Below are 57,671 nucleotides of genomic sequence, written 5' to 3'. Positions count from 1 at the left end.
GTCATACTACAACTTACGAGTCTGTGAAACTTGTGGAAGGCAAAAGTAAACTTTTATTTCTAAGTTGACAGAGAAGTTGATATACTTTATTTTACCATGATTTTTGAAAATAATCAAACCACCGCTAGTTTGATTCATAACGGTGCATAAATGAACTAAATGATAATTAAGCCCTTTCAGGGCATCCCAATAAATATATAATTGTAAGGCTTTCAGCCTAACCGATAAATTTTCATTTAACTGATAAATTCCCATTTAATTAAAAACTGCATAAAAAAGAGAAATACTTACTCTTACCTTTTTATTTCTCCTTTTATTTTTGACAAAGAAGAAAATTGTCGTATCTTTGTGATACTCTTCATATCAACCAGGCAGGGAACCTGCCTCGTTTTCGTGGCAGGCATTTTTATGCCTGTCCTGATGCTTCATATGGCGGTTTCGTACCCCCGTGTGGAGTGTTAATGCACCCACTGCCTGGTTGGTGAAGAGTAACGGGAAAGGCGGAACCGCTCTTATTTCATAGAAAATCTTCGCCTACCACCTTATTCATAATTATATTATGGAAACAAAACAAGTTACCGTTCAACCAGCGGTGGGAGGCATGATAAAGGCTTCCAAAGATTCATTTGCTATTCCTAAAGAAGAATTAAAGGATTTCTACCTTAAATTCGCTTTCCTCCTGAACCCGGATTCCTGCTCCATAAACCGCACCGAATTCGAACTATTAAACATTCTGCTGAAAGACCTGAAAAAAATCTTGGCAGCATTGACTCACCTCAACACCCATCCGTGGGATGAAGGTATTGCAGAAATCCAAATTTCATGCGGAGCTTACTCCATACAAGACAATTTGAGCAAGAAAGAACGTATACAAATGAATGCCGCTATGGGCAAACATTTACAATTCCTTACTCAAATGGCTATGGACAGTCCAGTGTTCAAACAGTTATTCAAAAACTATCACAACCATTATATCCAAGTGGAAAGTTTGGTTAAACAGATGGCTAAAGAAATGGACCAACAGAAGCAATAAGAACAGAAGTTGGAGAATCAACAGAGGGGGTATCTTTAGAAAAAATACATTCATTTCTAAAAATACCCCCTTTAAAATAGGGGTACTTTCAGAAAAAACATATAATTTTGCACCATCAACCGATAAAAAGTAGACCATTTATGTCAAAAATGCGTTTTTTTGCCTTACAAGAGCTTTCCAACCGGAAACCTCTGGAAGTAACTGCTCCTTCCAACAAACTCTCTGATTATTATGGTAGCCACGTGTTCGACCGCAAGAAGATGCAGGAGTATCTTCCCAAAGAAGCCTACAAAGCTGTAACCGATGCTATCGAAAAAGGTACGCCTATCAGCCGCGAAATAGCAGATTTGATTGCTAACGGCATGAAAAGTTGGGCCAAGTCACTCAACGTCACTCACTACACACACTGGTTCCAGCCTCTGACAGACGGAACAGCCGAGAAACATGACGGTTTTATCGAATTCGGCGAAGACGGCGGAGTAATCGAACGCTTCTCCGGAAAACTACTGATCCAGCAAGAACCGGATGCCTCTTCTTTCCCTAACGGCGGTATCCGCAACACTTTCGAAGCACGAGGATATACAGCCTGGGATGTTTCTTCACCAGCATTCGTGGTAGACACCACTCTTTGTATCCCAACTATCTTCATTTCTTATACAGGCGAAGCACTGGATTACAAAACTCCATTATTGAAAGCACTTGCCGCCGTAGATAAAGCAGCAACGGAAGTCTGCCAACTATTCGACAAGAACATCACACGCGTATATACCAATTTAGGATGGGAACAGGAATATTTTCTAGTCGACTCTTCCTTATATAATGCACGCCCCGACCTCTGCCTGACAGGACGGACACTGATGGGACACTCTTCCGCCAAAGACCAACAGTTGGAAGACCACTATTTCGGCTCCATCCCTCCACGTGTCACGGCATTTATGAAAGAACTCGAAATTGAGTGTCACAAACTGGGTATTCCCGCCAAAACCCGTCATAACGAAGTAGCCCCCAACCAATTTGAGTTGGCCCCTATCTTCGAAAACTGCAACCTTGCCAACGACCACAACCAGCTTGTCATGGATTTGATGAAACGTATCGCAAGGAAACATCACTTCAATGTACTCCTACACGAAAAGCCATACAGCGGAGTAAACGGTTCGGGCAAGCACAACAACTGGTCGCTCTGCACCGACACCGGCATCAACTTGTTCGCCCCCGGAAAGAATCCGAAAGGAAACATGCTATTCCTCACTTTCCTGGTAAACGCCTTAATGATGGTTTATAAAAACCAGGATTTACTGCGTGCCTCCATCATGAGCGCCAGCAACAGCTACCGTTTGGGAGCCAACGAAGCTCCTCCCGCCATTCTCTCCTGCTTCCTGGGTTCACAACTATCGTCCACTCTCGACGAAATTGTCCGCCAGGTAGGAAACGAGAAAATGACACCGGAAGAAAAAACCACCCTGAAGTTAGGTATCGGACGCATCCCCGAAATCCTACTGGATACTACCGACCGTAACCGCACCTCTCCTTTCGCATTCACCGGAAATCGTTTCGAGTTCCGTGCCGCAGGTTCGTCTTCCAACTGTGCCGCCTCCATGATTGCAATCAATGCCGCCATGGCAAACCAGTTGAACGAATTCCGTGCATCAGTAGAAAAGCTGATGGAAGAAGGAGTAGGCAAAGATGAAGCCATCTTCCGCATACTGAAAGAAACGATTATCGCCTCCGAACCGATTCGTTTTGAGGGCGACGGTTATTCTGAAGAATGGAAACAGGAAGCCGCACGCCGCGGACTGACTAACATCTGCCACGTACCGGAAGCCCTGATGCACTATATTGACAACCAATCCAAATCAGTGCTGATTGGCGAACGTATCTTCAACGAAACCGAATTGAACAGCCGTCTGGAAGTGGAACTGGAGAAATATACCATGAAGGTGCAAATCGAAGGCCGTGTACTGGGCGACCTCGCCATTAACCACATCGTACCGACTGCCGTTGCCTATCAGAACCGGTTGCTCGAAAATCTTCGCGGACTGAAAGAAATATTCCCGGCTGAAGAATACGAAGTGTTGAGTGCCGACCGCAAAGAGCTGATCCGTGAAATTTCACACCGGGTCACTTCCATCAAAGTACTGGTTCGCGAAATGACCGAAGCACGAAAAGTAGCCAACCACATGGAGAACTATAAGGAAAGAGCATTTGAGTATGAAGAAAAAGTACGCCCGTATCTCGATCAGATCCGCGACCACATCGACCACCTAGAGATGGAAGTAGACGACGAAATATGGCCGTTACCCAAATACAGAGAACTGTTGTTTGCTAAATAAAATGCCTATAAGATTGCACGAAAGCTCCCACTTTTGTGCAATCTTTTTATAGATTCGTTCATTTTCTCATTTTTTCTTTTTACTTTTGTGCTGTATAACACAGTTTTGTAGCACTCATGGTAAAAATGAATATGTCAGACATCGATATTTCGGAACCGTTATCCGATATGTTAGCTCCTTTAAATAACGAGCAAAAGGAGTTTCTGATGAACAATTATACGATACAAACCTACAAAAAAAATGAAACCATCTACTGCGAAGGGGAAACACCTTCTCATCTGATGTGTCTTATCAGTGGGAAAGTAAAAATCTTCAAAGATGGCGTGGGAGGTAGAAGTCAGATTATTCGCATGATTAAACCACGCGAATACTTTGCTTATCGTGCTTATTTTGCCAAACAAGATTTTGTAACTGCCGCAGCAGCTTTCGAACCCTCTGTTGTTTGTCTGATTCCTATGAATGCTATCTTAACTTTAGTTGCCCAGAATAATGACCTGGCTATGTTTTTTATCCGCCAGCTTTCTATTGATCTCGGCATCTCAGACGAACGCACTGTCAATCTGACACAAAAGCATATCCGCGGACGCTTGGCCGAATCTCTCATCTTCCTGAAAGAAAGCTACGGCTTGGAAGAAGACGGATCTACTTTGAGCATTTATCTTTCACGCGAAGATTTAGCTAATCTCTCTAATATGACTACTTCGAATGCTATCCGCACATTGTCACAGTTCGCTACGGAACGACTGATTACAATCGACGGAAGAAAGATCAAAATCATCGAAGAAGAAAAGCTGAAGAAAATAAGTAAGATTGGATAAGAAAATTCCTGCACCAGTCGCTCCACCCTAAATAGTGAACATACATATAGAAAATATAATTGCAGACATCAGACGTGGTAACAAACAGGCTTTCAAAAAGCTATTTGATGACTACTATCCTATTCTTTGCGTGTTCGCATCCCACTATATTGAAGACAAAGAAGTTTGCAAAGACATTGCGCAAGATGTATTGTTAGCTTATTGGGAACGGAAAGAAGATTTCGACGACATTTTGAAAGTAAAAAGCTTCCTTTATACCGTCACCCGAAATAAATGTCTGAATCACCTAAAACATGAACAATTAGATATTCCTAATTTTTCCGGACAGGAAGAATTCGATAGTGGCTTTGAAGCTGCTATTATCGAACAGGAAACATTCCACATGGTTCGCAAAGCGGTAGAAGAATTGCCTACCCAAATGCGAAATATCATCTTATACTCTATGAAAGGGTTAAAAAACCATGAGATTGCTGACAAATTGCAAATTTCAGAAGGCACTGTCCATACGTTAAAGAAATTCGCCTATCGCAAACTTCGCGAAAGTCTCAAAGGCATAAATTACACCTTATTACTATTTTTATGCAAATAAAGTAACTTTTTGATTACCCCGTTTTTTCGATTGGATTGTTTTACTTATATAACAAATCGAAAAAACGATGAATTCATTCAAAGAAAAATTTAAAATTGCAAAAATCTTAGCTTCCTTATTTACTCATTCGTCTACTCCCGAAGAGGAAAAAAACTATCATGCGTGGTTGGATGAAAATCCGGAGCATCAAAAAATAGCCGACCGGATATTAAATAAGGAAACGTATGAAGAAAACAGCCGGTTAATAAAAAGCTTCTCTTCACAAAAGGCATGGGACAGAATCTATCCGCTACTAGGAGGAGAAAAAACATCCGGTTTTCTTTCATGGAAAAGGAGTCTGAAATATGCGGCTCTTCTTTTGCTATTGTTAATACCGATTTCATACCTTATTTATAATTGGGTAGCCGGAGAACCAATCGGTGAAATCACTCCAGGAACCCATGGCGGAGAACTGACTTTAAGTAATGGCAACACTTTCAACCTTTTTGAGAATGTCCTTCCGGAGGGTGCAACTGAAGTGTTCATCATTGACTCCAAAGGGATTAATTATCAAACTCCTGCCAACAAGCCCAAAGTGAAAGAAATCAAAAATACGCTTCGTACACTGCATGGTATGGAATGTCACATTGTCCTTTCAGATGGAACAAAAGTACATCTGAACGCAGAATCACAACTGACTTATCCGATTTGTTTCAGCGATAAGGAACGCATCGTACAGGTTGAAGGTGAAGCCTATTTTGATGTTGCTCCAGATAAAGCACATCCTTTTATCGTGCAAACACCGCACACTTCTATTCGGGTGACAGGAACTTCTTTCAATGTAAGGGCTTATGCGGATGAAGAAGTGGAAAGTACTACACTAATTAGTGGAGCTATAGAGATTAGCAGTGAAAACGAAGATTATGAATTGATTCCAAACCAACATTTCGTATATGACAAAAATAGTCGGGAAAGTACCGTATCTAACGTAAATACAGAATTATACACTTCCTGGGAGTCCGGATCATTCATATTTATGAATGTTCCTCTTGAGAATGTAATGTCATATCTTTCCAAATGGTACGGATTCACATACACTTTTGAAGACGATGCAGCCAGACAGGTACAAATCGGAGCTTATCTCAACCGCTATGCAAACATGAATCCAATTATCGACATGATAATGGAATTAAATATGGTAGACATAAAACAAAGAGAAGGTATACTGCACATTTCTTATAAACAATAACTATTAATACATATTATAACTAACGCATTATGAAAAAACGAACACAATCCTCCTCAAAGGGAGTATCTTATGTAAGCAGAAATTTCGTTAAGTTCTGCCTTTTATGGATATTCTCCCTTTCTTCACTTATGATTCAAGCACAAGACAATCAGCGAATCTCCGTTGATCTGAGAGGCGAAAGCCTGGAATCTACGCTTTGGTATTTGCAAAACCGTACAAAATTCATTTTTATGTACGCAACAGAAGATATCGCTAACATAACCGATATCAGCGTAAAGGCAAAAAACAAAACGATCACCGAAATTCTGGATGAATGTCTGGAAGGAACTAACCTGACTTATGAAGTATCAGGCACTGCCATCGTTATTAAGAAAAGAAAGACTAATAAAATCACGATTAGTGGATGGATACGTGATGCAAGCGGTGAAGCACTTCCCGGAGCTACAGTCACTGTCCGAGGTTCAAAACATGGAGCTATCGCCGGACTAGACGGACATTACACTTTTAATATTCCTGCACAAGAAGGGTTAATATTAACTTATTCATTCATCGGAATGGAGAAAAAGACTGTAAGATATACAGGAAAGAAAACGATTAATGTCACTCTAAACAGTTCCAGTACTGAAATTGACGAAGTGGTTGTAACCGGTTATCAGAATATTCAACGCCGTGACCTAGTAGGTTCTATTACCACAGTAAAAGCAAAAGATATTTTAATGCCTTCATATACCACTATTGACCAAATGTTGCAAGGACGTGTGGCAGGTATGATTGTCACCAATACAAGTAGTCGTGTAGGTACTGCCCCGAAAATTCAAATCCGTGGTACCAGTACCTTACTGGGTAATCAAGACCCACTTTGGGTAGTCGACGGCATCATTCAGGAAGACCCCCTGGAATTGAATGCATCTTCTCTCATGACAGAGGACTTGAAAAACATTATCGGTAATCAGATTTCTTGGTTAAATCCTGCTGATATCGAAAGCATTAGTATTTTAAAAGATGCTTCTGCGACCGCTATTTATGGTTCAAAAGCATCGAATGGTGTTATTGAGATCACAACCAAAAAGAATACGACTGATCGTCTAAGTGTCAATTACACCTCTAATTTTGTAATGGGTACGCGTCCCAACTATGGACAGTTTAATTATATGAATTCCAAAGAAAGAGTACTATTCTCACAAGAAGCTTTTAACTGGGGAACACCTTATGGCACAGAACCAATCAAACAAATATATACTTATGAAGGATTATTGAATATGTATCTATCGCACGATATATCTTCTGAAGATTTTCTGGCACAACGCAATGTTCTGGAAACACAAAATACAGATTGGTTCAAACTACTAACCCGCCGTTCTTTTAGCCATAACCATAATATAAGTGTTTCCGGTGGAACAAATAAATACAGTTATGCAGCTTCTATGGGATATTCCAATAGCGAAGGGCAGGAAATAGGAAACGACAGTGAACGTATGACCGGACGCGTTGCCATCACCATACGCCCGGTACAAAAACTAACGATTAATGCAACGATCAACGGTAGCGTAAGTACGAATAACGGTTTTGCCGGAGGAGTCAATCCTATGGGGTATGCTACTACTACCAATCGTTCTATAGACCCTGATGCTTACTATCAAATGAAAGCCTCATACCCATACAATAGCGGAGTCAAATCATTATCATACAATTTCGTAAATGAACGGAATAATAGTGGTTCTAAATCAAAATCAAGTTTCATGTCAGCTTCGCTAGACTTGAAATGGAATATATTGGACTGGTTAACTTACCAATTTACTGGTGGATATTCCAATAATAACAGCACAAACGAAGCTTGGGAAACTGAACAAACGTTTTATATTGCTGAAACATATCGTGGTTATGATTTCAACTCTGTCTCACCAAACAGTAAAGAGTTTGGAGCAGCCTTACTCCCATTCGGAGGCGAATTATTCACAAATAACGCACAGCAGTACTCTTACAACATCCAAAATAAACTGCAATTCAGTAAAGCCTTTAATAATGAGAACCGAATTAATGCTTTAGTAGGTATGGAATTACGTTCTTCCACTAATAAAGGTGTCAGCAATACGGTATGGGGATATGCCCCAGATAGAGGAGAAGTAATAACATTACCAACCACTCCACAAGCTTTTACACCGATTACAGGTTCTAAAAACGAAGGATGGGGGCTTTTAAAAAAGATATATGATGGTGGATGGAGAAAAGTCAATACTACAGACAATTACCTTTCCGTATTCGCCACATTGGCATATTCACTCAAAAACCGATATGTTGTTAATGCAAATATACGTAATGATGCATCCAACCGTTTCGGTCAGGATGCCAATCACCGTATTGACCCTACCTATTCATTCGGTTTCTCCTGGAGAGCTTCAGAAGAGGACTTCATGAAGAAATATGTAAAATGGATAACAACCTTAAACTTCCGCGGCACCTATGGTATTCAAGGAAATGCAGTAACGCGCATTAGTCCGGATTTGATTTTAAATCAGGGGAAAGTGGCTAATCTATACAACAGATATCAGTCTACCATCTCCCAAATCCCAAATCCGAATCTATCATGGGAACGTACCAAATCATGGAATTTCGGTGTAGACCTGGAATTATTCAGTATGTTTTATATGAATTTGGAATATTATACAAGACGATCCAATGCCATTGTTGAACTGGAATTACCTTATGAATATGGAATAACATCCATGAAACGCAACGGTGGTATTATCCACAACAGAGGTATCGAATACACATTAACTTTTACCCCGATACAGAAACGGGACTATGCATTAAGTGTCAGTTTGAATGCTTCCAAGAACTGGAATGAAGGCGGACATACAGACATTGATGTCAATGCAGCTTCCTTCTTAAGTGGACGTTCAGATATTGTATTAAAAGAAGGATATCCGCTCAGCAGTTTCTGGTCATACTCTTTTGCAGGATTAGACGGAAAAACCGGTGAAGCTTTATTCAATCTTTTGGATATTCCGGAAGAAGAACGTAGCAGACAAATAGATCCGACTACTTATCTGGTATATTCTGGTCAGAAAGATCCTTATTTCACTGGTGGATTGAGCTTAAGTTTCCGCTATAAATCATTAACTTTAAACACCAGTTTTTCACTTTTACTCGGCAACAAGAAACGTCTGCCATCACCATACGAACAATTCGCTAGTTCTTATTATATGCCAGATCCATATACAAATATAAACCGCGATTTACTGAACCGTTGGAAAGAACCGGGAGACGAAGCCCATACAATCATTCCTTCTTTACCCAAAGCAGGAATGGCTTATATAGAATTGCCCAACAATGAGAATGTTTATAGCATTCCATTATGGGAACAATCTGACGCTATGGTGGTCAGTGGTTCTTTCTTACGCTGCCGCAACATCGGTCTATCCTGGCAAATGAAACGTGAGTGGTGCGAAAAAATATATATGAAAAATCTATCACTCAACTTTAACATGGATAACATCTTTGTTATCGCCAGCAAACGTTTCAACGGTTTCGACCCGGAAGTTAGCAACAGTGTACTTCCACGGAATTATTCATTAGGTATTAACATTGGTTTCTAAAAAAATAAAAAGATAGACAATGAAAAGAATTATATATATACTAACAGGAATAGTCTTACTATCACTATCCTCTTGCTCAGATTTTCTAGAGCCTAAATCTCAAAGTGAGTACGTTCCCAAAGATGCAAATGCTTTGCAAGAAATGTTAATCGGTTCTGCTTATCCCAAACAGGATAAAAGCAATTTCCTACTACCCTTTCTTAGCTTCTTAGACGATGACATTCAGTTCCACAAAACTGATTATGAATTTAGCATCAACTCTCTAAAAAATATAGAAGCCAAACAAGCTGTTTATACATGGCAACCGGATATGTTTTTCATTATGGAAAGAAATGGTTATCCTCTTCAGAATATCTGGGAAGGATACTATAACTATATCTTAGGCGCAAATGCAGCTCTTGATTATATCGGTGACGTAAATGGTACGGAGGCTGAAAAAAATTATGTAATAGCCCAATCCCTCGGATTAAGAGCTTTCTATTATTTTATGTTAGTCAATCATTTTGGAGCACCATACAACTATAACAAACAGGCTTTAGGAGTTCCACTCAAACTAGACAGCAACCTGCTACCTGAAGACCAACTATTAATGACACGAAACACCGTTGAGGAAGTATACAACCAAATTGTGGACGATCTGAATGAAGCTGAACGTTTATTCCTTACTTTAAGCAAAGATAAACAATATGAACCGAATTATCTGGTTAGCCTTCCAATGATACAATTGCTGAAGTCCCGCGTCTTTCTCTATATGGAAAACTGGAAAGATGCAGCCATATACGCCAACAAAGTAATAAAAGACTGGTCCTTCGCTTTAGTAGACTTAAATAACCTCCCTTCTCCAACAGTGGCAGAGCCTTATTACAATTTTACATCTTTAAAATCATCTGAGGTTATTTGGTTATATGGAAGCGTTTCAGACTTAACTGTATTCAATGATGAGTCGGTAGAGTATGAGGAAGAAGGTTACTTCGGTAATACCACCACCTATTACCGAGAAGCTTTTATCGCTTCTGATAACTTGATTGAAAGCTTTGAAGATGGAGATTTAAGAAAAGAAAAGTATATAGCAAAAGAGTTCAATAAAGATGATAAAGTTTTCTATGAAGACTCTTATACTACTTTCGGCAAATACAAACTTTCAGCTACAGGTGAACCTAGTGGTTCGGAAAACTTTGCTTTATCCTTCAGACTAGGTGAGGCTTATTTAAATCTAGCAGAAGCAGCTGCCCATAATAATGACGAGAGTACAGCACTATCTGCTTTAAAAACCTTACTGGCTAAACGTTATGAACCCGACAAATTTGTTGAGCCTACCGGATTAACAGGTGATGCGCTCAAAACTTTCATCAAAAATGAAAGAAGAAAAGAACTTTGTTTTGAAGGGCAACGATGGTTTGATCTCCGACGCTACGGAATGCCACAAATTATTCATAGATGGGGAGAACAGGTATATACATTAAAACAGAATGATCCTTCCTATACCATGCCTATACCAGACGCCGTCTTAATTAAAAATAAAAAACTGGAGCAGAACCCTTTAGCTCCAAAACGCGAAAGTTAATAGTATATATCTTATGAATTAAACAAAAGAAATGAATATGAAAAAAAAATATATATTATGGGGATTACTTGCTTGTATGGCATTATTCACCTCATGTTATGAAGAAGACACACTGACTCCTACAGAAGGAGGCATTGAATTACGCTTTAAAGTACCTCAAGGAAATAATAGTTGGGACGATGACATCGCCCAAATATACGAAGACTATAATGTATATCTTATTTATAAAGATCTGCAAAGGGCTGATTTTAATCGCAGCTGGACAGGCATATCATATGGTAGTGGCTACGAAGGCCAAGGCTGTGTAAATGACGAAATGACCAATTACTATGTCGAATTTATGAAAAAGCATATCTTTGCATACTTGAATCCGCCGATCACATCTAAAGTTCTGCCTATGTATTGGTATTTGGGATACAATGTCTATAGTAAAGGCGTATTAGAAGTTGGAGGCGTAATCCTAGCAAGCTGGATTGTACCCATACACGAAAATTACGATGGGCTGGATTATTGGTGCACTTGTATGTTTGGAGAAGACAATCCCAGCGATCCTTATTTAATTCCCACAGACAGAGCACTCCTTGACAGACGCCGGAAAATGATATTGGCTCCCGTATTGGAAAAAGCAGTAAAAGCCGGAAACATCATTATACCTGAAGAATTTGAAGTGGGATTCGACCATGTCACTAATCTGATAGCAGGCTTGGGAATGGAAGATGACCCAAACTATTATCTTACCAGAGGATATCCGGGAAGTGTAAACACGTATGTATTCAATAGTATCAGCGAACCAGCCAACAACTCTTATCCTCCAACCAATGAAGAGACTTTTATAGGATATATGCATCTTTCCATGTACTATAACCAAGCACGACTAGCAGAGGTATATCCGGCTGATAAATATCCTTTTCTCACCGAAAAGTTTGCTTTCGTACAGAAATATTTAAAAGATAAATATCAGATCGATCTGGAAGCAATAGCCAACGGACCGGAAGACTGGGATTTACCTTTACCTCCAATACCGGAGACTCCAGATGAAGAATAACAACTCTGATAATGAACTATAAACTCATAATAATGACAAAAGTAAAAAATCTATTATTAACCATATTACTCTTATGCGGTACCACCATATGGGGAAATAACGGGCTAAGAATATCAGGAAGAATAAAAGTATTAAAGCCAACGACTTTACAAATAAAAGATATGAATGAAGGCGTTGTATTAAGCTGCATCATCGGTACTAATAACACATTCAGTACCGATGAAATAAACATCATTCCTGATGTCTACAAACTCTATTTAGGAGAAACCGAACAGAATATTTATCTGGAAAATAACCCGGTAACAATCAATGGCTACTTCGACGAAAAGAACCCTGAACAAAGTTCGCTTTCATTCACTGGCATCGATCCGTTTCTGACTTTACAAAACTATATGCCAGCAGAAAAAGACCCGGATATAGCAACGATTTCTACTTCCGTCAAAGGAAAACTAACTCCCTCCATGGCATCTGCATTAGCCTATCTGGCAGATGTAAATGATTACCAATCCAACAAGATGCTATTGGACATGATACCGGAACAAGACAGAAAGTCTTTATCTGCCAAATGGCTGGTAAACAGGGTAGAAATCCTCTCCCACCAAATCATTGGTGCAGAATGTCCCGACTTTACTTTCACAGATGCCAACGGAAAAAACGTAAGTCTGAAAGACTTCCGTGGGAAAATTGTCGTACTTGACTTCTGTGCCTCCTGGTGTGGTCCTTGTCGTAAAGAGATGCGTAGTATGCTAACCATATACAATGAATTGAAGGCTGACGATCTGGAATTCATCAGTGTCTCGCTGGATGACAGCGAAGCAAAATGGAGAAAAATGCTGGATGAAGAAAAATTGCCGTGGGTGATGCTATGGGATAAGACAGGATTCCCTAAAAACAGCAAGACTCCAAGTGCTATCCAGACTGATTACGGCTTCTACTCCATCCCTTTCCTTGTAGTCATTGACAAAGAAGGCAAACTTGCTGCACGCAACGTCCGGGGTGAACAAGTACGCGAGGCCATTTTAAAAATAAGACAATAAACAAACTATATAAATTATAACTCTTTTGACAATGAAGAAACTTATATTTCCAATCGTATGCTGTTTTATCAGCGTTACTGTATCAGCCCAGTTAATCAAACCAAAGGCAGAAACACAAAAAAAACAATCCGAACTGGACTGGTTTAACTGTTCTTTCGACCAGGACAGTGTATACGGAGCTGAAGTAAACAAAGCTTATGATTACCTGAAAGCCAACAAAAAGAAAGCAAAGAAAAGACCGGTTGTTGCACTGATCGGAACCGGAATGGACGTAGAACACGAAGACCTAAAACACGCAATCTGGATCAACCCAAAAGAAAAGTCAAACCAAAAAGATGATGATAAAAACGGGCTTGTTGACGACATCAATGGCTGGAACTTCATCGGTGGTAAAGACGGCCAAGTAATGGAAGCTTTGACACGCGAAGGAGAACGTGAATTCTTCCGTCTCAAAGATAAATACGCTGATTATATCTTTGACGGAAAGAAGTATTATAAAATAGTCAATGGAAAACGCCAAGAAGTCCCCGCACCGGAAAACATAGAAGAATATAATTACTATCGCTATAAAGTCATGCCGGAATCAAGAATCGGTGGAGCTTACGGCGGTCTTCAACTATCTTATGTTATAGAAGAATATGTTGAAAAGTTCGATAAGGACATGAAAAAACGTTTTCCCGGAAAAGAGCTGACTGTTGAGGACTTCCAAAGTTGTTATGATCCCAAAGCTGAAAGAGACAGTCTTTCTGAAGTCGCTTTTGTATTTACTGCCTACTATTTCAGCATCTATAATACGGATAAATGGGAACCTGTTTATCAGAATATGGGAAAGAAAAGTGTAGAAACAGGTAAAGCGTCTTATGAAGAGGCTTTAAAGAGATACGGAAGTGATAATCGAAAAGAAATTGTAGGTGACAATCCTCTGGATATTAACGATACGCATTATGGTAATAATGTACTGTTGACATCTGATGCGGCAACAGGCGTAATGAAGGCCGGCGTTATCGCAGCTAAACGTGACAACGGTATCGGAAGTAACGGTATTGCAGACAATGCAGAAATCATGACCTTACGCATCCACCCGGGAGAAGGAGAACCATACCTGAAAGATATGGCATTGGCCATCCGCTATGCAGTAAACCACGGTGCAGATGTAATCGTATTACCGGAACAAAACTCCATATATCCGAAAGAGCAGAAACAATGGGTGTCAGAGGCGTTGAAAGAGGCAGAGAAGAAAGGGGCATTAGTTATAGTTCCGGTTTGGGATCTATCAATGGATATGGATAAAGACGAATTCTTTCCCAACCGTAAGATGAATAAAGAGGGAGAACTTACTAATTTTATGGTAGTTGCTTCTTCAGACAAGAATGGAAATCCGGTATTGAACACCAATTACGGTGCAACTGCTCTCGATATTTATGCTCCGGGAACAGACATTTATTCATCTTATATGGGTGACACTTATCAAAAAGGAACTGGAGAAGGAATGGCTTCGGCTACTGTAGCTGGCGTAGCTGCTCTTGTGAAGTCTTATTTCCCAAAACTGACCGGTTCTCAAATCCGTGACATATTATTAAAAAGCGTCACTTCACGCAAAGGTGTAGAAGTAGAAAAAGGAATCCGCGTGAACGATAGCCCTTCACAAGATTTATTCCTTTTTGATGACCTATGTATTTCCGGAGGTATCGTTAATGCTTACCAAGCAATCTTGGAAGCAGAAAAAGTCAGCAAATAAAGATTAGTCTATGAAATATACTCGTCTAATAGGAACCGTCATTGCCTTTTGCATGGCGGTCCCTTTATTCGCCCAACAATATAAAGCAACCATACCTTATCGGATGGTAGGCGAAAAAATGGTTATCGAAATGAAAGTGAACGGCAATGCACGCCCTTTTATCTTTGATACCGGAGGGCGCACCGCACTTACCACTAAAGCCTGTCAAGCACTACAAATAACAGCAACAGACTCTATGAAGGTGACAGATGTGAATAACGTGGAAAGCTATTACAAAACTACGCGAATAGAAAATCTGACGACTCCCGATGATGTTATTAACTTTAAAAATGCCCCGTCGCTAATCATCAATGAAGTAAAAGGCTGGGAATGTTTTGGAGTAGATGGTATCATCGGAAGCGATTTATTTGCAAGTACTATTGTAAGCATTGATTCGCAGACTAAAAATATCATAGTCACATCTGCCGAAAAGCCTTCTACAGTATCTTTACGAAAAATGCTGAATTTCACGAAAGAAGGGGGAATGCCAATTGTCAATGTACAGATCGCTCCGGTCAGCAACATCACTGTATTATTTGATACAGGCAGTCCCAGTCTGTTATCTCTTATTGAAAGTGATTTTGAGAGAATTAAACCGGAGGCATCTATGGAAGTCGTTTCTGAAGGATATGGGGAAGGAAGTATCGGAGTAGCCGGACAAGCAGATAAAGCATCTTCATATAGAGTACATATTCCCTTATTATCAGTAGGAGCCACCAAATTCCGCAACTTAACGACCCATACAGACAAACACCCTTATACATTACTAGGTGTAAAGTTATTACAATACGGGAAAGTGACTATCGACTATCCACGTGGAAGATTCTATTTTGAAGCTTTCCAACCGGATAATGAAATCAACAATCAATGCAACAACTTCGATTTGACGGTCAAAGACGGAGACTTATTTGTATCTACCGTCTGGAGTAGCACGAAAGGTAAGATAGAAGTAGGAGACAAAGTGATTAAGATTAATGGCAAACCTGCTAAGAAATATGACTTCTGCGAAAGTATTCTGAACGGAATACCGGAATTGAAAGAGAAAAAACAGACGAAGCTAACGATTGAGACTGCTTCCGGAATAAAAAATATTATCTACAAAAAAGAATGACATGAAAAGAATAGGAATACTGACCGGCTTATGGCTGCTATTATTTCTAAACTGCGGACAAGAAATGGTAGCGCAAATCCAGAATAAGGTTTGCGATACCATTCCTTATGAATTCATTCAGGAGAAAATCATTATACCCGTTACTGTTAATGGTGTAAATGTAAAATACATCGTCGATACAGGAGGAAGAACCGGGACTATGTATGACGCCGCAACTGAAATGAAAGCTACTGCCGCAGGATATATGCGCATTTCCGATGTGAATGCACAAGGCTCCAACTATCAGGAAGCCCACGTACAAAATGTTTCCATCGGAAAGAACTACAAAATCAAACAGTTGAAAACGATGGTACTACCTAAGAATCCATTCTTCACAGACCTGGGAGTTGTCGGAATTCTTGGAGGAGATGCCTTTGCACAGTCGGTAGTAACATTCGATTCCCGTTCTAAAATAATGGTAATCAACTATCCTTATCGTCCCGAAAAGTTAAAGGTTACAGACGGAATTCCTTTGTTGGATGAAACTGAACATCATTCCATCGTCAACGTTCGTTTAGGAAATAATGATTTAAAAGTTCTGTTCGACACAGGTGCCGGAGGCTTTCTACTTTATTCTACGGAAGATTACAACAGGCTGGCTGACATCTCGCAAGTTACCAATCATGGATATGGTATCGTAGCTGCCGGAATAACAGGGTTGGGCAAGCCGGTGGATATTAAAAAAGTATCTGTACCTTCCATCAATATCATGGGAAAAGAATTCACAAACGTAGGTAGTACAACAACTGTCATGAATGGAACTATCATCGGGGTGGATCTACTGCAATATGGTAAAGTAATTATTGATTATATGCGGAGACGTTTTTACTTCCTCCCATTTGAAGAAGGGAAAATCGACATGGGTGGTGCTCCCGCTCTTTGGAACGTAAGCATATTACCGCGTAACGAAAGATTCGAAATTACAACTATATGGGATAGCATGAAAGATACAGTTGCTTTCGGCGACGAAGTGATTAATATCAACGGAACTTCTCTTAAAGATTGCCCCATGAGCCAGATGGCCGTAGAAGAAATTATGAATGCTATACCTGGTGATACCGGCTATATTATCATCAAAAAAGATAATCAAGAGAAAAGAATTGAAATCAGGAAAGAGAAATAAACTTTAAACAGAAAGAATATATGAAACGAATAATAACTAAAATGTATCTCTGTTTGCTTGCATTTTGTATCACAGGAGGCATCAGTGCACAAACACAAAACAGTATGACAGAGGTCATTCCATTCAAAACTATTGATGGAAAAATTATCGTGGAAGCCACTATAAATGGTGAAGTGGCTGACTTTGTCCTTGATTTATCGGGACATAACGCTCTACTTCCTGAAGCTCTCAAAAAGTTACACATCAATACAGAAAAGAGAGGAACTTTTAGTTCTTACCAAGATTTTGTATTTAAACAGGTGCCTGTTGGAAAGGTATATGAAATGGGAACAGTAGCTATTGGTAAAAATACATTTGCAAACGATCTTCCGGCTTTCACATTAGAAGACGAACCCTATCTACGCAAGCTAGGGGTTATGGGTGTATTAAGTGGTGCTGTTTTCCGCACTTCTGTATTAACCATTGACATGCAACGGAAGAAAATTACGATTACACAACCCTACCGTCCTTCTTATATGAAACTTAACTATCGGGAAAATTTTAACCTGATAACAGGATTAGGAGTAGTATGCCCGATAAACATTCAGGGAAAGCCGATATCTTTTGTTCTGGATACATGGAGTGAAGGATTAGTGAATCTTACTGAAGCAGATTTCAATACATGGAGCGCACAATATACCAAAGGGAGTAACCAAAAAGTCTCCAATGGATATAAAGAAATAAGTCAAGATGAGGAAAGCCTCATCCTACCTGAAACGATGTTTGTAAAAACAAAGATTGAAGATGCCATAGCAGTGAAAAACCCATTCTTGAAACGTTCCGTATTAGGCAAAAAGATACTGGACTACGGAATTATATCCATCGACTATATTCATCAGAAAATTTATTTTCAGCCGTTTGACATGGTTCCTATACCGGAAGCGGAAGCTAAAGTGACGGAAACCAAAGTTGAAGATGGTAAATTGAATCCAATTACCCGCCAGTTCTTCCTCGAACACATTTTCGACTATCGAAAAGGAAATGATTTCGTTTATAATGGCGACAAACCGGTTGTGATTGATTTCTGGGCAACTTGGTGCGGACCTTGCATGCGTTTACTTCCGGAAATGGAAAAGCTGGCCGAAAAATATAAAGGAAAAGTTATATTCTATAAGGTAAATGCTGATAAAGAAAAAGATTTATGCAGCCACTTCAGTGTACAAGCATTACCTACGTTATTCTTCATCCCGGTAGGCGGCAAACCGATAATCGAGGTTGGTGCTACGCCGGAAAAGTATGTGCAAATCATCGAAGAGCAACTACTGAAATAAAAACTCTCTCTTTATTATATAACTACATTAATCTGAAACTTTAGCTAAAAGCCGGACATCATTCCGGCTTTTTTATTTCCATATCATTGGAACTTATCATTAAAACAAGTACATTTGCCCTGTCAAATCTATTTATAACTTAACACACATTTTGACCATGAAGAAAAGTATTTCTCTTCTTCTTTTGTCTTTGCTTATGATTGCCCCCGGTTGCCAAAAGACAAAAGAAGTGGTGAACGAGTACAACATCGTTCCCAAACCCAATCAAATTCTCCCACAGGAAGGACGTTTTGAACTAAACAGCAAAGTCTGCCTCGTAGTACCTTCGGATGCTCCGGAAGTAAAAAGCATTGCCGACAGCCTGGCCGGACAACTAAAACTGACAGCAGGAATCTCGTTGAAAGAGGCAGAAAGTGCAGATGGAAAATCAGCAATCTGCTTTGTTGTACAAGAAGGTATGCCGAAGGAAGGATATAAATTATCCGTTACTCCCAGTCTCATCACGCTTACCGCTTCTCAACCGAACGGGTTCTTCTACGGCGTACAGACACTTTATCAGTTACTCCCTCCGGCGGTTTACGGAAACCAGTTGGATAAGAAAGCAAACTGGTCGGTTCCTGCTGTAGAAATAGAAGATTCGCCCCGTTTTGTTCACCGCGGACTGATGCTGGATGTTTGCCGCCATTATGTACCGATTGACTATATTTACAAGTTTATCGACTTGCTGGCAATGAACAAGATGAATGTTTTCCATTGGCATTTGACAGACGATCAGGGATGGAGAATCGAAATCAAGAAATATCCTAAATTGACAGAAATCGGTTCTAAACGTGAAAAGACATTGGTAGACTATTACTATGTAAATTATCCGCAAGTATTCGACGGAAAAGAACACGGAGGGTATTACACACAGGAACAAATCAAAGATGTAGTAGCTTATGCTGCAAGTAAATATATCAACGTTGTTCCCGAAATAGAAATGCCGGGACATGCGTTGGCTGCACTGGCTGCCTATCCGGAACTGTCATGTGATTCTACACAGACTTATAAAGTATCTCCTACATGGGGTGTATTCGAACAGGTGTTCTGTCCGAGTGAAACAACTTTCAAATTCTTTGAAGGAGTGATGGATGAAGTAATTGAATTATTCCCTAGCGAATACATTCACATCGGTGGCGACGAATGTCCCAAGACAGCATGGAAGAACAGTGCTTTCTGCCAGCAGCTAATCCGCCAGTTAGGACTGAAGGATGATACGGCTCCCAGCAAGACAGACGGAATAAAGCATAGTAAAGAGGATAAGTTGCAGAGCTATTTCGTTACCCGCATGGAAAAGTATCTGAATAGTAAAGGCAGAAACATCATTGGTTGGGATGAAATCCTCGAAGGTGGTCTGGCTCCAAATGCGACTGTTATGTCATGGCGTGGTGTAGAAGGAGGAATGAACGCTGCCAAAGCCGGACATAATGCAATCATGACTCCGAACCCTTATGTATATCTGGACTACTACCAGGAAGAACCTGAAATTGCCCCGACTACTATCGGCGGATACAACACACTGAAAAAAACATATAGCTACAACCCTGTCCCGGATGATGCAGACGAACTTGCCAAGAAGCATATCATCGGAATACAAGGTAATATATGGAGAGAATATATGCAGACTTCCGAACGTACAGACTATCAAGCTTTCCCGCGTGCAATGGCTATCGCCGAAACGGCATGGACACAAAACGCAAACAAAGACTGGAAGAATTTCTGCGAACGAATGGTAACTGAATTTGAACGTTTGGAAGTAATGAACACCAAACCTTGTCTCAACTTCTTTGACGTAAACGTAAATACGCACGCGGATGAAAACGCTCCTTTAATGGTAATGCTGGAAAGTTTCTATCCGAATGCAGAAATCCGATATACTACGGACGGCAGTGAACCTAGTAAAACATCCACAGTGTACGAAAAGCCTTTCGTTCTGGAAGGTAATATCGACCTGAAAGCCGCTGCTTTCAAAGATGGAAAAATGCTGGGTAAAGTAGCTCACAAGCCATTATACGGTAATTTATTGACAGGAAAGCCCTATACTGTTAATTATAAGATGGGATGGACAGGCGATATATTTGATGAAAACGATGTATTAGGAGCTGACAAGACAACCTTCGGACTGACCAACGGTAAACGAGGAAATAACGCTTCTTATACTCCGTGGTGCAGCTTTGGCATTGTTGAAGGTAAAGACTTGGAATTTATCGTTAATTTGGATAAGCCGACACAAATCAGCAAAATAATTTTCGGCTCTTTATTCAATCCGGCTATGAGAATTCTTCCTGCAGGAGGAGTTGCCGTAGAAGTATCAGCAGATGGCAAACAATACACTCCGGTAGCTGAAAAAGCCTTGAAACACGATTATCCGGAAACAGGACGAATTGCATTCACTGATTCCATTGAATTTGAGCCAACACAGGCTACCTTCCTGAAAGTTAAGATTAAGAATGGCGGCACACTGCGCAATGGGGTTAACTTTGAAAAGAACAATGGCCCGGAAGTAATTCCTGCCGAATTATGGATTGATGAAATAGAAGCTTATTAAACAAAGCTAACTATATTTCATGCGGATTTCACGGTACTGACTCAACAGGACGTGGAATCCACATCATTTATCTCCGTACCTGAATAACAAAACGGTGAACGCTAGTTTAATACTAATGTTCACCGTTTTATTTATAATCAATCACACCCCAAAAGGCATAATTATCATTCATTCGTTTACACCGAAGATATATTTATCACACAAGCCCTTTGGAAGAAAGGTAACGTTCTGCCTCCAAGGCAGCCTTACATCCACTTCCCGCAGCTGTAATAGCCTGACGATAATGCGGATCGGCCACATCTCCTGCTGCAAAAACTCCGGGCACTTTCGTACGAGGACTATCACCGTCTGTAATAATATAACCTACTTCGTCCGTATCGATATACTCCTTAAATATTTCAGTATTTGGTTGATGTCCGATAGCCAGGAAGAAACCGTCGATAGGTAAACTATAACGTTCTTCGTCCGGTTCACCCCAACGTTTCACCAAGTTTACACCCTCTACGCCATTGTCACCAAACAAACCAACTGCATTGTGTTCAAAAAGAACTTCAATCTTCTCATGGTTCATGACACGTTCCTGCATAATCTTCGATGCACGCAGGAAAGGTTTACGAACGATCAGATATACCTTGGATGCAAGACCGGCAAGATAAACCGCTTCTTCACAAGCAGTATCACCTCCACCAACTACAGCAACCACTTTCTTACGATAGAAAAATCCGTCACAAGTAGCACAAGCGCTTACACCCATTCCGGCATATTTCTTTTCATCCTCCAGCCCCAGATATTTAGCAGTTGCCCCGGTAGCAATAATCAATGATTCCGTTTCAATCACTTTATCACCGTCAATTGTTATTTTATAAGGAGCTTTGCTTAAATCTGCTGCCGTAGCGATACCAAAACGAATATCTGTTCCGAAACGGCTTGCCTGTGCACGCAAATCTTCCATCAACTGCGGACCACTGATACCTTCCGGATAACCGGGAAAGTTTTCTACATCTGTCGTAGTAGTCAACTGGCCGCCCGGCTGCAATCCTTCATATAGTACCGGACATAAATTTGCACGTCCTGCGTAAATCGCTGCCGTATATCCGGCAGGTCCTGAACCTATAATCAGGCATTTCACTTTTTCTATTTCTGCCATTTTAATTTATCTTTATTGTTTTGTTATAAAAACATGTTATCTCAAATCTATCACCTCTGCATTGGGATATTGTTTTTTATCAAAAGTAAAAACACGATCCGTATAATTCTGCCCCGTCTGATAACTTGTAACGGTTATCTCATTACGTGTCTGCTGTCCACGCTGCTGAAGCAAAATATATAGAGGTTCATAAGTGTCCTTCGTCACAAAAAGAGTGATACGTTCCAACTCCTGTTTCTTATCCCTGGCAGTCAGAACGACTTCCCAAACAGCTTTTCCACGAAACGTTTTGGTTGTCCCCAACTTATAAGAGAATCCTTTCTGATACATATACAGAAATGTATACGGATTTATCTGCTGCAACTCTTCCTGCGTCGGATTACTGACATTCACTTCATCATTCTTTGTCACATAACTCCATTGCGTTTTTCCGTCAAACCAAGTGATGATATCAGATGTTTTCAGTACGAATTTCTCTCCTTTCAACTGAATTGTTCCGTTTTCAGCACCTTCTACCAAGCCGTTTGCCACAGCCTTTACAGTAAAATCAGCCTTCACGCCACCAGCTTTACGAAACGCCTCTGCCGTTTTGTCAAGAATGACTCTAGCCTGGGACTGCTGTTGTTGAGCAATCACAGGCAAAGACAGTAAAGCTATTAAAACACTAAAAATGTACTTTCTCATTTGATTAATAAACGAACTATTACTGTAAATTGTTCAATCGCATTTCAAGATCATTATCGTCAATACACAATACGTCACGCGCCTTACTTCCTTGTGTAGGACCTACAATTCCGGCTTTCTCCAATTGATCCATTATACGGCCGGCACGATTATAGCCAATCGCAAATTTACGCTGAATCAATGAAGTGGAACCTTGCTGATGAATAACAACCAACCGGGCTGCATCTTCAAACAACGGATCGAGACGTCCCATATCAATATCCCCTACTTCACTATTACTATCTTCACTCACATATTCGGGCAGGAAGAACGGAGTAGGATAACCTTGCTGACGGGCAATGAATTTTGTAATCTCTTCCACTTCCGGCGTATCGATAAAGGCACACTGCACACGTACCGGATCAGCTCCCTGCAAGAAGAGCATATCCCCTTTACCAATCAGGCGGTTAGCACCCGGACGGTCAAGAATAGTACGAGAGTCCATCATGGCAGATACACGGAAAGCGATACGCGCCGGGAAGTTGGCTTTAATCGTACCCGTAATGATATTGGTAGTCGGACGCTGTGTAGCAATAATCATGTGAATACCGACAGCACGTGCCAACTGCGCAATACGGGCAATCGGAAGTTCCACTTCCTTACCGGCAGTCATAATCAAATCTCCGAACTCGTCAATAACCACTACGATATACGGCATAAACTTATGCCCCTTTTCCGGATTCAGACGACGGTTAATAAACTTCTCGTTATATTCTCTGATATTACGTACATGCGCCATCTTCAGCAGGTCATAACGGGTATCCATCTCTACACAAACAGAGTTCAGGGTTTGCACGACCTTCGTTACGTCTGTAATAATCGGTTCGCCTCCATCAGGAAGTTTGGCCAGGAAATGATTTTCAATCACCGAATAGATGCTGAATTCTACTTTCTTCGGATCGACCAGTACAAATTTCAATTCTGCCGGATGCTTCTTATATAATAAGGAAGTAATAATAGCATTCAAACCTACTGACTTACCCTGACCGGTTGCACCCGCCACCAATACGTGCGGCATCTTGCAAAGGTCGAACATAAAGACTTCATTCGTGATGGTCTTACCCAATACAATAGGCAGATCATATTTGGATTCCTGGAATTTCTTACTTCCGATCACACTTTGCCCGGAAACGATCTTCGGATTCTTGTTCGGCACTTCAATACCGATTGTTCCTTTACCCGGTATCGGAGCGATGATACGGATACCGTCAGCAGAAAGGCTTAATGCAATATCATCCTCCAAACCACGGATTTTAGAAATACGTACTCCTTGCTCCGGAGTGATTTCGTATAGAGTTACCGTAGGTCCTACCGTTGCTTTAATCGTACTGATTTCGATTCCGAAACTGCGCAATGTATTGATGATACGATCTTTGTTTGCATTTTGTTCGTCCATGTCAATCGTCGGATCATCATTTTCAAAATGCTTCATCAGGTCGATAGTCGGGAAGCGGTAGTTTTCCAAATCCTTAGTAGGATTATAAGGTTCGAGTTCCGGTCCCTCATATTCTTCTTCAGAAGCAGCAGGTTCTACTTCAAACCCGGGTTCCGCCTCTTCCAAAGGTTCGTCCTGCACAGCGGGAACAGGGTTGGAAACAGTCGGTTCAAACACCATCGTCACTCCTTCACTTCCATCAGACAAAGGAGAATCTTCCGGATCCGGCTGGTTGAGCGGGAATTCATCTTCGGGTTCTTCAGCCTGTATATCCATCACTGGTGCCGGAGGAGGTGTCTGTTTATACGTCCGTTTCAAATTGAACTCCACTTCCTGCGGTTGGGAAGTCGTGAATTCCTGATCGCCTTCCCCTTCCGGGATGACTTCTTCCTTCTCTTTCTTTTCGCGTTTTAGGAAGCTCAACGCAAAAAGTTTACGCAACCAAATAACAGTACGCGCACTTATATATATAAAGAAACAGATAGCAGTTATCAACAGGATCATCCATACACCAGGTACTCCTACTTGTGAGATTAACCAACGACTGACATTGTATCCATGCATACCGCCCAGATAAATGAAAGAATCCTGATAATGATCCATAAAAGCAAATCCGAAGAATATGGAGAACCAGACTAATAAAAGCGTGCAGCCAATAAACCACTTCCACAAGCGGACCACACGTACACGCATCAACTTCAATCCTGCCACTGCCAGAAAAACAAGTATAAAGAAAGAGGAAATGCCGAAACAGTCGTTTATCAGATAGCTTGCCAACTGCGCTCCACGTGAACCGGCATAATTCTTCACCTGATTATTAACAGCCGCCAAATCCGCCGAACTACCGCTATCGATAATACTTTGATCGGCAGCCCCCGTAAAGAAGAAGGAAGAAAAAGCCAACAACAGGTAAACGGAAAAGATGACCAGCATCAATCCAATCACAAAATGAACAGTTTCATTCTTACATACAGCCACAATTTTACTGGGGGAAGAGGGAGTGCTTTCTGCCTCCTTATCTAATTTCTTCTTTGCCATGAGTCTTTTATTCTATTTTTATAAAATTGGAATGAGATTCTAAGCCGCAAAAATAATAAAAAAATAACGAGCACTACGCTCATTCAATCCTTTTTCTTACCTTTGCGTTTCAAATCAATATAGATCATGGAAAAAGAAAGCCAAACGATATTTGATAAGAACGTAATTGAGTTCGTTACAGTAGCCGCCGAATTTTGTGCATTTCTCGAACGTGCCGAACGCATGAAGCGTAGTACTTTCGTTGATACATCATTAAAAATACTCCCCCTGCTCTATCTCAAAGCATCTATGCTACCCAAATGTGAGACGATCGGGGACGAAGCACCCGAAACGTATGTCACAGAAGAGATTTACGAAATTCTGCGTATTAATCTTTCAGGATTGATGGGTGACAAGGATGATTATCTGGACGTATTCGTACAAGATATGGTTTATAGCGACCAGCCTATCAAGAAATCAATATCGGAAGATCTGGCTGACATTTATCAGGATATTAAAGATTTCATATTTGTCTTCCAACTGGGACTGAACGAAACAATGAATGATTCATTGGCTATCTGTCAGGAAAACTTCGGTACACTGTGGGGACAGAAACTGGTAAACACGCTACGCGCCCTTCATGACGTGAAATACAACCAGCTGGAAGAGGAGGAAGAGAATGGTAATGAAGAAGGATTTTACGAACCAAGCGACGACAACGATTGTTGTGAAGAAGAAGGCTGTCATTGCCACGACGATGATTGCCACTGTCACGAAGACGGTTGCCATTGCCACGATGATGAATAAAAATAGAAATGATTGTAAGAAGAACCATAGATAAAGATGAACTAAAAGAACTCCCGAAAACTGTTTTTCCGGGACGTATTTACGTTATCCAGTCGGAAGCTGAAACGGAAAGAGCAGTAGCTTACCTCCAATCCAGATCTGTGATAGGCATTGACAGTGAAACGCGTCCTTCCTTTACCAAAGGACAATCGCACAAAGTAGCACTCCTCCAGATTTCTTCTGAAGAATGTTGTTTCCTATTCCGGCTCAACATGACGGGATTGACCCAGCCATTGGTTGACTTATTAGAGAACCCGGCTGTAATCAAAGTGGGCCTTTCACTGAAAGATGACTTTATGATGCTGCACAAACGCGCACCTTTCACTCAACAAAGCTGTATTGAGTTGCAGGACTATGTGCGCCAATTCGGTATACAGGACAAAAGTCTGCAAAAGATTTATGCCATCTTATTCAAAGAAAAAATATCCAAATCACAGCGCTTGTCCAACTGGGAAGCTGATGTATTGAGCGACGGGCAGAAACAATATGCCGCCACGGATGCATGGGCTTGCCTCAACATCTATAATCTGTTGCAAGAGCTGAAACAGACAGGAGATTGGGAAATAGCTGCTCTCCCACCTGCTCCCAAGGAAAGGAAAGAAGTCACTATCGGCCCTATAAGTAACCAGCAGTCATAGACGATAAATGATAAGTGATAAATAATAAAATAAGTAATTAATAACCAATAACAAAACTATCTCAATCCTCCTCTCCCTGGGAGAGGGTTAGGGAAAGGCTATATTATGCATAAAGTATATCTAAAACCCGGTAAAGAAGATTCTCTTAAGAGATTCCACCCCTGGATTTTTTCCGGTGCTATCGCCCGTTTTGACGGAGAGCCCGATGAAGGTGAAGTTGTAGAAGTATACACCTCCAAAAAAGAATTTATTGCCGAAGGACATTTCCAGATCGGAAGTATTGCTGTGCGCGTACTGTCTTTCCATCAGGAACCTATCGATCACGATTTTTGGAAACGCAAACTGGAAATAGCATACGATATGCGTCGCAGTATCGGCATCGCCACCAATCCGACCAACAACACTTACCGGCTCGTTCATGGTGAAGGAGACAATCTCCCCGGACTGGTTATTGACGTTTATGCCAAAACTGCAGTCATGCAGGCACACTCTGCAGGAATGCACGTAGACCGCATGACAATTGCCGAAGCTTTATCCGAAGTAATGGGCGACAAGATCGAGAATATCTATTATAAATCAGAAACAACTCTTCCTTTTAAAGCAGATCTTTTCCCCGAAAACGGTTTCTTGAAAGGAGGAAGCAGTGATAATATCGCGCAAGAATATGGTTTGCAGTTCCATGTAGACTGGCTGAAAGGTCAAAAGACCGGATTTTTTGTAGACCAGCGCGAAAATCGTTCTTTACTGGAACGTTATGCCAAAGACCGTTCGGTACTGAATATGTTCTGCTATACCGGCGGATTCTCATTCTATGCCATGCGCGGAGGTGCAAAGCTCGTCCACTCTGTCGACAGCTCTGCCAAAGCAATTGATCTGACTAATAAAAATGTAGAACTGAACTTCCCCGGTGATTCCCGCCACGAGGCTTTTGCCGAGGACGCTTTCAAATATCTCGACCGCATGGGCGACCAGTATGATTTAATCATTCTCGACCCGCCCGCATTTGCCAAACACAAAGACGCCCTGCGGAATGCTTTACAAGGTTATCGCAAACTGAATGCCAAAGCATTCGAGAAAATCAAACCGGGCGGCATCCTGTTTACTTTCTCTTGTTCGCAAGTAGTAAGCAAGGACAATTTCCGTACTGCCGTATTTACCGCAGCAGCCATGTCAGGACGTAGTGTACGCATCCTGCATCAACTGACTCAACCCGCCGACCATCCGGTAAACATCTACCATCCTGAAGGAGAATACCTGAAAGGCCTGGTACTCTATGTAGAATAACCGGATTCACCACGGATTACACGGATTAACACAGATTTTTATCACAAAGTCATGCAGGAGTTCCACAGGGTGGCACAGGGCTTCACGAAGTCCTTTTCCTTTTCTAAGGTGAGAACAGAGAATCCGGATATAATGATTGATTGATAAAAATCTGTGTTAATCCGTGTAATCTGTGGTGAAACAGAAGGGCAGTAACAGAAAAACGGAGGATTCAAAGTTAATTAGAGTTAACAAACGGAAGATTTTTGAGAAAACATTATGTTGTATAACATAAACCGTCTATCTTTGCACTGTGTTTTTCATGGTATTAGATTTAAGGTTAACAAAGATTGGCTGTCTGGGATAGATAGCCTTCTTTTTTTTATACCCCCTTCATTTGTTTTTTCACGACCAAATCTCTTCTTTTCTTCGCATTTATGCCATTTTTATCCCCTTTTTATCAAATTACTAGTCTACCTATTCAATGAAAATATTATATTTGCAAGGTTTATGAACGTGAAGAGAAACACAAATTAAAAAAGTCATGAGTATAAAAGTTCGTTTGATTATTATGAACTTCCTGCAATTCTTTGTATGGGGGTCCTGGTTAATATCACTAGGTGGCTATATGGGAAGAGAACTTCATTTCGAAGGAGGACAGATCGGAGCCATTTTCGCTACTATGGGGATTGCCTCTTTGGTAATGCCGGGTATTATCGGTATCATTGCCGATAAATGGTTTAATGCAGAACGTTTATACGGGCTTTGCCATATCGCAGGAGCCGGATGCCTCTTCTACGCTTCTACTGCAACAGGATACGACCAGATGTATTGGGCTATGCTACTCAACCTGTTGGTATACATGCCCACGCTATCCCTCGCTAACACTGTATCGTACAATGCACTAGAACAATATAAATGTGACCTGATTAAAGACTTCCCTCCCATCCGTGTATGGGGAACGATCGGTTTTATCTGTGCCATGTGGGCAGTCGACCTTACCGGGTTTAAGAATTCAAGTGCACAGCTTTATGTAGGCGGTGCTTCCGCATTACTACTCGGGCTTTATTCTTTCACCCTTCCCGCTTGCCGACCGGCTAAATCAGAAAACAAATCATGGCTCTCCGCTTTCGGTCTGGATGCGCTGGTGTTATTCAAGAAAAAGAAGATGGCTATTTTCTTCCTTTTCTCTATGCTTTTAGGTGCGGCATTGCAGATTACAAATACTTACGGTGATCTTTTCTTAAGTAGCTTTGCCAGCATCCCCGAATATGCAGAATCATTCGGAGTGAAACATTCGGTAATCCTGCTGTCCATCTCGCAGATGTCGGAAACACTGTTTATTCTTGCCATACCTTTCTTCCTGCGTCATTTCGGAATCAAGCAAGTCATGTTAATCAGTATGTTTGCCTGGGTATTCCGGTTTGGGCTGTTCGGTTTTGGAGATCCGGGATCGGGACTATGGATGCTGATCCTTTCCATGATCGTTTATGGTATGGCCTTTGATTTCTTCAACATTTCCGGTTCATTGTTTGTTGAACAAGAAGCCAATTCTTCCATCCGTGCCAGTGCACAGGGGTTGTTCTTTATGATGACCAACGGACTGGGAGCCATCATTGGCGGATATGCCAGCGGTGCGGTAGTAGATGCATTCTCTGTGTATGCTGACGGCAGACTGGTGAGTCGCGAATGGATGGATATCTGGCTGATATTCGCAGCATACGCGCTGGTGATCGGCATCCTGTTTGCCTTGGTATTCAAGTACAAACACCAGCAGGAGAGTAAAACAAATTAAGTAAAAGAGAACGATGGACAAAAAGGTAGAATTACAAGTTATAAATATCACGAACAGCCAGGCGCAAGTAGGCGCATTTGCTATGCTATTAGGCGAAGTGGACGGTGAACGGCAACTGCCTATCATCATCGGTCCCGCGGAAGCCCAGGCTACCGCTTTATATCTGAAGGGAGTAAAGACACCCCGTCCATTGACACACGATCTGTTTACAACAAGCCTCACCATACTGGGAGCCAGTCTGATACGTGTGTTAATTTACAAAGCAAAGGATGGTATTTTTTACTCCTATATTTACCTTAAGAAAGACGAAGAGATTATACGTATTGACGCACGGACTTCAGACGCAATTGCCTTGGCAGTGCGTGCCGACTGTCCAATTCTTATTTATGAATCTATTCTTGAACAGGAATGCCTTCACATGTCGTCGGAAGAAAGAACCCATTCTGAAAAAACGGACAACGACGAAGAGACTGAAGAAGAACATGATTTGCCGGATGCTACTTCCATAACGCTTGAGGAAGCACTGGAGCAGGCTATCAAAGATGAGAATTATGAATTAGCCGCCCGGATACGTGACCAAATCAATTCAAGAAATAAAAACCAGTAAGTAACATTATGCACGTTTTTTATACTCCCGATATACAGAAAAGCAACGAACTTCCCGAAGAGGAAGCACAACATTGTACCCGCGTTCTGCGATTAGGTATCGGAGATGAAATCACTCTTACGGACGGTAAGGGGAACTTCTACAAAGCTGAAATTACTGTTGCGACCAACAAACGTTGTTTTGTAACGATCAAAGAAACGATTTTTCAGGAACCGTTATGGCCGTGCCATTTACACATTGCCATGGCACCGACGAAGAACATGGACCGTAACGAATGGTTTGCAGAGAAAGCTACCGAAATCGGATTTGACGAACTGACTTTCCTCAACTGCCGTTTCTCGGAACGTAAAGTCATCAAGACCGAACGGATTGAAAAGATTCTTGTATCAGCAATCAAACAATCTCTCAAGGCACGATTGCCTAAATTGAATGAGATGATTGAGTTCGATCCGTTCATCAGACAAGAGTTCAAAGGACAGAAGTTTATCGCCCACTGTTATGAAGGTGAAAAACCTTTATTAAAGAATGTCCTGAAACCCGGAGAAGACGCCCTTGTCCTGATAGGTCCCGAAGGGGATTTCAGTGAAGAAGAAGTGAAGAAAGCCATCGAACAGGGATTTGTTCCGATCAGTTTGGGCAAATCACGACTCCGTACGGAAACAGCGGCACTGGTGGCCTGCCATACGCTGAACCTACAAAATCAATAATTCTGAATCAATGATTATACAACTTTTAAATAACATAAGTATGGCAAAGAAAACGATTTCACGACTCTCGGTACTGGCAGTACTGATTGTTTTTCTGGCAGCATGTTCCAAAACATCGGAGTATACCAATGTGATACCGGCTGACGCCTCGGTAGTTGCCTCTATCAACCTCAAATCCCTTGCAAGTAAAGCGGGATTGGATGATAAAGAGAATGAAGCTGCGAAACAAAAAGTACTGGAAGCACTGAAAAGCGGAATGAATGCCGCCACCTTCCAACAACTGGAAAAGGTCATGAAGAATCCGGGTGAATCGGGAATCGATGTCGAATCTCCATTCTATGTATTCTCATCCTCTTCTTTCCCTTACCCTACTGTTGTAGGTAAAGTGAACAATGAGGACAATCTTCATGCTTCACTCGACGTGATGGCTAAAGAACAAATCTGCCAGCCGATAAGCGAAGCTGACGGCTACAGTTTTACAACAATGAATGGCGGCCTGCTCGCTTTCAACAATTCTACTGTATTGATAGTCAATGTAAGCGGAACCACTCAAACTGAAAAAGCCAAAGAAGCCATCACCAATCTGTTGAAACAGACGGCAGATAACAGCATTGTAAAATCAGGAGCTTTCCAAAAAATGGAAAAGCAGAAAAGCGATATCAACTTCCTTGCTTCTATGGAAGCTATCCCTGCAACCTATCGCAACCAGATAAGCATGGGGTTACCAACCGAGGTGAAAGCAGAGGACATCACTCTTGTAGGAGGACTGAATTTTGAGAAAGGCAAGATTGCCCTCAAAACAGAAAACTATACTGAAAACGAAGCCGTGAAAGCGCTTATAAAAAAACAAATGGAGTCATTTGGAAAAGCAAACAACACTTTCGTTAAATACTTCCCGTCTTCCACACTGATGTTCTTCAACGTAGGTGTGAAAGGAGAAGGGCTTTACAACTTGTTGAGCGAGAATAAGGAATTCCGCAATACAGTATCTATTGCCAAAGCAGACGAAGTAAAAGAGTTGTTCGGCTCGTTCAATGGTGATATTTCTGCGGGATTAATCAACGTAACGATGAACAGTGCTCCTACTTTCATGATGTATGCGGATGTTAAGAATGGTAATGCCCTCGAAACAATTTATAAGAACAAGCAATCATTGGGACTGAAAAGAGGGGAAGATATCATTCAGCTTGGCAAGGACGAATATGTCTACAAAACAAAAGGCATGAATATATTCTTTGGTATCAAGGATAAACAAATGTATGCTACCAATGATGAGTTACTCTACAAGAACGTGGGCAAAGCTGCCGACAAATCGATAAAAGATGCCCCTTACGCATCGGATATGAAGGGTAAAACCATCTTTGTTGCAATCAACGCTGAAGCAATACTGGACTTGCCTGTTGTTAAAATGGTAGCAGGTTTCGGAGGACAGGAAGTTAAAACATATATTGAGTTAGCCAATAAGGTTTCTTATCTGTCAATGAGTTCAGAAGGAGAAATCAGCGAGATCGACCTTTGCTTGAAAGACAAAGACGTCAACGCTCTCAAACAAATCGTAGACTTTGCCAAGCAATTTGCCGGCATGTAATTAATTTGTAAACAAACGGTATGAATAGTATTCACCTGCAGCAAACACTTCCCCAAGTGTTTGCTGACCGTAATTCGGTGACTTCGGATGTATGGCACCAGGATCTGATCTTCCGGAAAGAAGAAATGTATCTGATTGAAGCAGCTTCCGGCACCGGCAAATCTTCGTTGTGCAGCTATATCTATGGTTATCGCAACGACTACCAGGGGATTATTAATTTCGATGAAACCAATATCAAAGCATACTCCGTGAAGCAATGGGTCGACCTAAGAAAGCATTCACTAAGTATGCTTTTTCAAGATTTACGCATCTTCACCGAACTGACCGCTCTTGAAAATGTGCAATTGAAGAATAACCTTACCGGATGCAAAAAGAAAAAAGAAATCTTATCATTCTTCGAGCAACTGGGTATCGCAGATAAAATAAATGTGAAAGCCGGCAAACTATCTTTCGGACAGCAGCAACGTGTTGCCTTTATCCGGGCACTCTGCCAGCCGTTCGACTTTTTATTTCTGGATGAACCGATCAGCCATCTGGATGATGATAACAGCCGCATCATGGGTGAACTTATCATTGCCGAGGCAAAGACACAAGGAGCCGGTGTAATCGCAACCTCCATCGGTAAGCATATCGAGTTGCCTTACAACCATATACTTCAACTGTAACGAGTAATAAATAACAAAAAATGAGTGGAAAATAGTAAGTGAGAAAATCAGCCGTCTCCCTCCACTGCAACATTTCAAATCGTAAATCGTAAAATTATAAATAAAATGCCAACCCTTGTCTGGAAGCTCCTCCGCCAACATATCAGTATCGGTCAACTGGCCGGTTTCTTTTTAGCCAATCTATTCGGCATGATGATTGTATTGCTTAGTGTGCAGTTTTATAAAGATGTCATTCCGGTATTCACCGAGGGAGACAGCTTTATGAAAAAGGATTTCATCATAGCTACCAAGAAAATCAGCACACTCGGTTCTTTTGCAGGAAAGAGTAATACGTTCTCTGCCGAAGATATTGCGGATTTGAAGAAACAACCGTTTACCAAAACAATAGGGGCTTTCACTCCTTCTCAATTCAAAGTATCGGCAGGATTGGGCATGCAGGAAGCTGGTATTCATCTTTCCACGGATATGTTCTTTGAGTCTGTTCCTGATGAGTTTGTGGACATCAAACTCGACAAGTGGCACTTCGACGAAAGCACGCATACCATCCCCATTATCATTCCCCGCAACTATCTGAACCTTTACAACTTCGGTTTTGCACAGAGCCGTAGTCTTCCCAAGCTCTCGGAAGGATTGATGGGGCTAATTCAAATGGATATTATGATGCGTGGAAACGGACGGGTGGAACAGTACAAAGGAAACATTGTCGGCTTCTCCAATCGTCTGAATACGATTCTTGTTCCCCAGTCTTTTATGAAATGGGCGAATGAGAATTTCGCACCGAATGCAGAAGCACAACCGGCGCGATTGATTATCGAAGTGAGCAATCCGGCGGATTCCGCTATCGCCAGCTATTTTCAAAAGAAAGGATATGAAACGGAAGACGGCAAACTGGATGCCGGAAAAACGACTTATTTCCTCCGTCTTATCGTAGGCATTGTATTGGGGGTAGGTTTATTTATCAGTATTCTTTCATTCTATATCCTGATGTTGAGCATTTTCTTGCTCTTGCAAAAAAATACGACTAAGTTGGAGAGTTTGTTATTAATCGGGTACAGTCCCAACAAGGTAGCATTGCCTTATCAGTTACTCACGGTAGGACTGAATGTTATCGTACTTGTATTATCCATCGGATTAGTCTCCTGGCTACGCAGTTATTACATAGACAGCATCCGATTATTGTTTCCACAACTGGAAACCGGGTCATTATGGGCAGCTATCAGCATGGGTGTTGTGTTATTCATTGTCGTATCGGTGATTAACATACTGGCAGTAAAGAGGAAAGTACTTTCTATCTGGATGCATAAATCATAAATGTATTCAAAGATATATCGTATGAAAAGCAAAACTACATTTTCAATGAATAGAGGTTCAATGGCTTTCTTTTTCGGAATGTTATTCTGTTTTACCTCATTATCCGGACAAAACACACAAGATACAATTCTTGCGTATTTCAATCTGCTGGAGAAAGTTCCGCAAGAAAAACTGTATCTGCATTTGGATAAGCCTTTCTATGGAGCAGGAGAAAAAATCTGGTTCAAGGGGTATCTCGTAAATTCTGTCACTCATCAAGACAATACGCAAAGTAACTTCATCATTACGGAGCTTGTCAATCGTTCCGACTCTATCGTGGAACGCAAGAAGATTCGCAGAGATTCGTTAGGTTTCCATAATGCTTTCACGCTCCCTCCCACTCTCCCTGCAGGTGACTATTATTTGCGAGGATATAGCAACTGGATGCTTAATCAGGAACCGGAATTCTTTTATTCACGTAATCTGAAAATTGGTAATTCGATTGATAACACGATTGTTTCAACTATTGAGTATCAACAAGAAGACGAATCACATTATACAGCCAGGGTCAGATTTACCAGCAACACACAAGAGGCTTTCGGAAATACAACCATCCGCTATCGCACCATCGAAAACGGAAAGATAAAAGATAAAGGTAAAAGAAAGACGGACGAAAGTGGTTTGATTTCTATTTCTCTGCCGGTTCTGAAGCCTATTGCCGCACGCCAGATTGAAGTAGAATTTGACGATCCTCAATATATTTATAAGAGAACGTTCTATCTGCCTTCGTTTACAAAAGACTTTGACGTTAAGTTCTTCCCGGAAGGTGGAGCTCTCTTGACCGTTGCTCATCAAAACATAGCTTTCAAAGCTCAAGGATCGGATGGTTTTTCCACAGAAATAGAAGGATTTCTGTTCGATGCAAAAGGAGACACATTAACTGCTTTTCGTTCGGAGCATGATGGTATGGGAGTTTTCACCTTGAACCCGATTGCAGGGAATTCCTATTATGTGATTGCCAAGTCTAGTGACGGCATTACCAAGCGATTCGATCTTCCGGCCGCAGAAGAAAAAGGAATCGCTCTTTCCATGACGCATTACAAAAAAGAAATACGCTACGAAATCCAAAAAACAGAAGCTACCCAGTGGCCTCAAAAGTTATTCTTGATTGCACACACTCGTGGAAAGCTGGCAATCTTGCAACCGGTCAGTGCCGACAGGACTTTTGGAAGAATGAATGACAGTTTATTCAACGCAGGTATCACCCATTTTATGTTAATCGACCAACAGGGAAACGCACTTAGCGAACGTTTAGTTTTCGTACCCGACCGGAACCCGCATCAATGGCAAATCCTTGCGGATAAGCCTACATACGGAAAAAGAGAAAAGGTTTCCTTGCAAATTTCAGCAAAGGATGATAACGGAACTCCGGTAGAAGGTAGTTTCTCCGTCAGCATTACAGACAGAAGAAGTATCCAGCCGGACTCACTTGCAGATAATATCTTATCGAACCTTTTACTAACTTCAGATTTGAAAGGATATGTAGAAAATCCGGGGTATTATGTTCTTCAGCAAGACCTGCGTACACTTCGCACAATAGATTTCTTGATGATGACGCACGGATGGCGCAGGCATCATATCCAAAATGTACTGACTTCGCCTTCATTGAACCTCACCAACTATATGGAAAAAGGACAAACGATCAGCGGACGTATCAAGGGTTTCTTCGGCGGCAACGCCAAAAAAGGACCTATTTGTATTTTAGCTCCCAAACAGAACATCGTTGCCACTACTACCACAGATGATAAAGGAGAATTCATCGTCAATACATCATTCAGAGACAGCACAACTTTCCTCGTTCAGGCACGTACCAAAAGAGGATTCGCCGGAGTAGACATCGTGATCGATGCTCCCCAATACCCGGTAGCTTCTCCTAAATCTCCTTTTCATGATGGAACATCAACCTCCTTTATGGAAGATTATTTGCTAAATACCCGCGACCAGTATTATATGGAGGGTGGAATGAGAGTATACAACCTAAAAGAAGTAGTGGTTACAGGAAGCCGCAAGAAAGCCAGTTCGGAAAGTATTTATACAGGAGGCATCAACACCTACACTATCGAAGGAGACAGACTCGAAGGATTCGGCGCACAGACGGCCTTCGATGCAGTCAGCAGGCTTCCGGGGGTCAGTGTGACAAACGGAAACGAAATACATATCCGTAATAATCCTGAACAGCCCGTTATCGTCATTGATGATGTTGTCTATGAAGACGACAACGACATACTGACCATGATTCAAACCAGCGACATGTCCAGTTTGAGCCTTCTTCGTGGTGCTGATGCAGCAATTTTAGGTTCCCGCGGTTCGGCAGGCGCTATTGTCATTACCCTGAAAGACGGCAAGGATCTCCCGGCAAGACCGGCACAGGGCATTATTACATGTACTCCATTGGGATATAGCGATTCAGTAGAGTTCTATCAACCGACTTATGATACTCCCGAGAAAAAGAACGATCAACGTTCGGATTTACGAAGCACTATCTACTGGAATCCATCCTTACAACTGAATGCAGACGGAAAAGCAACTATAGAATATTATACTCCGGACAGCACTGCACCGGAAGATATCATCATAGAAGGCGTGGATAAAAACGGAAAGATATGCCGGACGATACAAACGATCAACAAAAAATAAATGAAACTGAATTTGAGATATGAATAGACTCATTATTGGTACAAAAAATGAACTAAATACAATCTATTCCGTGCTCCCTGCAAACGATTTTTCATTTTCATTTCTCATATTCTCATTGTTTTTGATAAACGAAAGATAATCAGATAGATATTTTATGAGAAATACTTTTTAAAACGGTATTTCTCATAAGTTTATCCGTATTTTAGCTCTAAATAGACCTTATTCTCATACTGTTTCAAGGTATTTCTCATAGTGTAATGTGCCGGAAGCCGGCATTGAATAAATAGAACGATGTATTCCTTTTGCTTGTTTCCATATACAGTGCCTTAGTCCCATATATTGTGGGAAAAGATTCCCAACAGCTTGGGAAAGGATTCCCTCATTTTGCGGGAAAGTTTTCCTTCAATATATGGGAATACTTTCCCACAATATATGGGACAATCGGAACTAATGAACATCTTCAAGCAAAAAGCCACTATTTTATCTAAATAGTAGCTTCATTTCCTGATAAAAATAAGGTAAGTCGAAAGAAAAAAGGAAAGACGAATGGCTTTTGACTATGAGAAATACCCTGAAACACTATGAGAATAAGGTCGATTTTGAGCCAAAATACGGGTAAACTTATGAGAAATGCCGTTTTAAAAAGTATTTCTCATAAAATATCTATTTGATTATCTTTCGTTTATCAAAAACAATGAGAATATGAGAAATGAAATGAAAAATTCTTTTTCAGTGCGTGGAGGTGGGAATTCATTTTGTACAAGAACGAAAACATAAAGAATCCTTCTCCCTCTCCTTATCTTGATAAAAAAGTGATTGAATATCAAACAGGTTAAAATTATTTCGTAATTTTGCAGATATAAAAGAATGAAGCTATGCCGGACTATGATTTAATCGCCATACTCGGACCTACAGCCTCGGGTAAAACTCCCTTTGCCGCGGCCTTGGCCTATGAACTCAATACAGAAATTATCAGTGCCGACTCTCGTCAGATATACAGAGGGATGGATCTCGGTACGGGAAAAGACTTGGCAGACTATACAGTAAACGGACGTACAATCCCCTACCACTTAATCGACATTGCAGATCCCGGATATAAATATAATGTATTCGAATATCAACGCGATTTCCTGATTTCTTACGAATCAATCAAACAAAAAGGCTGTCTCCCCGTTTTATGTGGAGGGACAGGCATGTATCTGGAATCCGTATTGAAAGGATATAAGCTGATGCCCGTGCCGGAAAACCCTGAATTACGTATTCGTTTGGCAAATCATTCGCTCGAAGAGTTGACGGAAATATTAGGCCGGTACAAAACATTACACAATTCTACCGACGTAGATACCGTGAAACGTGCTATCCGTGCGATAGAGATTGAAGAATATTATGCTGCCCATCCGGTTCCCGAACGGGAGTTTCCTGAATTGAACAGCCTCATCATCGGAGTGGATATTGACCGGGAACTGCGTCGTGAAAAGATCACCCGCCGATTGAAACAACGGTTGGACGAAGGAATGGTAGATGAAGTGCGGCAATTGATCGAGCAAGGAATTGCGCCGGATGATTTAATCTATTATGGGTTGGAATATAAATACCTGACATTGTATGTTATTGGAAAACTAACCTATGAAGAGATGTTCAACGGTCTGGAAATTGCGATCCATCAGTTTGCCAAACGGCAAATGACCTGGTTTCGCGGCATGGAAAGAAGAGGATTTACCATCCATTGGATGAATGCGGAACTGCCGATGAAAGAAAAGATAGCTTTTGTAAAAGAGAAACTGGAAGGGATTTAGTATCTTTGTCAGTTATATAGTGTGATTTTTAATACACAATAGGATAGATATACGAATATGAGTGTAGAACCAAAGAAATGGGGAGTGATTTACAACCCGAAAGCTGGTACCCGAAAGGTAAAAAAGCGCTGGAAAGAAATTAAGGAGTACATGGACAGTAAAGGCGTGGACTATGACTATGTACAATCCGAAGGTTTCGGTTCGGTGGAACGTCTCGCCAAGATTTTGGCCAACAATGGTTATCGCACGATTGTCATTGTGGGCGGTGATGGGGCATTAAATGATGCCATCAACGGCATTATGCTATCCGATGCCGAAGATAAAGAAAACATCGCTCTCGGCATGATTCCCAATGGTATCGGAAACGACTTCGCCAAATATTGGGGGCTTAGTACCGAATATAAACCGGCTGTCGACTGTATCATTAATCACCGGCTGAAGAAAATAGATGTGGGGTACTGCAATTTCTACGATGGAAAAGAACACCAACGCCGCTACTTCCTCAATGCTGTTAATATCGGACTGGGGGCACGAATCGTTAAAATCACCGATCAGACCAAACGCTTCTGGGGGGTGAAATTCCTTTCCTACGTGGCCGCCCTGTTTTCTCTTATATTTGAACGGAAACTCTATAGGATGCACCTCCGCATCAACGACGAGCATATCCGCGGACGCATCATGACCGTATGCATAGGCAGTGCCTGGGGATGGGGACAGACGCCTAGCGCCGTTCCTTATAACGGATGGCTGGATGTCTCCGTTATCTACCGCCCGGAATTCCTGCAAATCATTTCCGGACTATGGATGCTGATTCAGGGAAGAATCCTGAATCATAAGGTAGTGAAAAGCTACCGGACGAAGAAAGTAAAAGTACTCCGGGCACAAAACGCCGCTGTGGATTTGGACGGGCGGTTGTTGCCCAGACATTTCCCGCTGGAAGTAGGGGTGCTTTCGGAAAAAACAACACTTATTATTCCAAATTGATAAATTCAGGCACGGATTACGCGGATTACACGTTTTTTAGTAAATCTACATCTGCAAAAGCCGTATAGTTCGCGTAATCCGTGCCAGAAACATAAACTTATAATTAGATTAAGAAAAATGATAGAACTTAAGAACAATCCTGCCGGTAACTTCTTTCTGTTGGCAGGTCCATGCGTTATAGAAGGTGAAGAGATGGCAATGCGCATTGCCGAACGAGTAGTAAAAATCACCGAAGCTCTACAAATTCCATACGTATTCAAAGGCTCTTACCGCAAGGCTAACCGCTCACGTCTGGATTCGTTTACAGGTATCGGTGACGAAAAAGCACTCAAAGTATTAAGAAAGGTACATGAAACTTTCGGAGTTCCGACTGTGACAGATATTCACAGTGCAGATGAAGCAGCTATGGCAGCCGAATATGTAGATGTACTTCAGATCCCGGCTTTCCTTTGCCGCCAGACCGATTTATTGGTTGCAGCAGCGAAAACCGGAAAAACAATTAACATCAAAAAAGGACAGTTCCTTTCTCCGCTGGCAATGCAGTTTGCTGCCGATAAAGTGGTGGAAGCAGGAAATAAAAATGTGATGCTTACCGAACGCGGAACGACTTTCGGTTATCAGGATCTTGTTGTAGACTATCGCGGCATCCCTGAAATGCAATCATTCGGTTATCCGGTTATTCTGGATGTCACCCATTCCCTGCAGCAGCCCAACCAGACCAGTGGAGTAACCGGTGGAATGCCGCAACTGATAGAGACTGTAGCTAAAGCAGGTATCGCTGTGGGTGCTGACGGGATATTCATTGAGACACATGAGAATCCTGCGGTAGCTAAAAGTGACGGTGCCAATATGCTAAAGTTAGACCTTCTGGAAGGGCTGTTAACGAAGTTAGTCAGGATACGGGAAGCTATAAAATAACTCTTTTCCCTGTCTATTTGTGATTTACAACCAAACACGACGACAAATAACAAAGAAATATTTATTTAAACTAAATAGAACATGAAACATTTATTACGTGGATTATTTATTGCAGTCCTTTTTATATGCTGCAATTTCCAGCTCGTACTTGCACAACCCATGCAAGAACTGCCTGTGGACAAAAACGTCCGCATCGGTAAACTGGACAACGGGCTTACCTATTACATTCGACACAATGCACTTCCTGAAAAACGAGTAGAATTCTACATCGCACAGAAAGTAGGTTCTATCCTTGAGGAACCGCAACAACGTGGTTTGGCTCACTTCCTGGAACACATGGCTTTCAATGGAACCAAACACTTCCCGGGTGATGAAACCGGACTCGGTATCGTACCTTGGTGTGAAACAAAAGGTATCAAGTTCGGAACGAACCTGAATGCATATACCAGTGTCGACCAAACGGTATATAATATCAGCAACGTACCAACTGAAAATATCAATGTAGTAGACTCTTGCCTGCTTATCCTTCATGACTGGTCGAGCGCTATCGATCTTGCTGACAAGGAAATAGACAAAGAACGTGGCGTAATCCGTGAAGAATGGAGAAGCCGCAACAGCGGTATGCTTCGTATCATGACTGATGCACAGTCTACAATGTATCCGGATTCTAAATATTCAGACTGTATGCCTATCGGAAGCATTGACGTTATCAACAACTTCCCGTATCAGGATATCCGCGATTATTACGCCAAATGGTATCGTCCGGACCTGCAAGGTATCGTTATTGTAGGTGACATCAACGTAGATGAAATTGAAGCCAAACTTAAAAAAGTATTCGCAGACGTAAAAGCTCCGGTAAATCCGGCCGAACGTATCTACTATCCGGTAGCAGACAATCAGGAACCGCTTATCTATATCGGAACTGACAAAGAAGTGAAAAATCCTTCTGTCAACATCTTCTTCAAACAAGATGCTACCCCGGATTCTTTGAAAAATACCATCGCTTATTACGCAACGAACTACATGGTCAGCATGGCTATGAATATGCTGAACAACCGTTTGAACGAACTTCGCCAGACTGCTAATCCTCCTTTCACAAGTGCCGGTGCAGAATATGGAGAATATTTCCTTGCCAAAACTAAAGAAGCATTCAGTATCAGCGCAAGCAGCAAAATCGACGGAATCGATTTAGCTACGAAGACTATCCTGGAAGAAGCAGAACGCGCACGCCGCTTCGGATTTACGCCAACAGAATATGACCGCGCACGCGCCAACTATCTGCAAGCCGTAGAATCTGCTTACAACGAACGCGAAAAAACCAAAAGCGGCTCTTATGTCAACGAATACGTTAACAACTTCCTTGATAAAGAACCGATTCCGGGAATCGAAGTTGAATATACGCTCCTGAACAAACTGGCTCCGAATATTCCGGTAGAAGCTGTTAACCAGATCATGCAACAACTGATTACTGATAATAACCAGGTAGTTCTGTTGGCCGGTCCGGAAAAAGAAGGAGTGAAATATCCTACCAAAGAAGAGATTGCCGCTCTGCTGAAACAAATGAAGTCATTCGACTTGAAGCCTTATGAAGACAAAGTCTCTAACGAACCGCTGATCTCGGAAGAACTGAAAGGTGGCAAAATTGTTTCTGAAAAAGCCGGAGACATTTATGGTACGACTAAGTTAGTGCTTTCCAACGGTGTAACTGTATATGTGAAGCCTACTGATTTCAAAGCTGACCAAATTGTTATGAAAGGGGTAAGTTTCGGTGGTACGAGCATATTCCCGAACGAAGAGATCATCAATATTGCTCAATTAAACGGAGTAGCCCTGGTGGGTGGTATCGGTAATTTCAGCAAGGTTGACTTGGGTAAAGCTCTTGCCGGTAAACGTGCAAACGTGGCTGCCGGTATCGGTAATACAACAGAAACGGTTTCCGGTAGCTGTGTTCCGAAAGATTTTGAGACAATGATGCAGCTCACTTATCTGACTTTCACTTCTCCACGCAAGGACAATGAAGCATTCGAATCTTACAAGAACCGTTTGAAAGCCGAACTTCAAAATGCGGATGCCAACCCGATGACTGCTTTCAGTGACACTATTACAAGTGTATTATATGGTCATCATCCGCGTGCTATCCGAATGAAAGAATATATGGTAGACCAGATCAACTACGACCGTATTCTCGAAATGTACAAAGACCGCTACAAAGACGCAAGCGACTTTACTTTCTACCTGGTGGGAAATGTAGATTTGGCAACGATGAAACCGTTGATCGCCAAATATCTGGGTAGCCTGCCATCTATCAACCGTAAAGAGACTTTCAAGGACAACCACATGGATATCCGCAAAGGACAGATCAAGAATGTATTCGCAAAAGCACAGGAAACTCCGATGGCTACCATCATGTTCCTTTATAGTGGTAGTTGCAAATACGACTTGCGCAACAATGTCCTGCTTAGCTTCTTAGATCAGGCTCTGGATTTGGTTTACACAGCAGAAATCCGTGAAAAAGAAGGTGGTACATACGGCGTAAGCTGTAACGGCAGCCTAGGTAAATATCCGAAAGAAGAATTGGCGCTTCAAATCGTATTCCAGACTGATCCTGCCAAGAAAGACCACCTTTCTGCGATCGTTGTGGAACAACTCCACAAAATGGCCAAAGAAGGTCCGTCTGCCGAACACATGCAGAAGATCAGAGAATATATGCTGAAGAAGTATAAAGACGCCCAAAAAGAAAATGGCTACTGGCTCAATAACATGGACGAATACTTCTACACCGGTGTCGATAATACAAAAGACTATGAAAAGTTGGTCAACAGCATCACTGCTAAAGAAGTACAAGACTTCCTTGCCAAGTTGCTGAAACAGAACAACGAAATTCAAGTCATTATGACTGTACCGGAAGAAAACAAATAAATATTTCTCTAGTATATCTACTGAATGATGATATTCAACGAATTACGTAAACATGGAAGGCTCGCCGCCAAACGGCATCCGATGTATGAAAAGAACAAAGTTGCTAAAATACTCGGTTATGTCATGGGCGCATTTTGGGCCGGTTACCTGATATTCTTCGGTACGACATTCGCGTTCGGTTTTTCAGATATGGTTCCCAACCGGGAACCATATCATGTAATGAACGCAGTGGTTCTGATCTTTATCCTGGCACTGGACTTCCTGTTGCGTGTTCCGTTACAAAAAACACCGACACAGGAGGTAAAACCTTACCTCCTGTTGCCGGTTAAACGAATTCGTGTCATCGACTTTTTACTGATCCGCTCGGGACTAAGTCTGTTCAACCTGTTCTGGTTGTTTCTATTTGTCCCTTTTTCCTTCATCACTATTACCAAGTTTTTCGGTATCTCCGGTGTTATCACCTATCTTATCGGTATCCTGCTATTAATTATTGCCAACAATTACTGGTACTTGCTTTGCCGCACTCTTATCAACGAACGTATTTGGTGGATTCTATTACCTATCGCTTTCTACGGTGGAATAGGCTGCCTTCTTTTTATTCCCGAAGATAGTCCCCTCTTCTATTTCTTCATGGATCTGGGAGACGGATATATACAGGGAAACATTTTCTATTTTCTCGGCACCATACTTGTGATTGCCCTTTTATGGCTGATTAACCGCAAAATCATGTCCGGGCTGATTTATGCAGAGCTAGCCAAAGTGGATGATACCCAAATAAAACACGTCTCCGAATATAAATTCTTCGAACGCTACGGAGAAGTGGGCGAATATATGCGGCTGGAACTGAAAATGCTTCTACGTAACCGCCGCTGCAAAGGTGCACTACGCAATATCTCTATCGTAATTGTAGCTTTCTCCGTTGCACTTAGCTTTTCCAGTGTCTATGACGGTAATTTCATGACCTCTTTTATTTGTGTGTATAACTTTGCCGTATTCGGAATGATTATCCTTTCACAGATAATGTCATTCGAAGGCAACTACATTGATGGTCTGATGTCTCGCAAAGAATCGATTATGAGTTTGCTGAAAGCTAAATATTACACATACAGTATTGGTGAGATTATACCTTTCATACTGATGATCCCCGCTATCATCATGAACAAACTTACCTTACTGGGTGCTTTTGCTTGGTTTTTCTATACCATTGGCTTTATCTATTTCTGCTTCTTCCAACTGGCTGTTTACAACAAACAGACAGTACCTCTGAACGAAAAAGTGACAAGCCGACAAAACAATAGCGCCATACAGATGCTAGTCAATTTCGGTGCTTTCGGCGTACCGCTTATCTTATATAGCCTGTTAAATGCACTTTTGGGAGAAACAATCACTTACACAATCCTGTTAGTGATTGGTCTCGGATTTACCCTGACCTCCCCTTTATGGATAAAAAATGTATATCATCGCTTCATGAAACGGCGGTACGAAAATATGGAAGGCTTCAGAGACAGCCGCCAATAAACGTTCATGAATCATTAACTATATAAACATTGAAGATCATGATTACCATTGATAAACTTAAAAAGAATTTCGGTGAAAAGGTTGCCGTAGACATAGAACATTACGAAATCAATCAAGGCGACATGCTCGGATTGGTGGGTAACAACGGTGCCGGTAAAACAACTCTTTTCCGATTGATGTTGGATCTGCTGAAAGCAGACGATGGAAAAGTGATTATAAATGATATTGATGTCAGCCAGAGTGAAGACTGGAAAAGCATTACCGGTGCTTTCATTGACGATGGCTTCCTGATCGATTATCTCACTCCGGAAGAATATTTCTATTTCATCGGGAAAATGTATGGGCTCAAGAAAGAAGAAGTAGACGAACGACTTGTCCCTTTCGAACGCTTTATGAGCGGAGAAGTAATCGGACACAAAAAATTAATTCGCAACTACTCTGCCGGTAACAAGCAAAAGATCGGAATTATCTCCGCCATGCTTCATTATCCGCAATTATTAATCTTGGATGAACCGTTCAATTTCCTTGATCCAAGTTCGCAGTCTATCATTAAACATCTGCTCAAGAAATACAACGAGGAGCATCAGGCTACGGTTATCATATCCAGTCACAACCTCAATCATACCGTAGATGTATGTCCACGGATCGCTTTACTGGAACACGGGGTCATCATCCGGGATATTATCAACGAAGATAACTCCGCAGAAAAAGAACTGGAGGATTATTTTAATGTAGAAGAAGAGTGAGGGAGATTTATGAGTTATGAGTTGTGATTTATGATTTATGATTGAGATACAGTTGATGAAGGCAAAATTAAGATTTATCTATCTATTAGTTGGGCTGGCTGCTACATTTAGTTCCTGTCGCACTTCCGCTCCCCGGCTGGACTATCAAGCATTGGCACGAGCTTCTATTTTATTAGGTGTAGATGTCAATCTGGAAGATAATCATAAGCTCTATCTCGAAGCAGCCGATTGGATAGGGGTTCCTTATCGTGGTGGAGGTGATTCTAAACGAGGAACAGATTGTTCGGGGCTGGTTTATCAAGTGTATCGAAAGGTATACCGCACCCAAGTGCCACGCAATACAGAGGACTTGAAAAAAGAAAGTAATAAGGTCGCTAAGCGAAACCTTCGGGAAGGAGACTTGGTATTCTTTACCAGTAGCCGTTCAAAAAAGAAAGTAGCTCATGTAGGTATTTATCTGAAAAACGGAAAGTTCATTCATTCCAGTACCAGTAAAGGAGTGATCGTCAGCAACTTGAACGAGAGTTATTATACCAAACACTGGATAAGCGGAGGCAGAATACGTTAATTATCAACTTCTAATGATATAAAATTATGAAATCATTCATCGGAGCAGTTATATTTATCTGTGTGGCATTCAGTGCCAATGCACAACTTTTATGGAAAGTGTCCGGTAACGGACTAACCCAACCTTCCTACATCATAGGTACTCATCACCTGGCACCATTCAGCATCATGGACAGCATTGCCGGACTTCAAAAAGCGATGAATGAAACGCAACAGGTGTATGGAGAACTGAAAATGTCGGAAATGCAGTCGCCCGCCACCATGGGAAAGATGCAAAAAGCAATGATGATTGAAAGTGATACCACACTGACCTCCCTCCTTTCTCCGGAAGACTTTGAGAGTGCTAACAAATTCTGCAAAGAAAACCTGATGGTAGACTTAAATATGGCTCCGAAGCTAAAACCTGCCTTCCTGTTGAATAATGTAGTGGTAATGGCTTACGTAAAACATGTAGGAAAGTTCAACCCGCAAGAGCAACTCGACACGTTCTTTCAAAGCCAAGCCGCCCAAAACGGAAAAAAGGTGGACGGTCTGGAAACTGCCGAATTCCAATTCAACCTGCTTTTCAACGGTAGTTCACTACAACGACAAGCACAGCTACTCATGTGCACTCTTAATAATATAGAAGCAGAAGTAGAAAACCTAAAAAAGCTCACGAACGCTTACATGAAACAGGATTTGAACACTATGTTCAAAATCAGCGAAGAGCGCAAAGGTAATCAATGCGACGCACTTCCCAGCGAAGAAGATGCCCTTATTTACAACCGTAATAAAATATGGGCTGAAAAATTACCGGCTATCATGAAAGCCGCTCCGACTTTTGTTGCGGTAGGCGCCCTGCACCTTCCTGGAGAAAAAGGATTATTAAAGTTGCTAAAAAGCCAAGGATACACAATAGAACCTGTGAAATAAGAAAAGTATTTAGTACTTTTGCGGAAAAGTTTTCCCCAATGAACTACAAAACCTATTTATTCGATTTCGACTATACATTAGCCGATTCGTCGCGTGGTATCGTTAAATGTTTCAGAATTGTGCTCACCCGGCACCAGTATTTAACCGTTACCGATGAAGCTATCAAGCGCACGATCGGCAAAACACTGGAAGAATCATTCAGTATCCTTACCGGAATTACCGACCCGGAACAGTTAGAATCTTTCCGGCAGGAATACAGACTGGAAGCTGATGTACACATGAATGTAAATACCTGTCTTTTTCCTGATACATTATCTACACTGAAAGAATTGAAGAAACGGGGTGCCCGCGTCGGAATTATCTCTACCAAGTATCGCTTCCGAATATTGAGTTATCTGGAAGAATATCTGCCAAAGGATTTTCTCGATATAGTTGTGGAAGGAGAAGATGTAAAAGCGCCGAAACCTTCACCGGAAGGGGTACTATTTGCTTTGGAACATTTGGGAAGTACACCCGAAGAAACTTTGTATATCGGAGATAGCACGGTAGATGCTGAAACGGCCCGAAATGCAGGAGTAGATTTTGCAGGCGTATTGAACGGAATGACAACAGCCGAGGAACTCCGTGACTATCCACACAAAATCATTATGCAGAATTTGGGAGAGTTGGTCCAATAAGCAACAATGAGAGTTAAAATGCTCATTTATTTGCTGTAATCATTTTATCTCCTACAAAAAATAAAAGAAATATTTGTCGGAAACGAATAAAAATAGTACTTTTGTGCCCGATTATTCCGCAACGGGTTCGATAAAGAGCTCTTTAAGTGATTAAAGACCACCCGCCGGAGCTAACTTATACATTATATATAAGATGTACGCAATTGTAGAAATTAACGGTCAGCAGTTTAAAGCAGAAGCTGGTCAAAAGTTGTTCGTTCACCACATCGAAGGTGCAGAAAACGGTTCAACAGTAGAATTTGAAAAAGTTCTTTTGGTAGACAAAGACGGAAACGTTACAGTAGGTGCTCCTACCGTAGAAGGCGCTAAAGTTGTTTGCCAGGTTGTTTCAAACTTGGTTAAAGGCGACAAAGTTCTTGTTTTCCACAAGAAAAGAAGAAAAGGACACAGAAAACTGAACGGTCACCGTCAACAGTTCACTGAATTAACAATTACAGAAGTAGTAGCTTAATCAATTAAAAAGTAAGAAGAAATGGCACATAAGAAAGGTGTCGGTAGTTCTAAGAACGGCCGCGAATCACAGAGCAAGAGATTAGGCGTTAAGATATTTGGTGGCGAAGCTTGCAAAGCAGGTAACATCATCGTTCGTCAAAGAGGTACTGAATTCCACCCGGGTGAAAACATCGGAATGGGTAAAGACCACACTCTTTTCGCTTTAGTAGACGGAACAGTTAATTTCAAAGTAGGTAAAGAAGATAGAAGATATGTTTCTATCGTTCCTGCAACAGAAGCATAATTATCCGGACTGAAAATAGTTAAGACAAGGAGATGCAATCTGCAAGATTGTATCTCCTTTCTTTTTATATCAAAACATACTTTATCGCCTGACAAGTATACGCCTTTTTAACATTCAAATATTCACCTCATGGATATTTTTCATTTTTTCCATCCTTATTATTACCAAAATATTACAGAAGTGTAATATCGTTTATTTTTTTATCTATCTTTGTAGACTTAAAAAAAGGTTTTTCATAAAAAGTATAGATATGCTTACCATTAAACAAATTACAGAAAACACAGAGGCGGTACTCCGCGGACTGGAAAAGAAGCATTTCAAGAATGCAAAGGAAACGATCGATCAGGTGATCGCTCTTAACAACAAGAGACGTAGCACACAAAATGAATTAGATAAAAACCTGGCAGAGGTTAACTCACTTTCGCGCACCATCGGTCAACTGATGAAAGAAGGGAAAAAAGAGGAAGCTGAAACTGCACGTGCCCGCGTTGCCGAACTAAAAGAAGGCAACAAAGAGCTGGATGCTGCCATGACACAGGCTGCAACTGATATGCAGAATGTACTTTATACCATCCCCAACATACCTTATGACAGTGTACCGGAAGGCGTAGGTGCCGAAGATAACGTCGTAGAAAAAATGGGAGGTATGGAAACCGAACTTCCTAAAGATGCACTCCCCCACTGGGAACTGGCAAAGAAATATGATTTAATAGACTTCGACCTGGGCGTAAAAATCACAGGTGCAGGTTTCCCTGTATACAAAGGTAAAGGAGCACAACTTCAACGTGCCCTTATCAACTTCTTCCTGGATGAAGCACGCAAATCCGGATATACCGAAATCATGCCGCCGACAGTAGTCAACGCCGCTTCCGGCTATGGCACCGGACAGCTTCCGGACAAAGAAGGACAGATGTATCATTGTGAAGTAGATGATTTATACCTGATCCCGACAGCGGAAGTTCCCGTTACTAATATCTACCGTGATGTGATTCTGGAAGAGAAACAATTACCTATAATGAATTGTGCGTATACACAATGTTTCCGTCGCGAAGCAGGTTCTTATGGTAAAGATGTACGTGGCCTGAATCGTCTGCACGAGTTCTCCAAAGTAGAATTGGTTCGTATCGACAAACCGGAGCATTCTAAACAATCTCATCAGGAAATGCTGGACCATGTAGAAGGACTGTTGCAAAAACTGGAACTCCCCTATCGCATTCTCCGTCTTTGCGGTGGAGATATGAGTTTCACTGCTGCTCTTTGTTTCGACTTCGAAGTATATTCTGAAGCACAGAAGCGTTGGTTGGAAGTAAGTTCCGTATCCAATTTCGACACTTACCAGGCCAACCGCCTGAAATGCCGTTACCGTAATGCAGAAAAGAAAACCGAACTCTGCCACACACTGAACGGTTCAGCATTAGCACTGCCACGTATTGTTGCTGCCCTACTCGAAAACAACCAGACTCCGGAAGGTATCAGAATTCCGAAAGCATTGGTTCCGTATTGCGGCTTTGACATGATAGACTAAGACTTGGCATGACAGACTAATAAAAGTACCCATATACAGAGAGCCACTCATCAAAAGAGTGGCTTTTCTTTTATATTTCGTAAATTAGCTGTATCTTTGCCAAAATTTATATCATTCTGATAGCAGTTACGTAATAAAAACAACAAATTAATTAGATAATGAACAAAATCATTAGCAAGGAACGCTTTTCTGACAAAGTATTCAAATTTGAAATTGAAGCTCCTTTGATTGCTAAATCCCGTAAGGCCGGACACTTTGTCATCGTGCGTGTAGGTGAAAAAGGAGAACGTATGCCATTGACTATCGCAGGTTCTGACCTCAAAAAAGGTACCATTACTCTGGTAGTGCAGGAAGTCGGACTTTCTTCTACCCGTCTCTGTGAACTGAATGAAGGCGATTACATCACTGACGTAGTAGGCCCGCTCGGACAAGCTACCCATATAGAGAAATTCGGAACAGTAGTCTGCGCTGGTGGTGGTGTAGGCGTAGCTCCGATGCTTCCTATCGTACAGGCTTTGAAAGCAGCCGGCAACCGTGTTATCACTGTACTGGCCGGACGCAACAAAGACCTGATTATTTTAGAAAAAGAAATGCGTGAAAGCTCTGACGAAGTAATTATCATGACAGATGACGGCTCTTACGGTCGTAAAGGTCTGGTGACAGAAGGCGTAGAAGAAGTTATCAAACGCGAGAAAGTGGACAAATGCTTCGCTATCGGCCCTGCCATCATGATGAAGTTCGTTTGCTTACTGACTAAGAAATATGAAATTCCGACTGATGTTTCATTGAACACCATCATGGTGGATGGAACAGGTATGTGTGGTGCTTGCCGTATCACTGTGGGAGGAAAAACTAAATTCGTTTGTGTAGACGGTCCTGAATTCGACGGTCACCAAGTGAATTTTGATGAAATGCTGAAACGTATGGGCGCGTTCAAAAATATCGAGCGCGAAGAAATGCATAAACTGCAACCAGAATGTGAAGCAACCAAAGAAATCGACGAGAAAAGCCGTAATGCAGCCTGGAGACAGGAATTACGCAAATCAATGAAACCGAAAGAACGTACAGCCATTCCCCGTGTAGAAATGAACGAACTTGACGCTGAATATCGTTCACACAGCCGTAAAGAGGAAGTAAATCAAGGATTAACAGCAGAACAGGCTGTTACAGAAGCTAAACGCTGTCTCGACTGTGCTAATCCTGGATGTATGGAAGGCTGTCCGGTAGGTATTGATATTCCTCGCTTCATTAAGAATATCGAACGTGGAGAGTTTCTTGAAGCTGCTAAAACATTGAAAGAAACAAGTGCGCTTCCGGCTGTTTGCGGTCGCGTGTGTCCACAAGAAAAACAATGCGAATCAAAATGTATTCACTTAAAAATGAATGAAAAGCCCGTCGCTATCGGTTATCTGGAACGTTTCGCAGCTGATTACGAACGTGAAAGCGGGCAAATCTCCGTACCTGTCATTGCAGAGAAGAACGGTATTAAAATAGCTGTAATCGGTTCGGGACCTGCAGGATTGGCATTTGCCGGAGATATGGCTAAATATGGATATGATGTAACTGTATTCGAAGCATTGCATGAGATTGGTGGTGTGTTGAAATATGGTATTCCAGAATTCCGTTTGCCAAACAAGATTGTAGACGTAGAAATCGATAACCTTAGCAAGATGGGGGTTAACTTCATCAAAGACTGTATCGTAGGAAAAACAATCGGCGTAGAGGACTTGAAAGCTGAAGGTTTCAAAGGAATATTTGTGGCTTCCGGCGCCGGGCTGCCTAACTTTATGAATATCCCGGGAGAGAATTCCATCAATATCATGTCATCCAACGAATACCTCACTCGCGTTAATCTGATGGACGCTGCCAGTGAAGATTCGGACACTCCGGTCGCTTTCGGTAAAAACGTAGCAGTAATCGGTGGTGGTAATACAGCGATGGACTCTGTTCGTACTGCCAAACGTCTTGGTGCAGAGCGCGCTATCATTATCTATCGCCGTTCGGAAGAGGAAATGCCTGCACGTATCGAGGAAGTAAAACATGCTAAAGAAGAAGGAGTTGAATTCCTTACACTACATAATCCGATCGAATATATTGCTGACGAACAAGGTTGCGTAAAACAGGTTATTTTGCAAAAGATGGAATTAGGCGAGCCGGATGCTTCCGGACGTCGTAGTCCTGTAGCCATCCCGGGAGCAACAGAAACAATTGATATCGACCTGGCAATTGTCAGCGTCGGAGTATCTCCTAACCCAATTGTTCCAAGCTCCATCAAAGGACTGGAACTAGGACGAAAAGGAACCATCACTGTGGATGATAACATGGAATCTTCCATCCCTATGATTTATGCAGGAGGCGATATCGTTCGCGGTGGAGCTACTGTTATTCTGGCGATGGGCGATGGCCGTAAAGCCGCTGCCGCCATGAATGAACAATTGAAGGCAAACGCCGGTAACTAATTGCCACTTATTAACAGGTGGGCTAAAACCAACTCACACGTGGGCGGAACATCACTCGTCCCCCGGCATAAAAATAAAATAAGAAAAGCCCCGTCTACAAAATGTAAACGGGGCTTTTCTTATTTCAAATATCAAAGATACTTTCTACTTTACCACTTTGTTCGTCGCAGGATCGGGGAAGATTACAGCCGGTTTAAACGACTTTGCTTCCTCAAAATCCATCAATGCATAGGACATGATTATAACAATATCATCCGGTTGCACCTTGCGGGCAGCAGCACCGTTCAAGCAAATTTTACCCGAACCGCGTTCACCTTTGATAATGTAGGTTTCAAAGCGTTCACCATTGTTATTATCAGCGATATACACTTTCTCTCCCGCAATCATGTTTGCAGCATCCAACAGGTCTTCATCAATCGTGATACTACCCATGTAGTTCAGATTGGCCTCTGTGACACGTGCACAATGAATTTTCGACTTCAACACTTCAATCATCATAAGGTTTCGTCTTTTTAGTTATTCTTTATATTTAATATTATCAATCAGCCGGACTTCTCCACAGAACACTGTGATGCATCCAACTGCATAGGAAGTATCTTCCCAATTACTAATTTTCTGCAATGTGTTTCCGTCTACAATCTCAAAATACTCCATGCGCAAACCCGGAGCAGCTTCGATTGCATCTTCTACCATCTTTTGCGTCTCGCTCACTGTGTGAGTGGCTGCAAAGTTACGACTTTTAAATAAGGTCCGGGAAATATTTAAAGCATTTTCACGTTCTTCTGCCGATAAACGTTTATTCCGGCTACTCAATGCCAGTCCGTCTTCCTCACGCACAATTGAACAACCCACAATTTCAAGGTTATATTTCAATTGTCGAACCATCTCACGAATAATTGCTAACTGCTGAAAATCCTTCTCTCCGAAATATGCGCGGTCCGGCAGTACGGCATCAAACAGTTTACTGACAATCTGGCAAACACCGTTAAAATGCCCCGGACGGAAAGCACCTTCCATCACCGTATCTAATGGTGCATAGCTAAATTGACGAGTATCCGGTTCCGGATACATTTCGCTTACCGAAGGAGCAAAAGCAAAATCCGCCCCGCATTCTTCCAACAAACGGCAATCTGCATCCAATGTACGCGGATATTTCTCTAAGTCGTTTTTATCGTTAAACTGTGTGGGATTCACAAAAACACTCACAACAGTTACACCATTCTCACTTACGCTGCGCTTTACCAGAGATGCATGTCCCGCATGTAAAGCACCCATTGTAGGAACCAGTCCCACCTTTTTACCTTGGGCTCTCAAGGCAGTCAATTCTGCCTGTAAGTCCTTGATAGTGTGCACTACTTTCATTTTCGTCAATTGGTTTATGTTTTACTCGTTTGCAAAAACTCTGCAAAATAAACTAATATTTGCCACATAAAGAAAGAATATCTTATTTAATGTGTCTTTTTTTTCGTATCTTTGCAGAATATTATAGTGAACTATTGTTATTATGACAAAGGCGAATAAAGTTTTATTTATTACTCAAGAGATTACACCTTACGTTTCAGAATCCGAAATGGCCAATATAGGTAGAAACCTTCCACAGGCGATACAAGAAAAAGGCCGTGAAATCAGAACCTTTATGCCTAAATGGGGAAATATCAATGAGCGCAGAAACCAGCTGCACGAAGTGATCCGCCTCTCCGGTATGAACCTGATTATCGACGATACTGACCACCCCTTGATTATAAAAGTTGCGTCTATCCAATCCGCACGCATGCAGGTATATTTCATCGATAACGATGATTATTTCCAGAATCGTATGCAGACAGCGGACGAAAATGGTGTAGAATATGATGATAACGATAGCCGTGCCGTTTTCTACGCACGCGGCGTATTGGAAACAGTGAAAAAACTTCGCTGGTGTCCTGATGTCATTCACTGTCATGGCTGGATGACAGCTTTAGCTCCTCTTTATATAAAGAAAGCCTATAAAGACGAACCTTCTTTCCGCGATGCCAAAGTAGTATTCTCTGTTTATGAAGATGACTTCAAGAATACACTTAGCGATGATTTCGCAGCCAAATTGATGCTGAAAGGTATTTCCAAAAAAGATTTAGGTGATTTGAAAGAGCCGGTAGACTATGCTGCTCTGTGCAAACTTGCCGTTGATTATTCGGATGGAGTCATACAAAACAGCGAAAAAGTAGACGAGTCTATTATTGAATATGCCCGCCAATCTGGCAAATTGGTACTTGACTACCAGAACCCGGAAAACTATGCAGATGCCTGCAACGAGTTCTACGATCAGGTATGGGATGCTACTGCAAACGAAGAAGAATAAAATAATCAAGATACGACGATCATGAAAGCAAAATACGCCTTAATAGCTTTACTGGCAATCACTTTTTGGGGTTGTGATGATAACACTGCCGGACTGGGATTGGGAATGTTTCCGGAAAGCGACCGGGATATCAATGGAAAGCTATCTACCTTTGATGTGACTACAGAATCCGTTCATGCCGGTAAGATATATGCAATGACTAATGTGGGATATGTAGGTAAGTTCACTGATGAAACATTCGGAACTTATCAGGCTGGTTTCTTAGCAGAACTCAACTGTCCGTCAGGAATGACATTCCCTGGAGTATACAATGGTACTGCTCTTAACGATAAAAAGAAAGCTACCAATATAATGGTAGACGAAGCTGGGCTTGGAGACGACGCTATTGGAATATACAATACAGATAATATAAATGATCCAAAAAGAAAACTCATAGGCAACATTCATACTATTGAGCTTTATTTGTGGTATAGCAGTTACTTTGGAGACTCATTAACAGCTTGCCGTTTAAGTGTCTATGCATTAAATGAAAATTTAGATACAAAGAACGCCTATTATACAGATATTACTCCAGAGGATTATTACGATGCAAATACTGATAACAGTCTATTAGGAACGAAAGCTTATACAGCTGTTGATCTTTCAGTAAAAGACTCCATTCGTAAACTTAGTACATATGTTCCCAGCGTACACGTTTCTTTCAGAGATAAAGCTGCTAAAGAAATTGGAAAAGAAATTATTAAAAGAGCCAACGAGTTAGGTGTCAATTTTGACAATAAGGAGTTTAGAAAGATTTTTAAGGGTATTTATGTAAAGAGTGATTACGGCGATGGTACTGTGCTTTACATAGACCAAGCTCAAATGAACGTAGTATATAAATGCTATGCAGTTGATACACTTACAGGTGTTAAACTGGAAAAGAAAGTAGTAAAAGAAGGAGAGTCTAAAGACTCTACTTATTATGGATATCGTACCTTTGCCACTACTCGTGAAGTAATTCAAGCTAATCAGTTAGACAATGATAAGGATGCCATTCAAAAATGCATTAATGAGGATACGTGGACTTATTTAAAGAGTCCAGCAGGGATTTTCACTCAAATAACTCTTCCTATTAGCCAAATAGCAGATTCACTTCTTAACCAAACAGCAGAAAAGCGTCAAAGTGACATACTAAATGCTGTTAAACTAGGAATACCTATCTATAATGAAACCAGTGACAAAAAGTTTGGTATGTCGACTCCTAGCAATGTTTTATTAATACGTAAAAAGTACAAAGACAGTTTCTTTGAAAAAAACCAGCTTAGTGATGAAATAACTTCATCTCTATTTAGACCCACCACAACTAGCTTTACTCAATACACATTCAACAATATCACTCAAATGATTAATGATTGTTTAGCAGATAGGGAAAAAGCAGAGAAAGAAATACATGAAAAGGGGTCTATAACAATCAAAATAACCGATTTAGATGGAAATAGTAAAGATGAAACCGTCAATAATATTAAAGATTGGGAAGACTTAAGCGAATGGAACAAATTCGTACTTATCCCAGTACTTGTGACCACAGATTCTTCTTCAAGTAATAGCTACTATGGTTCCAGCAATGTTATTAGTATACAACATGATTTAAAACCTGGCTATGCACGTTTAAAAGGAGGCAAGAAAGGAACTATACAAGATGCCAAAGGTAACCCTGTATATCCAGAGTATGTGCTCAAGCTTGAAGTTGTTTCTACAAACTTTGGAACAAAATCAAAATAAGAAATAGTTGAAATATTATAAAGCAATAGCGCAGGTTACTCAATGTAACTTGCGCTATTGCTTTATAATATATTTATAGAGAAGTCAGATAAAATAATTCCATAATAAAACCGCTCAAACAGCAATCTTTGCTAGCGTACGTTATAGTTA

44 protein-coding genes are annotated in these 57,671 nt (G+C 41.4%); 39 read left to right on the top strand and 5 right to left on the bottom strand.

Annotated features, from left to right (window positions below):
- The first annotated feature begins 559 nt into the window (after nucleotides 1–559).
- From BXY_RS16640 to BXY_RS16575, 14 genes are all read left to right on the top strand, one after another.
- Nucleotides 560–1,033 carry a hypothetical protein gene (locus BXY_RS16640; protein WP_009039696.1) on the top strand — a complete coding sequence of 158 codons (474 nt, stop codon included), beginning with the start codon at nucleotides 560–562 and terminating at the stop codon, nucleotides 1,031–1,033.
- 140 nt (nucleotides 1,034–1,173) lie between these two features.
- Nucleotides 1,174–3,363 (top strand): glutamine synthetase III family protein, encoded by a 2,190-nt coding sequence (locus BXY_RS16635; protein WP_009039695.1) that lies wholly within the window; start codon nucleotides 1,174–1,176, stop codon nucleotides 3,361–3,363.
- A 116-nt stretch (nucleotides 3,364–3,479) separates the two neighbouring features.
- On the top strand, nucleotides 3,480–4,181 hold the full coding sequence (locus BXY_RS16630) for a Crp/Fnr family transcriptional regulator (protein WP_009039694.1): 702 nt from the start codon (nucleotides 3,480–3,482) through the stop codon (nucleotides 4,179–4,181).
- A gap of 34 nt (nucleotides 4,182–4,215) precedes the next feature.
- Nucleotides 4,216–4,770: an RNA polymerase sigma factor gene (locus BXY_RS16625; RefSeq protein ID WP_004315457.1), complete on the top strand. Its 555-nt coding sequence runs from the start codon at nucleotides 4,216–4,218 to the stop codon at nucleotides 4,768–4,770.
- Nucleotides 4,771–4,837: 67 nt separating this feature from the next.
- Complete coding sequence (locus BXY_RS16620) at nucleotides 4,838–5,998, top strand: FecR family protein (protein WP_004315456.1); 1,161 nt, start codon at nucleotides 4,838–4,840, stop codon at nucleotides 5,996–5,998.
- Nucleotides 5,999–6,027: 29 nt separating this feature from the next.
- Entirely contained in the window at nucleotides 6,028–9,594 is a 3,567-nt protein-coding gene (locus BXY_RS16615) for a SusC/RagA family TonB-linked outer membrane protein (protein WP_195564799.1), read from the top strand.
- Nucleotides 9,595–9,613: 19 nt separating this feature from the next.
- On the top strand, nucleotides 9,614–11,158 hold the full coding sequence (locus BXY_RS16610) for a RagB/SusD family nutrient uptake outer membrane protein (RefSeq protein ID WP_004315454.1): 1,545 nt from the start codon (nucleotides 9,614–9,616) through the stop codon (nucleotides 11,156–11,158).
- A gap of 31 nt (nucleotides 11,159–11,189) precedes the next feature.
- Nucleotides 11,190–12,203 (top strand): hypothetical protein, encoded by a 1,014-nt coding sequence (locus tag BXY_RS16605; protein WP_015532473.1) that lies wholly within the window; start codon nucleotides 11,190–11,192, stop codon nucleotides 12,201–12,203.
- A gap of 11 nt (nucleotides 12,204–12,214) precedes the next feature.
- Nucleotides 12,215–13,240 carry a TlpA family protein disulfide reductase gene (locus tag BXY_RS16600; RefSeq protein WP_008771145.1) on the top strand — a complete coding sequence of 342 codons (1,026 nt, stop codon included), beginning with the start codon at nucleotides 12,215–12,217 and terminating at the stop codon, nucleotides 13,238–13,240.
- A gap of 31 nt (nucleotides 13,241–13,271) precedes the next feature.
- Nucleotides 13,272–14,978, top strand: coding sequence for a S8 family serine peptidase (locus BXY_RS16595; RefSeq protein ID WP_004315451.1), 1,707 nt, complete (start codon nucleotides 13,272–13,274; stop codon nucleotides 14,976–14,978).
- Nucleotides 14,979–14,988: 10 nt separating this feature from the next.
- Nucleotides 14,989–16,128: an aspartyl protease family protein gene (locus tag BXY_RS16590; RefSeq protein ID WP_004315450.1), complete on the top strand. Its 1,140-nt coding sequence runs from the start codon at nucleotides 14,989–14,991 to the stop codon at nucleotides 16,126–16,128.
- A gap of 1 nt (nucleotide 16,129) precedes the next feature.
- Nucleotides 16,130–17,290, top strand: coding sequence for a pepsin/retropepsin-like aspartic protease family protein (locus tag BXY_RS16585; RefSeq protein ID WP_004315449.1), 1,161 nt, complete (start codon nucleotides 16,130–16,132; stop codon nucleotides 17,288–17,290).
- A 20-nt stretch (nucleotides 17,291–17,310) separates the two neighbouring features.
- Complete coding sequence (locus BXY_RS16580; RefSeq protein WP_008645677.1) at nucleotides 17,311–18,600, top strand: thioredoxin domain-containing protein; 1,290 nt, start codon at nucleotides 17,311–17,313, stop codon at nucleotides 18,598–18,600.
- Between the two features lie 157 nt (nucleotides 18,601–18,757).
- Nucleotides 18,758–21,187: a glycoside hydrolase family 20 protein gene (locus BXY_RS16575; RefSeq protein WP_008645665.1), complete on the top strand. Its 2,430-nt coding sequence runs from the start codon at nucleotides 18,758–18,760 to the stop codon at nucleotides 21,185–21,187.
- 196 nt (nucleotides 21,188–21,383) lie between these two features.
- On the opposite strand, the gene trxB is transcribed toward BXY_RS16575, so the two are convergent.
- From trxB to BXY_RS16560, 3 genes are read right to left on the bottom strand one after another with little or no spacing between them, the layout of a single operon-like run.
- Nucleotides 21,384–22,334 carry a thioredoxin-disulfide reductase gene (trxB, locus tag BXY_RS16570; RefSeq protein WP_004315443.1) on the bottom strand — a complete coding sequence of 317 codons (951 nt, stop codon included), beginning with the start codon at nucleotides 22,332–22,334 and terminating at the stop codon, nucleotides 21,384–21,386.
- Nucleotides 22,335–22,370: 36 nt separating this feature from the next.
- A complete protein-coding gene (locus BXY_RS16565; protein ID WP_008645663.1) occupies nucleotides 22,371–23,018 on the bottom strand; it encodes a LolA-like putative outer membrane lipoprotein chaperone in 648 nt (215 codons plus the stop codon).
- Between the two features lie 19 nt (nucleotides 23,019–23,037).
- The gene (locus BXY_RS16560) at nucleotides 23,038–25,530 is read right to left on the bottom strand and encodes a DNA translocase FtsK (RefSeq protein WP_009039692.1); all 2,493 of its coding nucleotides are present in this window, start codon (nucleotides 25,528–25,530) and stop codon (nucleotides 23,038–23,040) included.
- Nucleotides 25,531–25,656: 126 nt separating this feature from the next.
- Here BXY_RS16560 and BXY_RS16555 point away from each other — a divergent pair, with 126 nt between their 5' ends.
- The 23 genes from BXY_RS16555 (at nucleotide 25,657) to BXY_RS16445 (ending at nucleotide 53,422) form a co-directional block, all read left to right on the top strand.
- The gene (locus tag BXY_RS16555) at nucleotides 25,657–26,316 is read left to right on the top strand and encodes a DUF5063 domain-containing protein (RefSeq protein ID WP_008645659.1); all 660 of its coding nucleotides are present in this window, start codon (nucleotides 25,657–25,659) and stop codon (nucleotides 26,314–26,316) included.
- Nucleotides 26,317–26,324: 8 nt separating this feature from the next.
- Nucleotides 26,325–26,993 (top strand): 3'-5' exonuclease, encoded by a 669-nt coding sequence (locus tag BXY_RS16550; protein WP_009039691.1) that lies wholly within the window; start codon nucleotides 26,325–26,327, stop codon nucleotides 26,991–26,993.
- 105 nt (nucleotides 26,994–27,098) lie between these two features.
- Nucleotides 27,099–28,277 carry a class I SAM-dependent rRNA methyltransferase gene (locus tag BXY_RS16545; RefSeq protein ID WP_004315432.1) on the top strand — a complete coding sequence of 393 codons (1,179 nt, stop codon included), beginning with the start codon at nucleotides 27,099–27,101 and terminating at the stop codon, nucleotides 28,275–28,277.
- Nucleotides 28,278–28,800: 523 nt separating this feature from the next.
- Entirely contained in the window at nucleotides 28,801–30,051 is a 1,251-nt protein-coding gene (locus tag BXY_RS16540) for a nucleoside permease (RefSeq protein ID WP_008020916.1), read from the top strand.
- A gap of 13 nt (nucleotides 30,052–30,064) precedes the next feature.
- A complete protein-coding gene (locus BXY_RS16535) occupies nucleotides 30,065–30,658 on the top strand; it encodes a bifunctional nuclease family protein (protein ID WP_009039690.1) in 594 nt (197 codons plus the stop codon).
- An 8-nt stretch (nucleotides 30,659–30,666) separates the two neighbouring features.
- The gene (locus BXY_RS16530; protein ID WP_004315426.1) at nucleotides 30,667–31,365 is read left to right on the top strand and encodes a 16S rRNA (uracil(1498)-N(3))-methyltransferase; all 699 of its coding nucleotides are present in this window, start codon (nucleotides 30,667–30,669) and stop codon (nucleotides 31,363–31,365) included.
- A 40-nt stretch (nucleotides 31,366–31,405) separates the two neighbouring features.
- Nucleotides 31,406–32,953, top strand: a complete 1,548-nt coding sequence (locus tag BXY_RS16525) for a DUF4836 family protein (RefSeq protein ID WP_015532470.1) — start codon at nucleotides 31,406–31,408, stop codon at nucleotides 32,951–32,953.
- Nucleotides 32,954–32,973: 20 nt separating this feature from the next.
- Nucleotides 32,974–33,618, top strand: a complete 645-nt coding sequence (locus BXY_RS16520) for an ATP-binding cassette domain-containing protein (protein WP_009039688.1) — start codon at nucleotides 32,974–32,976, stop codon at nucleotides 33,616–33,618.
- A 105-nt stretch (nucleotides 33,619–33,723) separates the two neighbouring features.
- Entirely contained in the window at nucleotides 33,724–34,929 is a 1,206-nt protein-coding gene (locus tag BXY_RS16515; RefSeq protein WP_004313013.1) for a hypothetical protein, read from the top strand.
- A 21-nt stretch (nucleotides 34,930–34,950) separates the two neighbouring features.
- Entirely contained in the window at nucleotides 34,951–37,605 is a 2,655-nt protein-coding gene (locus BXY_RS16510) for a TonB-dependent receptor plug domain-containing protein (RefSeq protein WP_134993122.1), read from the top strand.
- 875 nt (nucleotides 37,606–38,480) lie between these two features.
- Nucleotides 38,481–39,401, top strand: a complete 921-nt coding sequence (miaA, locus tag BXY_RS16505; protein ID WP_004316676.1) for a tRNA (adenosine(37)-N6)-dimethylallyltransferase MiaA — start codon at nucleotides 38,481–38,483, stop codon at nucleotides 39,399–39,401.
- 57 nt (nucleotides 39,402–39,458) lie between these two features.
- Nucleotides 39,459–40,385 (top strand): diacylglycerol/lipid kinase family protein, encoded by a 927-nt coding sequence (locus BXY_RS16500; RefSeq protein WP_004316677.1) that lies wholly within the window; start codon nucleotides 39,459–39,461, stop codon nucleotides 40,383–40,385.
- A gap of 117 nt (nucleotides 40,386–40,502) precedes the next feature.
- The gene (gene kdsA, locus BXY_RS16495; protein WP_004316678.1) at nucleotides 40,503–41,303 is read left to right on the top strand and encodes a 3-deoxy-8-phosphooctulonate synthase; all 801 of its coding nucleotides are present in this window, start codon (nucleotides 40,503–40,505) and stop codon (nucleotides 41,301–41,303) included.
- Nucleotides 41,304–41,384: 81 nt separating this feature from the next.
- A complete protein-coding gene (locus tag BXY_RS16490; protein WP_134993123.1) occupies nucleotides 41,385–44,222 on the top strand; it encodes a M16 family metallopeptidase in 2,838 nt (945 codons plus the stop codon).
- A gap of 24 nt (nucleotides 44,223–44,246) precedes the next feature.
- Nucleotides 44,247–45,740: a DUF5687 family protein gene (locus BXY_RS16485; protein ID WP_009039684.1), complete on the top strand. Its 1,494-nt coding sequence runs from the start codon at nucleotides 44,247–44,249 to the stop codon at nucleotides 45,738–45,740.
- Nucleotides 45,741–45,778: 38 nt separating this feature from the next.
- Complete coding sequence (locus BXY_RS16480) at nucleotides 45,779–46,486, top strand: ABC transporter ATP-binding protein (protein WP_009039683.1); 708 nt, start codon at nucleotides 45,779–45,781, stop codon at nucleotides 46,484–46,486.
- A gap of 37 nt (nucleotides 46,487–46,523) precedes the next feature.
- Nucleotides 46,524–47,054, top strand: a complete 531-nt coding sequence (locus BXY_RS16475; protein WP_009039682.1) for a C40 family peptidase — start codon at nucleotides 46,524–46,526, stop codon at nucleotides 47,052–47,054.
- A 26-nt stretch (nucleotides 47,055–47,080) separates the two neighbouring features.
- On the top strand, nucleotides 47,081–47,965 hold the full coding sequence (locus tag BXY_RS16470) for a TraB/GumN family protein (protein ID WP_009039681.1): 885 nt from the start codon (nucleotides 47,081–47,083) through the stop codon (nucleotides 47,963–47,965).
- 38 nt (nucleotides 47,966–48,003) lie between these two features.
- The gene (locus BXY_RS16465) at nucleotides 48,004–48,642 is read left to right on the top strand and encodes an HAD-IA family hydrolase (RefSeq protein WP_015532467.1); all 639 of its coding nucleotides are present in this window, start codon (nucleotides 48,004–48,006) and stop codon (nucleotides 48,640–48,642) included.
- A gap of 193 nt (nucleotides 48,643–48,835) precedes the next feature.
- Nucleotides 48,836–49,153 (top strand): 50S ribosomal protein L21, encoded by a 318-nt coding sequence (rplU, locus tag BXY_RS16460; protein WP_004316691.1) that lies wholly within the window; start codon nucleotides 48,836–48,838, stop codon nucleotides 49,151–49,153.
- A gap of 21 nt (nucleotides 49,154–49,174) precedes the next feature.
- Nucleotides 49,175–49,438, top strand: a complete 264-nt coding sequence (gene rpmA / locus BXY_RS16455) for a 50S ribosomal protein L27 (protein WP_004316697.1) — start codon at nucleotides 49,175–49,177, stop codon at nucleotides 49,436–49,438.
- A gap of 250 nt (nucleotides 49,439–49,688) precedes the next feature.
- The gene (gene serS, locus BXY_RS16450; protein ID WP_004316699.1) at nucleotides 49,689–50,963 is read left to right on the top strand and encodes a serine--tRNA ligase; all 1,275 of its coding nucleotides are present in this window, start codon (nucleotides 49,689–49,691) and stop codon (nucleotides 50,961–50,963) included.
- A gap of 158 nt (nucleotides 50,964–51,121) precedes the next feature.
- Nucleotides 51,122–53,422 (top strand): bifunctional dihydroorotate dehydrogenase B NAD binding subunit/NADPH-dependent glutamate synthase, encoded by a 2,301-nt coding sequence (locus BXY_RS16445; RefSeq protein WP_015532466.1) that lies wholly within the window; start codon nucleotides 51,122–51,124, stop codon nucleotides 53,420–53,422.
- 144 nt (nucleotides 53,423–53,566) lie between these two features.
- On the opposite strand, the gene panD is transcribed toward BXY_RS16445, so the two are convergent.
- The gene (gene panD, locus BXY_RS16440; protein ID WP_004316702.1) at nucleotides 53,567–53,920 is read right to left on the bottom strand and encodes an aspartate 1-decarboxylase; all 354 of its coding nucleotides are present in this window, start codon (nucleotides 53,918–53,920) and stop codon (nucleotides 53,567–53,569) included.
- Between the two features lie 18 nt (nucleotides 53,921–53,938).
- Nucleotides 53,939–54,784 (bottom strand): pantoate--beta-alanine ligase, encoded by an 846-nt coding sequence (gene panC / locus BXY_RS16435; protein WP_008645647.1) that lies wholly within the window; start codon nucleotides 54,782–54,784, stop codon nucleotides 53,939–53,941.
- Between the two features lie 142 nt (nucleotides 54,785–54,926).
- On the opposite strand from panC, the gene BXY_RS16430 reads away from it, so the two are divergent.
- The gene (locus BXY_RS16430; protein ID WP_004316705.1) at nucleotides 54,927–55,760 is read left to right on the top strand and encodes a glycogen/starch synthase; all 834 of its coding nucleotides are present in this window, start codon (nucleotides 54,927–54,929) and stop codon (nucleotides 55,758–55,760) included.
- Nucleotides 55,761–55,781: 21 nt separating this feature from the next.
- Entirely contained in the window at nucleotides 55,782–57,521 is a 1,740-nt protein-coding gene (locus tag BXY_RS16425) for a DUF4270 domain-containing protein (RefSeq protein ID WP_009039678.1), read from the top strand.
- Nucleotides 57,522–57,671: the final 150 nt, after the last annotated feature.

The sequence above is a fragment of the Bacteroides xylanisolvens XB1A genome, from assembly GCF_000210075.1.
Taxonomy (GTDB): Bacteria; Bacteroidota; Bacteroidia; order Bacteroidales; family Bacteroidaceae; genus Bacteroides; species Bacteroides xylanisolvens.
The sequence above is the reverse complement of the archived record's forward strand: the minus strand, read 5'-3'. Positions and strand labels throughout refer to the sequence as shown.

Bases quoted from the DNA above. Each gene is read 5' to 3' on its own strand.
- BXY_RS16640 (WP_009039696.1), top strand. From the start codon at position 560: ATGGAAACAAAACAAGTTACCGTTCAACCAGCGGTGGGAGGCATGATA.
- BXY_RS16635 (WP_009039695.1), top strand. From the start codon at position 1,174: ATGTCAAAAATGCGTTTTTTTGCCTTACAAGAGCTTTCCAACCGGAAA.
- BXY_RS16630 (WP_009039694.1), top strand. From the start codon at position 3,480: ATGGTAAAAATGAATATGTCAGACATCGATATTTCGGAACCGTTATCC.
- BXY_RS16620 (WP_004315456.1), top strand. From the start codon at position 4,838: ATGAATTCATTCAAAGAAAAATTTAAAATTGCAAAAATCTTAGCTTCC.
- BXY_RS16615 (WP_195564799.1), top strand. From the start codon at position 6,028: ATGAAAAAACGAACACAATCCTCCTCAAAGGGAGTATCTTATGTAAGC.
- BXY_RS16610 (WP_004315454.1), top strand. From the start codon at position 9,614: ATGAAAAGAATTATATATATACTAACAGGAATAGTCTTACTATCACTA.
- BXY_RS16605 (WP_015532473.1), top strand. From the start codon at position 11,190: ATGAATATGAAAAAAAAATATATATTATGGGGATTACTTGCTTGTATG.
- BXY_RS16600 (WP_008771145.1), top strand. From the start codon at position 12,215: ATGAACTATAAACTCATAATAATGACAAAAGTAAAAAATCTATTATTA.
- BXY_RS16595 (WP_004315451.1), top strand. From the start codon at position 13,272: ATGAAGAAACTTATATTTCCAATCGTATGCTGTTTTATCAGCGTTACT.
- BXY_RS16590 (WP_004315450.1), top strand. From the start codon at position 14,989: ATGAAATATACTCGTCTAATAGGAACCGTCATTGCCTTTTGCATGGCG.
- BXY_RS16585 (WP_004315449.1), top strand. From the start codon at position 16,130: ATGAAAAGAATAGGAATACTGACCGGCTTATGGCTGCTATTATTTCTA.
- BXY_RS16580 (WP_008645677.1), top strand. From the start codon at position 17,311: ATGAAACGAATAATAACTAAAATGTATCTCTGTTTGCTTGCATTTTGT.
- BXY_RS16575 (WP_008645665.1), top strand. From the start codon at position 18,758: ATGAAGAAAAGTATTTCTCTTCTTCTTTTGTCTTTGCTTATGATTGCC.
- trxB (WP_004315443.1), bottom strand. From the start codon at position 22,334: ATGGCAGAAATAGAAAAAGTGAAATGCCTGATTATAGGTTCAGGACCT.
- BXY_RS16565 (WP_008645663.1), bottom strand. From the start codon at position 23,018: ATGAGAAAGTACATTTTTAGTGTTTTAATAGCTTTACTGTCTTTGCCT.
- BXY_RS16560 (WP_009039692.1), bottom strand. From the start codon at position 25,530: ATGGCAAAGAAGAAATTAGATAAGGAGGCAGAAAGCACTCCCTCTTCC.
- BXY_RS16555 (WP_008645659.1), top strand. From the start codon at position 25,657: ATGGAAAAAGAAAGCCAAACGATATTTGATAAGAACGTAATTGAGTTC.
- BXY_RS16550 (WP_009039691.1), top strand. From the start codon at position 26,325: ATGATTGTAAGAAGAACCATAGATAAAGATGAACTAAAAGAACTCCCG.
- BXY_RS16545 (WP_004315432.1), top strand. From the start codon at position 27,099: ATGCATAAAGTATATCTAAAACCCGGTAAAGAAGATTCTCTTAAGAGA.
- BXY_RS16540 (WP_008020916.1), top strand. From the start codon at position 28,801: ATGAGTATAAAAGTTCGTTTGATTATTATGAACTTCCTGCAATTCTTT.
- BXY_RS16535 (WP_009039690.1), top strand. From the start codon at position 30,065: ATGGACAAAAAGGTAGAATTACAAGTTATAAATATCACGAACAGCCAG.
- BXY_RS16530 (WP_004315426.1), top strand. From the start codon at position 30,667: ATGCACGTTTTTTATACTCCCGATATACAGAAAAGCAACGAACTTCCC.
- BXY_RS16525 (WP_015532470.1), top strand. From the start codon at position 31,406: ATGGCAAAGAAAACGATTTCACGACTCTCGGTACTGGCAGTACTGATT.
- BXY_RS16520 (WP_009039688.1), top strand. From the start codon at position 32,974: ATGAATAGTATTCACCTGCAGCAAACACTTCCCCAAGTGTTTGCTGAC.
- BXY_RS16515 (WP_004313013.1), top strand. From the start codon at position 33,724: ATGCCAACCCTTGTCTGGAAGCTCCTCCGCCAACATATCAGTATCGGT.
- BXY_RS16510 (WP_134993122.1), top strand. From the start codon at position 34,951: ATGAAAAGCAAAACTACATTTTCAATGAATAGAGGTTCAATGGCTTTC.
- miaA (WP_004316676.1), top strand. From the start codon at position 38,481: ATGCCGGACTATGATTTAATCGCCATACTCGGACCTACAGCCTCGGGT.
- BXY_RS16500 (WP_004316677.1), top strand. From the start codon at position 39,459: ATGAGTGTAGAACCAAAGAAATGGGGAGTGATTTACAACCCGAAAGCT.
- kdsA (WP_004316678.1), top strand. From the start codon at position 40,503: ATGATAGAACTTAAGAACAATCCTGCCGGTAACTTCTTTCTGTTGGCA.
- BXY_RS16490 (WP_134993123.1), top strand. From the start codon at position 41,385: ATGAAACATTTATTACGTGGATTATTTATTGCAGTCCTTTTTATATGC.
- BXY_RS16485 (WP_009039684.1), top strand. From the start codon at position 44,247: ATGATGATATTCAACGAATTACGTAAACATGGAAGGCTCGCCGCCAAA.
- BXY_RS16480 (WP_009039683.1), top strand. From the start codon at position 45,779: ATGATTACCATTGATAAACTTAAAAAGAATTTCGGTGAAAAGGTTGCC.
- BXY_RS16475 (WP_009039682.1), top strand. From the start codon at position 46,524: ATGATTGAGATACAGTTGATGAAGGCAAAATTAAGATTTATCTATCTA.
- BXY_RS16470 (WP_009039681.1), top strand. From the start codon at position 47,081: ATGAAATCATTCATCGGAGCAGTTATATTTATCTGTGTGGCATTCAGT.
- BXY_RS16465 (WP_015532467.1), top strand. From the start codon at position 48,004: ATGAACTACAAAACCTATTTATTCGATTTCGACTATACATTAGCCGAT.
- rplU (WP_004316691.1), top strand. From the start codon at position 48,836: ATGTACGCAATTGTAGAAATTAACGGTCAGCAGTTTAAAGCAGAAGCT.
- rpmA (WP_004316697.1), top strand. From the start codon at position 49,175: ATGGCACATAAGAAAGGTGTCGGTAGTTCTAAGAACGGCCGCGAATCA.
- serS (WP_004316699.1), top strand. From the start codon at position 49,689: ATGCTTACCATTAAACAAATTACAGAAAACACAGAGGCGGTACTCCGC.
- BXY_RS16445 (WP_015532466.1), top strand. From the start codon at position 51,122: ATGAACAAAATCATTAGCAAGGAACGCTTTTCTGACAAAGTATTCAAA.
- panD (WP_004316702.1), bottom strand. From the start codon at position 53,920: ATGATGATTGAAGTGTTGAAGTCGAAAATTCATTGTGCACGTGTCACA.
- panC (WP_008645647.1), bottom strand. From the start codon at position 54,784: ATGAAAGTAGTGCACACTATCAAGGACTTACAGGCAGAATTGACTGCC.
- BXY_RS16430 (WP_004316705.1), top strand. From the start codon at position 54,927: ATGACAAAGGCGAATAAAGTTTTATTTATTACTCAAGAGATTACACCT.
- BXY_RS16425 (WP_009039678.1), top strand. From the start codon at position 55,782: ATGAAAGCAAAATACGCCTTAATAGCTTTACTGGCAATCACTTTTTGG.